Below are 43,522 nucleotides of genomic sequence, written 5' to 3'. Positions count from 1 at the left end.
TATTTCCTTGGGGCAAATGCTCAATTGCAAACGGTTCAGTTTGATTTAATACGGATAGTTAACCATGTGCGTATTACTGGCCTATTAGCATAAATACGCTTGTGTACTCGTTAATGGTTTCAATCCGATGGAGAGTTTAACATTATGAAATTGATGGTTGTTGGAGCGGGTAGGGGTCTTGGCCGCGCTTTTATTGAGGGATTATGTACTGCGGGTGACACTGTTATTGGCGTTTCACGCAGCCAACCCAGCGATCTCAATTTACCCGCCTGCGTTGAGGTCGAATGGATTAATGTAGACATGAGTTCGCCATTAGAAGCCGTTCGATTGATTGAGCAGCAAACTCCGGCGCAACTGGATGTACTCATTTATAATTTTGGAGTATGGGAACCTTCAGCCTTCACCGACGAGTACAGCTTCCTTGACGATGAGGATCAAAGTATTGTCGATATGGTCAATATTAATATCACGGGCACAATTATTCTGCTTAAGCGCTTGATCCCTAAATTACTCAACTCTGCTAAACCTCAGTTAATCCTTACGGGTTCAACATCTGGACTACGCCAAAGCGGGCGTCCTGAAGTGACGTTTAGTGCGTCTAAATTTGCTCTTACCGGTATAAGTGATGCATTGCGAGAGGGTTTCAGAGAAGAGGGTCTGGCTGTAACTTGCTTGCAGCTGGGTTATCTCAATACGGAGGATACGCTTGCAACATCCATTGACGAAGCTGCTCAGCGAGGCGATGGCACCCTTGTGCCAGTGCACGATGTTGTCAACCTTGTTCGAACTCTCCTGAGCTTGTCAGATGCATCTTATGTACGTGAACTGGTACTTCCGGCGATTCGTGATGAAAGATTTTAAGTCTTGATAAACAGTATTGAGCCAGCTGCGTTACATGCGCTGGCTCATGCTTTATGTCCGCTTTACCAAGTAACCATACCTTAGTTTAAGTACAGCCTCTTCCTTTCTGCAAATCCAACAAATCTCCCGTTTCAAACTTGACAATAAGTCAATTGTAAACAATTTTTTAACTTAGCATGTTTTCAGAAGGTAACTCTTCTTCTACCAGAATAGAATTAGTTTCACTGCAATAATGCAGGAATATCTTATCCTTCACGGAGCTAACCGGATTTCAATTAAGCATCTGGTGTTAATTGAATTATCTAGGCTCAAGGTATCGTGATAAAACGCTGTCATGAAAAGGATTTTCAATGAAAGACGTTCATCATTATCCATATCAGTCGCTTCAGATCTGTTCTTTAGATCAGCAGGGGCGCTCAAAAATAAACTTCAATCGCATTTTTATACCCATTTATCTGGACTTGGCAGAGGTTAAGTCCTGCACGCGATTTGTACTTTGAGATCTGCACTAGGTAGCAGAGATGCTGCAGAGTACTCATATTTTTCGTTATCAAAGTAAGGTTAAAGCAAGCTAAACCGCGATTTTTTTGTATCGAACGTGTTTTATGCATCGAACGAGTCCGAGATGAAGTCATAGCAATTTAATTATGCAAATAGCAGAGTTCGGCTGGCTTATGCACCTTAGGCAAACAACAGAGGATTAATCGTTTTTATAGCAGTAGTGATGGTGAGTGATAAGTTCCAACAACAAGGAGAGTTAATTTCATGTATATCAAATACTTTTGTTATAGTGCGTTGTTCTTGTGTATGAGTGCGACCGTGCAAGCGGAATCGCCAGCCGTTACCAAAGCCGCCGCAAGTTTACCAACCTTAAGCCCGGTTATACCATTGGAAATCGCTGCAAAACCGCCTTTCTCTCTTGAGAGTTTGCAACATGATTTTGATGATTTTTCTTGGCAATCCTTTATCGCACTGAATTGGCCTGCCAATGCCGATGGCACACCCAATACCATGTCCACCATTGGGCAAAAAACTAACCAGCCTGTAGTGTGGCTTCATTGGAAGGAAAGCCGGGAGATTTTTTTACCCGATGGCGTAAAACCACCTGGGTGGGATCAGTCCAATAATGTGCCGGATGTTTGCAAAAGTATTGATCCCAAGTCCATTCCTCAAGGGACTATTTATTTAACGCAAGTAGGGAAGACCCCGAATGTGTTGGATGAAAGTGGTGAGCCTTTTACAACGGGTCCATTGATTGATCAAAACGGGCTTTATACCCGTTATGAAATATTAACCAATGAAACCATGTTCAATTTTATTTTGAACAATAACCTCTACAGTAAAAAAGGCCAGAAACAGTTTAATGCCGATGTTGATTTTACCGCGAGCGACAGTAAAACCGGGCAGGTAGGTTCTATCATGCTTAAGGCCTCATGGATAGAAATGGGCGGCAAGTTTGATGCGACGAATTACTATACGACTTATGCGCTAGTTTATAACAATCCAGAAGAGCAACACGGGGTCAAGCCCGCGTGTACGCTTGAACAAGTCGGTTTAGTCGGGTTTCACATTGCCCACAAAACCACAGGCGAACCACAATGGATTTGGTCTACCTTTGAGCACGTCGCTAACGCGCCAACCCAAGGAGAGTCAGCATCATTGTCGGCATATAATTTTTACGATGCTAAATGTACTGACTGCAAAGTCAATGAACCACCAGCACGCCCGTGGGATCCGGCAAATCCGCACACTAAACCAACTCAAGTGGAACGCGTCATTCCTATTACTGCCGACGCTAAAGCCTTAAATGCCAGTTATCACGCTGCACTCGACGCTGTGGTGCCGGGATCGGTATGGATGAATTACGAATTGGTCAGTACGCAATGGCCTACCGATGCTAAAAATCCCACCGATCCAACGGGCGTGCCTGCTCCCTCATTTTTAGCGAACACCACGCTCGAAACTTATATACAGGGTTCGGTAAAGCAAACATCAAGCAGCTGTATGGCTTGTCACAATAATGCGGCAACCACTAACGGTAATTTTGCTGATTTCACTTACTTGCTGCAACGCGCGCAATAATTTATGAAAGGAACTCATCATGACTGATATTACAGGCGCGACTGCCGACACTATGAATAATTTTATTGGTTTGAGCGCGGTATTAACCGGCTTTGCAACCAGTATTATTGCCCCGACGTTGGATCCCGTGGATATTAAATCCGAATACTTACCTGTGTTTACGCAAAAAATAACCGAAGAGTCGAAGGACCCAACCTTAGTGACTACTATTCTGCAAAAATATGCGGCGTTAAAAGCGCAGCAATTATCAGATCAACAAATTGGAACGCAAATGCTGGCACCAGACAACGGGACGAATTTTGTGTTGGCCTGTCGTAAATTGATTTTTATGTGGTACTCAGGTGCATGGCCAACCATTATTCCCGCGACGGATAAAGATCCGGAGACCACAGTTAGCGATATGATTTCGGCAAAAAGTTATACCACGGGCCTAGTCTGGCAAGTTATGCAGGCGCATCCGATGGGTGATTCAAATTATCGTTATGGCTATTGGGCAAAACCACCCGCAGCACTGTCGGCATATACGGGTCATCAAGGAGGTGCAGTATGAGCGCTCAAACCAATTACGATGTTATTATTGTGGGCTCTGGTATTGCGGGCTCTATCATGGCTTATCAACTGGGGATGGCGGGGAAAAAAGTATTAATCCTCGAAGCAGGGCAGGAAGTGCCTGTTGACCGCAGTGGTTACATGGAAACCTTTTTTAAAGCCAATGCCAAAACACCTGAGTCACCTTATCCTCCTACTACGCAAAATCCAGCGGCATCGACGGCGGATAATCCACTCGGGCTGCCTGATCCTGCGAAGGAAAATGTGCCGCGTTATACCGTGTTGCAAATTGGCGCATGGCGCAATCCAAAGCAATGTTATTTCGACTACACACCGCAGCCTGAGCATTTGAAACCAGACAGTCCTGAAGCAAAGTTTGCTTTTGCCAGTTCTTATGAGCGCATTGGCGGCGGCACAACTTGGCATTGGCTAGGAACCAGTTTACATCTATTGCCCAATGATTTTGAATTGCAAACCCAGTATAAGCAGGGCGTGGATTGGCCCGGTGGAAAACAATTTTATCAGGCGCTGGTTCCTTACTATGAACAGGCGACCAATGAGATTGGCGTGGCGGGTGACAAAGAGGCGATGGATCAGCTTTATCGAGGATTTAATGTTTCACCGGATGGCGTTTATGGCGCGAATTACGATTATCCCATGCCTGGTATTGTTTCATCTTTAGTCGATCAACAATACGAACAAGCGGTGAGCGATATGGTGTACGACAAGATTAAATTGTCAGTTACGCCAACCCCTCAAGGGCGTAATTCATTACCGGGTGAACGCCGTCAATGTGCGGGTAATACGAATTGTATTCCTATTTGCCCAATCCAAGCCAAATACGATGCCACTGTGACGCTCGGACGAGCATTGCAAACCGGCAATGTTGATGTGTTTTATCGTCACGTTGCGACAAATGTTCAAGTGGATGAAAACACAAAGGATGTTGTTGGTATTGATTATGTGACCTATCAAACTCACGGAGGGGTAGCAACGGGCGGCGGTACTGTTACGGCTAAAAAATATGTGATTGCCGCTCACGCGATTGAGACGCCTAAGTTATTGCTCATGTCTAAGCGTAATAAAGCCTGTCCAAACGGTGTCGCCAACCATAGCGATCAAGTTGGGCGTAATTTGATGGACCACATCATGTATTTGGCCTGGGGTTTGGCGAAAGATCCTGTCTATGGTTTTCGAGGACCTCTATCTACTGCGGGCATAGAAAGTTTACGCGATGGCGCCTTTCGTAAAGACCGTGCCGCCTATCGTATTGAAATCGGCAATGAGGGTTGGCAGTGGGCTGCGAACGATCCATTCACTACCTTAGCTGACTTTATATTTGGTCAAAATAATTCGCAATTAAATGGGGATTCTGTCAATCAACAGGGTATTCCATTGCGGTTTGACTCGGCAATGCCCGCAAATAGCAGCTTATTTGGCGCCTCCTTGGTGAATACCTTAAATGGTATTTACACTCGGCAAATTCGTATGGGCTATCTAATTGAGCAATTGCCGGATCCGGAAAACCGTGTAGAACTGTCTGAGACCTTGACTGATAATTTAGGTTTGCCGCGCCCCAAATTAACCTATCGAGTACGCGAAGATTATGTGCGCAACGCATTTGTCTCGGCTAAAGATATTTCGACCAAACTTTTTGATGCCCTTGGTGCGCGCGAATATACCAAGGCTCCGCCTGCGCCGGTTTTCTATGGTGATAAGCGTGAGTTAACCTCGAATAATTTTGAATATCAGGGCAATAATTTTACGTTTTACGGTGCCGGACATATTGTGGGGACGTATCGAATGGGGGACTGTAGAGATACATCTGTGGTGAATCCTCGTCAGCAATCTTGGGATCATAGCAATCTGTTTTTAGTCGGTAGCGGCGTGTTTCCAACAGTTGCGACGGGTAATCCCACCCTCACTTTGGCAGCGTTGGCATTTCAGGCAGCAGATCATGTGTTAGCAGATCTCAAAGCAAGTTAATGCCATTTCGTTTATTGAGTCGTTAACCTGCTTTTAATTGCCAGTAAAGAACCGCGTGCTCAATCGGCGCGGTTTTTCACTATCACTCTGTTATCGGAGTATCACGATGAAAAATATTATTTTATTACTGCTGATATCCAGTTTTCTCAGTGGGTGTAGTGCTCATTCAACAACACCAGACCCGCTCAGTTTGTACCGCGAGTTGACCCGCGATAAATCGCAACTAGATGTGCGTATTGGGGCGGCGAATCAATACAGCGGTTCCGAGAAAATCTGTTTAGATGCGAAGTGCGATGCTGATGGCAATAACTGCAAGCCCATCACTGTCCCCGCACCCAGCCCATTGATGACCAATAGTGATGACCAAAACTACTATCAACTCACGCAGGATAGTACAGGTTTTTCTCAGTATGGTGCCCAATCTCAGTATGCCACTGATATTGATACCTTGCGCAAACGGTTAGATGATCTGATGTGGTCTTTTAAAAAAAGCGGCTTAATCGATGCACTCAAACAGCAGAAAAAAACGCCAGCATTGATGTTTGATATCGATAATACACTGGAATTTAGCGCTGCAATTGATTCCGACCCAACGGGCAAGGGGCCAGCAATTCAGGGCATGGTTGATTTTGCTAAACAATGGTGTTTTAAAGACGGTGTTGATTGTTATTTTGTCACGGCCCGTAATTGTGAAAACCAAAGTGCTAAACCCACTCAGTATTGGCTTGAAAAGAACATGGGTCTTGATGCCAAGGTCGTAGATAGGTTCACCTATTTTTCACGCAACACCAAACAGCTGGTTTGCAGTAATTTACCCACACCAACACCCAATGTTGCATATAAAGATATTGTGCGCGAGGCGCTGGAAGCTGAACGGAAGGTATTTTGGCTAATGAGTATCGGCGACCAACTAACCGACTCTTTGGGTGAACACAGTGGTTTGAAGGTGCGGGTTCCGAATCAGTTCTTCCATGCGGACATTAACCCCAACCAGTTTGCGACTTACGGTGTGGGACGTTGCGGCCCCCTAGAGACGATTGCGCCACCATCGGAATGCAGTATTGGATTAAAACCACAGGCACTCGCTGTAACCAACATCAACTACTGCCGCTCACAATAAGATAACTGACGTTGTCCCTGTGAACTCACTTGGATGGATTCAAGAAGATAATTAACTCAGCTATGCTGATGCAATAACTTGCAAGCTCGCCGTCGCGAGTGTTGCAAGTTAACCATTTGAATTATAAATCTTAAGCTGGGTAATCTTGATTCGCTAGCGCTTAAGAGTTAGCGCTTAAAAATTAGCTCTCAAAAGTAGTGTTTAAGCGTTAGCACGCTTTAATGCCATAGCAAATCACCAAAGGCAGAATCTGTGTTGAGTGTATCGCGCTTGTTTCTGCGCCTCGTCGAGTCAGTTTACTCGAGAAGAATTTAGCCGAGATTTCAATTGACCTTGTTGTTTTACTCAGTTCATGCCGCATTAGGTATGTTATTCGTCGTGGTTCTTTTACGCGTTTGGACTAAGGTATAGCCGCCACTTAATACTATGAGTAAGCTCCCTAGAAGTGTCAGTAAGTCTGGGGATTCTCCAAATATCAATATGCCTAACGCTAAGGCAAACAGTAAACGTGTATACCGAAAGGGGCTGACTACTGAGACATCTCCAGCGCGCATAGCGATTGTCAGCGCATTGTAGGCCATGACACCAAAGACGATGGCTCCGAGAATTTGTGTTGCCGCAGTGGTACTAAACTGTAAGGGCTCATTTTGGTACATCATTATGGCTAAGCCTGTCGGAATTAACACAAAAAAGCCATACACCCCGAGTTGCATGTTAGATAACACGGGTGATGCGGCACGGGTTGCTAAATCGCGTCCAGCAAAACCTAAGGTAGCGATAACGGCAAATAAAGAGGTGGCTTCAAAGCCATCAAGCCCTGGGCGAATGATCATCAGCACGCCCACAAAACCAACCAATACCGCAAGCCATCTTTTATGACCGACTTGTTCACCGAACAACAAGGCTGCGCCAATCATGGCTATTAGAGGTGTGGCTTGCAAAATAGCGGATGCACTTGATAGTGGTGTTAAGGTGATAGCTAAAGCAAAACAGAAGCGGCCGATCACTTCACACAATGCGCGTAACAGTATGGGGGCCGACAATGCCGCAGGGTGAAGCACTGTTTCGCCCTTGCGCCAGGTTAACAGTATAAAAATCAACATCCCACCGAGGCCAAATAACGCTAAAATGAGGCCGATAGAGGTGGTTTCTGCTGCAGACTTGATGAGCATGTCTTCAATAGAAAATGCTGCCATCGCAGCCACCATAAACAGACTACCTTTTGTATTATTCAAAATCTCTTCCCAACATGTGTAGACTGCGTCTGTGAAAAAGTATCGACTTGAGAGTGTTGGCTCGAAAGTATCGACTTGAGAGTGTTGGCTCGATGGAGCAGGCCGCTGAAGTCATGGTATAGCTTATTGTGACCCAAGTTAAACATCATGTGACTCGAGTTAAACATCCTGCGCTCAAAGTTAAACAGCATTTTATGCGCACCACAGCAGGTTTCTTTGCTCATCCTAATCGGATTCGCGGTCCAAGTTCGCAGTGATCTTGGGCTTGAAAGGAAAGGGGATAATAAGAGTTAGCAAGACACTATAATAGATACAGAAATGGCTTTTTCATCTATATCAGATGGTTAATTTAGCCTAACGCCGTTACGCGTATCTTGTATGCCCAATATCTTCAAAGAGGATAGAGAACAAGCTGTTTGGCTGTGGCGTTAATCTGCCGAATATAAAATACTTTTCTTAAATAGGGCAATAAGATGCCCAGTTTTTATGGGATAGTTTGGCTAAAGCGCGGTAACTGTAATGGTGCAGTTCGGGTCTCGATGGCGTAACGTTGCGCGTTTTAAAATGTCAGTCAATCAGCGAGGAGTAGAGTGCGCATTACCAATGCAAACTGCTTTCACCTTGAGAAAATGTGCTTGATGCTCTCTGTTTGCGGGTAATCTTCTTGCATTGCACACAGTTTATGAGTGTGGTGCACGCGCGCCGCGTGCGCCATTATTGAGTTACTGCGATTCAAATGTTCCCCATTTCAGTGCGTTACCTTCATCAACGAGTAGTTGCCCTTTGCTCCATACTTTATCGATATTAAAGTTATCCGTTAATAACACAAAGTCGGCATCGTGTGTTTCGCTTATCCCGCCCTTACTTTTTAGCTTGAGCACACGAGCGGCATTTGAGGTCACTAAAGGAAGCACTTGTTCTAGGGTTAAACCACTGTTAATTAAAGCCACTAGCGCTTCAAATAGGCTGCTGACTTTACCCATTTCTATTCCAATACATTCACCGTCAGAACTAAATATGGGCAGACTAGCATTTCCGTCGGAACTTAAGCTGATTTGACTCAAGTTAACACCTTGCGAAATTGCAAAATGGACCGCATTAACGACCGCGACTTCACCCTCGTTTAAATACTGAGTATTGGTCGACGTCGTGAAATCAATAACCCCACCTTGTCGTGCAAATTCAAGCCCTTGCTCTAATAGCTGCTGGGAGCGATTCATGTGAGTGGGATAGAACTGCGTTAAAGGGATATCTGATTGCTGCGCGATGAGATGCAATATTTGAATACCACTCGCACCATCGCCCACATGCACAAATACTATGCCGCCTTTACCGCTGAGCATGCCGCCGACGCGGCTTTGTGCTGCGACTCTGGCGAGTTCTGGCACAGTGAGTTGTGAGCCTCGATGATCTGCAATTGCAATTTCACCCACACCAATAACATTGTCGATTAACACCAGATCTTGGGTGATATCGCCAGTAAGGGTCTTTACGGGGTACTCATAGGAGCCAGTGTAGCAAAAGACAGACAAGCCTTCGTATGTGAGCGCTTTCGCTTTGACGACAAGTTCGTTCAAGCTGCGACTAATGGCGTCGGTTCCCAATGCTGCGACGAGCGTAGTGACCCCAGCAAGGCTGGCATCTGTTAGTTGCATCTCTGGAGTACGGGTGTGGTAACCGCCTTCACCGCCACCGCCTGTGATATGCACTAAGGGGTCCACTAAACCTGGGATTAAAGGGCGGCCATTGGCTTCGATGATTGTGACTAAGTCTGCATGCTTAAGATCAATGACGGGGGCGATTTTAAGGACTTTCGCCTCGCAAAATAACACGTCGCGTAGCCCTAAAAACTGCGGCGCATAAACGGCGGCGTTACGGATTAAAGTTAACATCAGCTATATCCTGTAATAACGGCAAATAAAATGACGGCACTGGCCATCAAGGTCAGCAATAATTGAAAGCGCCAAATAAGCGCAAGCCATTGAGCGTATGAAATTTTAGCCACACCTAAACAACCCATTAATGAGGCTGAAGTAGGGATCACTAAATTTGTCAGTCCATCACCAAACTGAAAACAAAGCACTGATACTTGACGGGTGACGCCTGCAATATCGGAAAGCGGCGCCATGATAGGCATGGTCAGGGCGGCTTGACCGGAACCCGATGCGACAAAGAAATTCATAATAGATTGAAATATATACATAACAATGGCAGAGGTGACATCAGGTAACGTTGCCAAGGACTCGCCGGCATAATGTAAGGCAGTGTTAAGAATAGAGGGCTGTTGTGGGTCATCGCCGCCAAGCAATAACACCACACCTTTGGCGAATCCCACAATCATAGCGGCGGGTAACAATTCACTGGCGCCTTTTTGAAAGGCACTTGAGATTTGGTTTAAGCTACGTTTCCGCCAAAGAACGGCAATCAGCCCAACAACCAATGCCAGTGCAAAAAACTGACTGGCGATTTGCGGAATATAATAGCCTTGGCTTACCACTCCCCAAATCACCCACATAATTACGCCGAGTAAACAAAGCAACACGAGAATGTCAAAGGAGGAACATTTTTTATTCAATGATTTATCGTTAGCTTGCACGAGTGTGGCATCCACTGCCGAGCGATGTTTTTTAGCGTAGCGCAGGGTAAAAATTAAGCCGACAACAGTGAACACAAACCAGGCCGCAATCCGTAAACCAGCGCCAGACATTAAAGGTACACCGGCTATCCCTTGCGCAATGGCCACGCTAAATGGATTCATCCATGAGGTAGCAAATCCAATTTGGGTGGATAAGTAGGTGACCATGACTACAGTTGCCGCTGAATAACCTAAAGCCTGAAAAAGCGGCAACAGAACAATGCAAAATGCAATGGCCTCTTCGCTCATGCCGTATATCGCGCCGCTTAATGAAAATATTATAAACAGTAATGGGATCAGTAATACTTGGCTGCGCTGCAGTTTGGCGATCATCGCCATAATGCAATGAGTAATGGCGCCAGTGTCCATGACGACACCAAAGGCACCACCCACGATAAGGATAAATGCCATGACGCCAACGGCCGAGCCCATGCGATCGCCTGATGTCATGCCGTCGAAAGCAAAATTGGTCAGTCCTGTTTTGTCGTTGGCTGAAAATAGACTGACATGATGCGCGTTATCGTATGTCATGAAAAACTGTTGTGGATCGATTCTTTGAGTGATGTTGCCAGCGCTATCAACGATATCGACCATAGCAAACCAACCCGCAGGAAACAGATAACTGCTTATTGCGGCGGCTAAAACGATAAAAAATAAAATAACAAAAGCGTCGGGCATTGCCCTTGCAGTAGGTAATTTCATCCTATGTGCCTTTATAAAGGGTCAGAACAAGGCATTGGCCACAATTAAACGCTGCGGCCAATGCCTCAAGTCAGTACATTAAAACTTGAAGGTATAACGTACGTTCCAGCGACGGCCTAACCAATCATGGACTGAGCTTGCATAGCCATTGGTTGGAGAGGAGGCGTAGGGTGGTTCTTCATCTGTTAGGTTACGCACTGACACCAAAAAGCTATGGTGCTCATTTAACTCATAACCAAGGCTCGCACTGAAGGTGAGCCAACTGTCGACGGTTTCGTTATCAAATTTAAAGTCACCATCACCCAATGAACTGATGTAGTGACCCGATAAACTGGCACTCCAATCGTTGAGCTGCCAGTCGGTTCCTAGATCAAGCACGCTTTCAGGGCGAGCAATTTCTGAGGCGCCACTTAACCGCCCTAATAAATCTTCCACTGGGGTTGAAGGTGTCACTTGTCTTTCAAACGACAGGGTTTCAGTGCCCGCAAGATAAAACTTAAATTCACCTGCTGTTTCAGTGTCTAAGCGATAATCTAGCTTGTAGTCGATGCCATCAGTATTTTGATTGCCGACGTTAAAATAGCCAGTGCGTAAGAAGTTGATATCCCCTTGGCCATCAACAACACAGCCGAATTCATCCCCCAGTTCTGCAACGCTAGTCACGATTTTTGTACTGTCTTTAATACAGGCGTCTAAGGTGGTGTTGGCATCAATATCAACAATATCATCGTGCTCATAGCGCCAGTAATCGACAGTCAATTGTAGTGCTTCGGTGAGGTTCCAAGAGACGCCAACGTTAATGGCGGCAGACTTTTCTGCGGATAAATCCTTATTGCCTATGGTTTCTTGGTCAAACTCGAGTTCGCCAAACTCGGCGCCAGCAGTACCGCATAAGGCATTGTAAGGTTCAGCTGAACCGCAATTGATATACTGGCTGCTGAGCGACGTCCCTGCGCCTAATTGGGATAAGGAAGGGGCTCTAAAACCTGTACTCCATGATGCCCTTAATACTAAATCCTCAAGAGGGCGATAACGCATTGATATTTTAGGGTTAACATCGCCACCAAAGTCACTATAGTGGTCGTAACGTAAAGCTGCGATCACATCTAAGGTGTCGGTAATGGGGAAATTAAACTCGCCATACACAGCATATTGCGTCCGGTCTGCTTCGGCATCGCTTGCGCCTAAGCCGATAATTTCGTTATTAACGGCGTTGATGGATGGCCTATCAAATATTTGCTCTTTTCGTAGCTCTCCACCAAAAACCGAGCTTACTGTACCTGCGGGCAATGCAAACAAATCGCCACTGATATTAAAATCCAGCGACAACACCTCTGATTCACCTTTACGAATGCCGGGATCGCGCAGGGCAGCAATTTGTGCAGCGCTACTATCACGGCCTAAATTGAACGGATTAAATTCATCCGCCGCCACGGCGGCATCCAGTTTAGTGGCATTCATATAGCCAGCAACATTATTGATTTCGTTTGTAGATTTGCCATAACTCGCCGCGGTTTCCCAGCTCCAGTCGGCAAGTTCACCGCGCAGTCCAGCGAGGACTCGATAGCTCTGAGTGTCATATTCCTGTACTCGACGCTCAGGGAAACGAGTTCGAACAGTGATAACGTCGCTGACACTGCCATCTAGCATGTCAATGTCGTGAACATACTGGGGAATGTTGGCAGAATCACCAGCAACATCCACTGTATATCCCGCAGGTGCCTCATAGGCTGAACCGGTATTCTTTTGATACATGCCTTCAGCAAAAAACTCCAATCCATTATCTAGACGATAAATATGATTAAAGGTCGTGCCTATGTTCTCAAAGTCAGGTTGGATAGCGCGTTGAATAACATAGTCATAATTGCAACGTGTACCACTTTTTTGGGTATCATCGCCACACCAAGACTCAGCGTATTCTTCACCATCTATGGTCATACGAGTGCTGGATTCAAAGGTGACATTGACGGGTCTATCGCTATTAAATATGGCGTTTCGCGTTGCATAATCGACTACAACCGTAGTATTGCTGTTTTCTGTGGCAAAGCCGCCAGCGTAGGTCAGATTCTTACGGCTGGCATCATGATCAGAAGTATCATCCCCATATTGGGCACTGAGCTCATGCCCTACAAAATCCTTACGGAGGATAAAGTTAATCACACCGGCAATGGCATCCGAACCATAGATGGACGATGCGCCATCGGTTAACACATCGATGCGTTCAATGGCAGATAAAGGGATTGAATTGACGTTCACAAACGAGTCAGAACCATTAGAGAATGAATCAACGGCGACTCTTCGGCCATTGACTAGCACTAAAGTTGAGCTTGAACCCAATCCGCGCAAACTGACGCCGGATGCGCCAGCTGGTGCTCCATCGGCTCCACCGACACCCCCAGTTTCCGAGAAAGTCCCCGCACTTGATGCTTGGGGGAGATCGCGTAGAAACTCACTCACACTCTCGTAACCGCGTTTAGTAATGTCATCTTGGGTGAAACTTTGCAGTGGATTGGCGCCTTCCATATCCACCCCTTTTAGGCGTGAACCTGTGACTGCGACTCGCTCGACCGGTGCATCTGCGGCAGATTGCTCAGTTGTTTTTTCTAGTTCATTGGCTACAGCTAAAGCAACGGGCGACAAGGCCAACCCAAAAACAGCGCACAAAAATACAGAACTTCTCATGATAAGCTCCCGATAAATCTCTTATTAGAATTTTTAGACGTGGCTAAGCTGCGCGTGAGTCAATACGCATGGCATTAGTTAATGTTTTGCAGAAAGCGCAACGTCAATCAAATGATTGAGAGGGGAGTAAGACGGCTAGACTAGACTCCACCAAACACAAGGTGTTTAGCGGTTATTCGTCCCACCATTCGGACAGATACCAGGTGCGGTAGTGGTATCTTTGGAAAAGAGTTGTTGCTGTTTTCATGTAATAAACGGAAGTCTTTTGTTATTGACCTGTTAAAAGACTATCCGTAACATGAGCCTTGAGTCAATACATGGCGCACACTTTTTATTGAGTGCCACTATGAAAAATCGTTGCTTAAAAAACTTATCTTTTTTGCTCAATAGCTTAAGTATTTCTTACTTTACTCTTTTGCTATTTATCGCCCCAAGCGTGCAGTCAGCGCCAGCGAAAACCCTGAGTTTATCGATACCCACTCATCAACAATTTGATCTTATGCTGGTGGGCGGAGGGATGAAAATCTGCAGCTCTCAAGCTCCCGCAAATTGCCAATCGGAAGTCAAATTCTCAGCCGATGCCAAACGCGAAACACGTTATGTATTCAACGTTTCGTGGCTTGAACGTGCACTTAAACACCCAAGATTGCAGTCGTTAAATGAGCAACAAAAAGTGATATTACGACAAGCGGCCAAAGCACTTTCTCCTGTCAGTAATAGTCTTGAAAATAGCGATGTTGAAATTGGCCGTTCACTTGGCCGTTTACATAGTGACAGCTTAACCTTGGCAAAGCTTGAACAAGCCATTGCAAAGATAGATAAGCAATTTCTGACGCATTTGAGCGACCAACAATATTACGCACTGCTAGATTTATTAGAAGAAAAGCAGATGCTTGCTGACGGCACGCTGTTACAAGAACAAGTGTTACTTGATTCCACAATCAATCCCCATGCCGCGACGCTTTACCAATTATTTACGCAGCAAGCGTTAACAAAGCGCCAGCAAAGCAACCCCAATGCCAAACGTCCACTGATCGCCGTTGTGACCGCATCTGCGCGCGATCCCTTTGAAGCGGCCCATTACTATGTCAGCGTATTTGAGCAAATGGGGGCCGAGGTTATTTGGCTGCCTTTAGATGCTGCAGTGCAAGCGGGTATCGCAACCCGTCAGTGTGACCAACTCGAAATGTTTAGACAGCAAATACAAGGAAATACGGATAGGGCGAGGCTTTATCCAAAGCAAGTTGAGCTACAAAAGGATTTTTGTGCCAGCCCCATTAAACTCTATCAATTGCTTAATCAAATCGACGGACTCTTTTTAAATGGCGGCGATCAGAGTTTGACTTTAAAGGCTTGGACGACGCCGGATGAATCACCCAGTGAAGCATTAAGCATCATCAAGAAACGTCTTTCCAAACAAGAAATTGTTATCGGTGGCACCAGCGCTGGCACTGCTGTGATGGCTGATAAAAATATGATCACCGGCGGCACGAGTGAGGGGGCGCTGAGTTTTGGCGTTTTCGCGATCGAAGCGCCAAGTGAGCGTTGTGAAGTCGCTAATTGTGATACCTCAGTTCCTGCAACGGCGGTCACTTATCGCGAGCAAGGTGGGCTTGGATTTTTCCCCTTTGGTATACCCGACACACACTTTTCACAACGAGACCGTTATTTAAGACTCTTGCTCCTTAGCGCCAATGCCGATAGCAAAATGGCATTTGGGGTCGATGAAAATACAGCATTATTGGTCGATTTATCACATCGTTCGCTCTCAGTGGTCGGTGAGCATGGAGTATGGGCATTAGCGCATGTTGAGCGATTGAAACAAAGCCAAGCTAACCCTGAAATAAATGCGGTTTCGCACTATTTAACTCCGGGTTCCTATGCTGAAATTGACGCCACTGGTGAGTATTTGACTCATATCCGCCTAGCTCAGACTGCCAAATTAACGCCAATAATGAGTAAGCAGAGTGACTTTTTTACTTGGGTCAGCAATGCGTGTCGGCAAGGTATATATTCAACATCATTGAGTGATAAGTACGAATTAACCATTACTCCAATGGCGGCATTAAGTTGCCAAGGCATTTTAAATCAAGAACGCGGATATCAGTCGATGGGTTTAACACTAAAAGCGTTAGAACAATGACAGTAAGTTGAATTAATTGTAGTGGTATGGCTATGATATCAATAGGATAGGCTAAATTGATTAAGGTTGAGTGTATATTAGGTAGATTTTAAAAAGTTGAGAGGATAATTAATCTACTGATTTTAAGTTAAGAAGCTATAATTTAAGATTTTTTACTTTAAGTAAGTTTTAAGTTAAATGATTGAGTTTAAATTAGGTAAAGTAAATTTATATTAAGCAGTGTTTATTAAGTATGATTTTTTGCGAACTAATTAATTTAAAAACCGCTACAGAAAAGAATGTATCGCTCAGCAAAACTGAGCGATACATTATATCAAAAGAAATTTTTATCGTTTTAACGATCAGCTTTGGATATTAATCGTCACTTTCTCGATAACGATGGGTTCGCGGGGCACGTCTTCGTGGCCGGCAACTGTGGTGGTTTTGACTTTCTCAATCTGTTGGATAATGTCCATTCCTGCTGTGACCTTACCAAATACCGCGTAACCCCAACCGTTATTAGTGGTGGCAGTGTGGTCTAAAAAGTCATTATTGGCGGTGTTAATGAAGAACTGCGCCGTGGCCGAATGAGGCGCATCGGTGCGAGCCATAGCGATAGTGCCTATGGTGTTACTTAGGCCTTTGTTGGCTTCGTTCACGATAGGCTCGTGGGTCGGCTTTTCTTTCATTTTTGCGGTAAATCCGCCGCCCTGAATCATAAAACCTTTGATAACACGGTGAAAAATCGTATGTTCAAAGAAGCCTTCTTCACAATAGCGGACAAAGTTTTTTGAACTGACAGGCGCATGTTCAAAGTCGAGTGCTATGGTGATGTCGCCTAAATTGGTGCTGAATGTAATCATGCTAATATCTTCTATCTTAATGAGTTTCTACTTCTAATAAGTCACGACTGGTACTAGATCATAACTTTATACGGGATCGCGACTTTGTACGGGATCATGATTTTGTATTAGGCCATCAGTTCGTTTTAGAACCGCTGTTCCACGGATTAAAGGGCGCACTGCGACCCGTAGTCTCGCTACTGTTATCAGTCTGCGCGGATTGTGGACGCGCTACAGTGGCTTTTGCCTCCGGCTTAGATTTAGCACTGCGATGCTTTTTCGCATGGGCGGTTTCAAAGGAGCCTTCTTTCGCGGGGCGTGAGGTTCTGGCCTCAGGTGCGCGGGCTTTAAAGGTTTTTGGCGTGGTATTTTTCGGCACAAAGTCGAGGATAGAAACTGGCACTTCTTTGTTCGGCACAAAGCCTTCAATTTCTTTACGCACTATGATGTGGCCTAAACGGCGCTCGATAGCACATAGGTTTCTAAAATCATCTTTGGAAACAAAGGAGATGGCTTCGCCGCAGGCGCCAGCACGGCCGGTTCGGCCAATACGGTGAATATAATCATCGGCTTCATCGGGCAGATCATAGTTGACCACGCGGGTAAGGGCGTCGATATCGATACCGCGAGAAGCCACGCCGGTCGCAACTAAAAAGCGCAGTCTTCCGGACTTGAAATCGACTAATAATTGCTCGCGTACCGCTTGGCTGCGACCACTGTGAATGGCTTCGGCGGCAATACCGCGTTTTTCGAGTTGGCTGACCAGTTTGGCGGCACCTTGTTTAGTCTGGATAAAGATCAGTGCCTGTTCCCAAGCTTGCTCAGTGATGAGTTTGCTTAACAGGGCAGACTTTTTATCTTTATCGACAGTGATCAACCATTGGTCGATTTGCGGTGCGTTCGCACTGTCGCGGGCAATTTCAATCTCAACAGGGTTTTCAACCGCTGTTTTCGCTAAAAAGCGCACTTGCTTAGATAAGGTTGCCGAAAACAACAGATTTTGGCGTTCTGTTGGCAGACGTTCGATGATTTTATTGATGTCTTCGATAAATCCCATATCGAGCATTCTATCGGCTTCGTCTAGGACTAATACCGAGATTTCATCGAAATGAATCGCTCTTTGGGTGTACATATCGAGCAATCTACCGGGGGTCGCTACCAGAATATCGACGCCTTCGATAAGGCGTTGTTTCTGTGGTGCGGCATCGACGCCACCATACATGGCCATAGATGTCAGCGGCAGGTATTTTGCGTATTTGGCAATATTGTCTTCTACCTGAACGGCCAATTCGCGGGTTGGCGTTAAGATCAAGGCGCGAACGCGTTTAGCCCGAATTTTCGGCATATCGGCAAACATTTGCAGTATTGGCAACACAAAACTGGCGGTTTTACCTGTACCCGTTTGCGCGCCAGCCAGCAGGTTTTTACCTTTCAAGATCACCGGAATGGCTTTTTCTTGGATTGGAGTAGGTTGTGAATAGCCGAGCTCAGTGATGGCTCTTAAAATCGGATCGCTTAATCCAAGTTTGGAAAATGGCATTGAATGTCTCAGGTAAAGGGTCAGGTCAATAATGTATAAGCAAACTGTTACGCCAACGCGTTAACAGCGGAGCAGGGCGATATTATATACCCAAACAACCTGAAGATGCAGGATTCAGCGGTAATTTAACGCACTTTGGGCAAGGCCATTTATTGCTCCTGCATAAATTGCATTCACGCCGTCCATGGCGATTGCGGTTATTTGCAGACCTAGTGGGCTAAGTTAAAAATAACCAACACGGCATAAAGTGCGTTACCCCGTGGTTAACATCAGCCGCCGGAACGGAGCGCCTAGGGCACTCCACTTCTATGTTGCATCAATTCAAAAGGTAGCCGACATTCTGTCATTGATGTGCCTTGAATTGGAGCCCCCTAGGCGCTCTGAAACTCGTATATTCAGGTAGCTTGGGTATATCAGGAGGTGAAACAGAATTGGCGATTATCATTATCTGATTTCGTTTGGCAAAGTGGGCATTTTACCTCGAATCTGTGAATGATAAGCGGCATAAATATCGATAACTCACAATTTTGTAACCGTAGATGTATTCACGGCTAACACTGCTGCAATTATTGGGACAATATGATTAACTTAGGTAATTTTTGCATGCCTGTTAAATATCAACAAAGGATCCATAATAATGAAAAAATCCGCTATTTCCCTTGCGATAGTGTTATCGCTGGCCGGCCTTGCTGGTTGTCAATCCCATACGAGTCAAACCAAGCCTGTGGTTGCGGCTGAAGTTAAAGCCCAGTCATTTGAGCAATTTTCAGCCTCCTTTATTGATTCACTGTGGGAGTTATCACCGACGTGGGCCTTATACAGTGGCAAGCATGTTAATGATGGCTACCTTGAAATCCCCGATGCGGCAGGTCGTGCGAAAACACTAGCGTTTGTGAAAGCACAACAAGCCCAATTGACCCAGTTCGAGCAAAAGTCGCTGACGCCAAATGAACTGATTGATTATCATCTGATTGACAATTTACTCGGCAGCATGGCATGGGAAATTGACAGTTTTAAATCTTGGCAGTGGGATCCTTCAAGCTACAACGTATCGGGTGGTTTTGCCCAAATCATCAATGAAAACTTTGCCCCATTAGATGACAGATTACGTTCTGTATTAGCGCGTTTAGAAAATGTACCAGCTTATTATGCAGCCGCGCAGGCAAACATTAGCAAGCCGACATTGGAACATACCGAATTAGCTGTGATGCAAAACCAAGGTGCATTTTCGGTGTTTTCCGATGACTTATTAAAACAGGTCGCCGATTCTGGTCTGACGGCTACAGAAAAAGCGTTATTTAACACACGGTTTGATGCTGCCACTGCCGCAATTAATGGCCATATCGCTTGGTTAGACAAATTAGTGGTTCAACTTAAAAAAGACGGTGCCCGTAGTTTTAGAATTGGCGAGGAGCTATATGAGCAAAAATTTGCCTTTGATATCCAAGCGGGAATGACAGCAAAACAGCTGTATCAAAAAGCCGTGGCCGATAAAGACCGTGTTCAAGGGGAAATGGCAAAAATTACCGATAAGTTATGGCCTAAATATTTTACTACGCCAAAACCTGCTGACAGTAAGCTCGCCATTCGCCAGTTAATCGATAAATTATCGACTCAGCATGTTCAGCGCGATGAATTCGTGAATGAAGTGCGTAAGCAAATTCCAGAGTTAATTGAATTTGTAAATAAGAAAAACTTAGTCACATTAGATCCTAAAAAGCCACTTGTCGTCCGTGAAACGCCGGAATATATGCGTGGTTATGCCGGTGCTTCAATTAGTGCACCAGGACCTTACGATAAATCTGGTAATACTTATTACAACGTGACGCCGCTCGATGGTATGAGTGATGCGTCTGCCGAGAGTTATTTACGTGAATATAATCACTGGATCCTGCAAATCCTCAATATTCATGAAGCTATCCCTGGGCACTACACTCAATTAGTTTACTCGAACCAATCACCGAGTTTAGTGAAAAGTTTATTCGGTAATGGCGCTATGGTCGAAGGCTGGGCGGTATATACCGAACGCATGATGCTCGAAGAAGGTTATGGTAATTTTGAGCCTGAAATGTGGCTGATGTACTACAAGTGGAATTTACGTGTTATCTGTAACACTATTTTGGATTACAGCATCCATGTGAAAGGCATGACCGAAGAGCAAGCCATCGCCCTGATGATGAACGAAGCCTTCCAACAACAGGCAGAAGCCGAAGGCAAGTGGCGCCGCGCCACGCTTAGCCAAGTTCAGCTGACGAGCTACTATTCTGGTTATCGTGAAATCTATGATTTCCGTGACGAATACAAGAAAGCGCAAGGCAAAGATTTTGATCTTAAAACCTTCCACGAACAATTCTTGAGTTACGGCAGCGCGCCAGTGAAATATATTCGTCAATTAATGCAAAACAAATAAGTCTGCCTATTGGTATAAATAAGCAGAGCTCAGGCTCTGCTTTTTTATGCCGAATCGTTGCACACATTACAGTGAGGAAGTGAAACCAACACAGTTACTGATGAAATGAAATCGTTAACACTCAGCAAATAATAGCAAACAGATCCTATTGCCATATAACTGAAAATTTATATATTTTCGTTATATGGCATATGCAGGTGTTAGCCGAATAATTTGATGACTTAATGATAGAGCAGAATAGCGTTATGTTTAATTTTTAGATTTAGATGATGTCATCAGCGCTAAGACTTCATCGTAAGAAATGTTAAATTCTCTCGACAAGTTAATGATTTTTGTTTTGTAGGTTTGAATGTTTTCTTGCTGAGCTAATTGATGTTTCTTTTCTTCAACTAACTCGTTAACTGTTTCTTGTAATATCAATAATCGACGTAAACTATAGTCGAGGGATTTAATATATTTACCCATTTGTTGCTTGTTACGTGCTTGCTCAAGATCCGTTGAGACTTTTTTATCATATCCATATTCATCAAGAGCCGCGATTGCGCTCTGTAAATCAATATCAGTAGTCATTTGGTTTTCGCTTTATAACAAAGAGGTGTGAGAACAGATTGATGAAACATTCTTATGAAACATTAACAGGTGTCATAGGACGTTAACTATCGCAGATTATAGTGCCTATGCCAATATACACCAAGCGTTTGCTGGTTAAAATTAAATAAAAAATGCTGATTTTGGCTTTGCCCTTGTCGGGGTCTACAATTATGGTTAGTCTAAAGTGATAGGCTATTATGGAGATTCAAATGCTTGATCTACTACCAGATTTATTTGACCACTATCCGTCTAAATTACAGTTACTTCCCCTCGCATTTAAACCCTATGGCGCTAAGCGGCTGTTTTGGGGCGAGATAGTCACAGTCAAGTGTTTTGAAGATAATTCTAAGGTAAAAGAAATACTTGCACAGGATGGGCATGGTAAAGTTTTGGTTGTCGATGGGGGCGGTTCTCTGCGCCGCGCCTTGTTAGGCGATCTTATCGCGCAAAGCGCACTAGATAATGGCTGGCAAGGGATAGTGATCAATGGATGTGTTCGTGATGTGGCCCGATTAAATACTTTTAGTTTAGGTGTTTATGCCTTAGGTGCCATGCCGATAAAAACCGAGAAGTTAGATCAAGGCCAAATTAACGTTGCTGTCGATATGGGCGGCGTAATGGTTAAGCCCGGTATGATGCTGTATGCCGATGAAAATGGTATTGCAGTAAGTGATGAGATGTTGAACTTTGCATTTTTAAATTAACATTTTTAAATGAATTAGTTGCTTTAAATTCAAGTTGTTTTTGATAAGGATATTTATATGAAATTCATTAAGTGGCTCCTGGCCTTAGTGGTGACGCTCATTCTTTTAGTCACAGTGTATCTCACCGTATTTTTCGACCCTAATGATTTTAAACCTGAAATAGTTGATGCAGTCAAAAAACAAACGGGTCGTGAATTAGTCATCGCTGACGATTTATCCTGGACCTTTTTCCCTGTTATCGGCATTAATTTAGGGGGCGTGTCTTTATCTAATCCTGAAGGCTTTACCCCTAAGGCTATGTTAGAAGTCAACAAAGCCGTTGCCGAAGTGGCATTGATGCCATTGTTTAGTCAGCAAATTGAAATTGCGGAACTGAGTCTTGATGGCGCAACCATTAATTTAGTGACTCGTAAGAATGGCACCAGCAGTTTTGATGGATTAAGTGGTGATAATAGTAAGAAAGCTGCAACGCCAGCGGCCGAAACTTCCTCAAATGCCAAACTGAACGATATTAATATTGGCGGTATTTCAATCACCAATACCCAAATTAATATGATTGACGAAGCGAAAAAGCAAACTCAAGTCTTTACCTTAAAAAGCTTCACCTTAGGTGAATTCGCTTTAGAACAATTTGCGCCCATCGCCTTTGAATTCAGTGCAACTATGCCGGACATGACGGTAAGCAGCGAAGGCAAAGGTGAGCTCAAACTAAGCCGAGACTTTACGCAACTCGTCGTCAATGAACTCAAAATTGACACTGTGGTGGAAGGTGAAAGTATTCCCAATAAGAAACTCGAAACATCGATTAGCGTAGCGACGCAAATCGCGTTAGATAAACAGCAATTGTCCGTCGATATTGCGCAGCTTACCGCGGCGAGCATTACCGCTGCGGGTAAAGTTGGCGTGAATTACGCCACGAAAATTCCGCAAATCAATGCTGATTTTCAAGTCGGCGATATCGATTTAGATACGCTGTTACCTAAAACGGATACCGCTGCCGCAACAGAACAAGCACCCGCTGCCAGCACTCCGGCAGTTGAGCCTGATCTCTCTGCCCTTAAGCAGCTTGATGTAAAACTCAAGTTGACCGTTAAGTCTATTAAGGTCGCTAATCTGTCGACTCAAAATTGGTTGATGGATGTGGGAATTAAAAATGGCGTGTTAGATCTAACGAAACTGAATGCGGATTTATACCAAGGTAAGTTGCTGGTGAGCGCTCAGGTCGATGCACGTCAAGCGGTGGCAAGTTATCAATTCGATAAAAAAGTGACGGGTGTACAAATTCGTCCTTTGTTGAAAGATGCGGCGGATGTGGATTTACTGGCGGGTACGGCCAACTTTGATGTGAAAGGTAAAGGTAAGAGTTTGATCCCTGAGCAGTTAAAGAAAAATCTATTAGCCAATGGCCATTTTGATATTAATGACGGGGCTTTGTACGGGGTTAACATACCGCAGATGATCCGTAGCGCCCAAGCTAAGTTAAAGGGTAACTTATCGCCAGAAACCAAGGAAGAGCGCAAAACCGACTTCTCGAGTCTGACCGGTAGTTTCTCGCTGGATAATGGCGTTGCCACTAACCCAGATCTTGCTATGTCTTCACCTTTATTGCGTTTGGCGGGCAAAGGTACGGCGAATTTATTGACTGAAGCCTTAGACTACAGATTGACGACTAGCCTAGTGAATTCATTAAAAGGTCAGGGCGGTAGCGACAAAGATGCGCTGGCTGGAATTGACATTCCGTTGGCTATTACCGGGACTTTCCAAAAACCTGAATATGCCTTGGATACTAAAGCGTTACTGAATAATCAGTTAAAAGAAGAAACCGACAAAGCTAAGGAAAAATTAAAAGACTCCTTACTGAAAAAACTAGGAGGTTTCTAATGGTTGCTCCAATGCGCTACGCATTGCTTGTTTGCGCGAGTGCTTTTGTCGGCGGGCAACTTGTTGGGTGCTCGGCGCCAGAAGCCGCTGATACGAGTCAGTCTACCAAGGGCGAGACGACAACAGCCGCGGCGGTTCAGCCTGAGATTGTTCGCGCTGCCGATCTGGCGCTCGATGTTTCAGGCCTTAAAAGTACACCGACATTAAAGGTTGAACCTATGATGACTGATGCTTCGCCAGGACTGCTTCGCGGCGAGTTAGCCTTAGAGCCATTTGTGGATTTCAAGCAGCCAGTTAAGGCGACGTTGACTGTGACCAATCCACAAACCTATGCCGTTGGCCTGCGTTACAACTCAGGAATGACGGCAGATTTATGGCTGGTAACGCAGGAGGGCAAACGTCTGTGGGCATGGTCCGATGATATGATGTTTACCCAAGCGTTACGCGATAGCCAATTGGCAGCGGGGAAAGTGATCACCACTTCCTTTAGCATTCCGCCCAAAGCGTTTGCTGGAATACCCGCAGATGGCGCTCGTTTAGAAGCGCATTTTGCCGCTAAAGCATTAGAGTCTGATGCCGTCGTTTTGGCGCCTGTTGTCTTATTACTGACGATGGAATAACGCCGCATCTTATAATAGAGCAGGCTCATAATAGAAAAAGGCAGCAATCCGATAGGGTTGCTGCCTTTTTGTTATCTGTGGATCAATCTTGCTAAGGGTTTATATTGCACTAATCAGTTCGAACTATGAACCTGTCTAGCCTTATGCGTTTAACTTACTTTCATCGACCACTAATTTAATCACTTGGCCTGGTTGCAAATATTGTGATTGCGCTAGGCTATTCCATTCTAATAGCTCGGCCACAGTCACGTTAAATTTGCTGGCGATACGGGCAAGTGAATCACCGGATTTGACCTTATAACTCACAGTGCGAATTTGCGAAGTTTGCTCAAGATTTTTCGGCGCTAAGATCACCAGTTTTTGACCATTTTGTAGCTTGTCACTCTTACCTAATTTGTTCCAAACGCTAAGTTGTTTCACTGTCACTTTATGGGCTTGGGCGATTTCAGAAAGTGTGTCACCAGACTTAACCTGATAGGCAATTTTTGTCGATTCAGCCGCAGCGTGCGATTTCTTTGGCAATTGTTGCTGAGTCGACAGGGCATAGAGCTGTTTGTCTTGTGCATCGACAGGGATAATTAAATGCTTACCAGCAACTATGGTATTGTTTTTCATACCGTTAGCGGCGCGAATTGCATTAATTGTCGTGTGGTGCTGCTTCGCAATCTTGCCAATACTGTCACCGGATTTGATCGTGTAACGTAGCCAACTGATCCTATCCTCGGTTTCTGTTTCGGCGAGCGCTTTCTTAAATTCTTCCGATTTATCAATCGGTAATACTAAAGTGTGCGGCCCCAGTGGCGAAGTGGCCCAACGGTTATAACCTGGATTGAGTTTTTGTAGCTCAAGCGTAGTCATATTGGCCAAACCTGCCGCCATGGCTAAATCAATTTGGCTATCAATATCAACCACTTCAATTGTAGGGTTGTTATCGATTGGCGCTAAAGTGATGCCATATTCATCGGCGTGTTTAATGACTTCAGCCAGCGCCAGTAATTGTGGCACGTAGCGTTCGGTTTCACTGGGTAAATCCAATGACCAAAAGTCGGTTTTTAAGCCTTTTTTCTCATTTCGTTTAATCGCATTGAGCACCCGAGATTCACCCGAGTTATAGGCTGCAATGGCATAAAGCCAATTGTTATTGGTTTTATCGTAGAGATATTCCAACATGTCGAGCGCCGCTGTTGTTGAAGCGGGCACATCACGGCGACCGTCGTACCACCAGTTCATTTCTAAACCGAAATGGCTGGCCATTGGCGTGGTGAATTGCCACAAACCCGATGCCGCACTGGCCGAAGACGCCGATGGATCAAAGGCGCTTTCAATAATAGGTAATAAAGCTATCTCAATAGGAAGATGACGCTTTTCAAGCTCTTCAACGATCAGGTACATATAAGGTGCAGCTCGCTCTGAGATGATCTCTAGATGCTGCGGATTTTTGATGTACCAATCGCGATATTGATTCACCAATTTTTGATCGGGAACCGGTAACTGCATACCTTGACGAATTCGCTCCCACACATCGGTAATTTGCGCCGACGGAGCCTCGGTTGCGAGGTAATATTCTGGGACTGTATTTTCGGTTGTGACGGCTTCAACTTCTGTCTGATTAACGCCATGGTTGTCTAATGTTTGACATCCTGTGAGTAGGGCAAATCCCCCTACAAAAACATAAAGTGATACTCTCATTGAAAACGGTAGTCCTCTGTTAGTGCATAGCTTTTCTTTATAGTAACAGTATGTTTTATATGAAGATAAAGACGACGCAGCGCGCAAAGTTTTCACGCAAAACGAGCCATTCTATGGGATCTTTTCGATCTTGTCCCTTAATTATCGTACATAATGTAAGGCCATTTTTGATTTACATCATCAAAAATGAGAAAAACTGTTTAAATTTCAATCTACAATATTGCTTTTGTGATCAAAAATTATCTTTCCACTGTCTGAGCAGGGTAAAACTGCTAAGTTCGTCTAAATTGGCATGATTTAGATCGCTAAAATGCTGTTTTATGCTGTCGATAATCTCAATATCGTTGGCGCGTAGAAACGGATTAATGGCGCGCTCTAAAGCGATGGTGGAGGGGATAGTCGCTTTCTCTTGGCGCCGCAACTGTATGGCGCGTTCGTTATAGTCTTGCAGCGCGCGATTGTTGGGATTGACCGCGAGGGCAAATTTGAGGTTTGAAAGTGTGTACTCATGGGCACAATACACCCGAGTGTCGGCGGGAAGCTGGGCAAGTTGCTGCAATGAGTCGAGCATTTGCGCTGGCGTCCCTTCAAATAAGCGTCCGCAGCCGCCGCTAAAGAGGGTGTCACCACAAAATAAGGCATCTTCAATAACGTAGGCAATATGTCCTGCTGTGTGCCCTGGAACAGCTAAAACTTGCAGCTCGCTACTCATATAGTCGAGTGTTAATCTGGGCTGCGCTGCTGCGTGCAGTGGATGGGTGATGCCTTTAATCTTCTCATTGTCTGGGCCAAAGACCGTGAGCCTGTCTTGACTGTAGGCTTGAAGTTCAGCGACGCCACCCGTATGGTCATTGTGGTGGTGGGTCAGTAAAATGCCCGCTAGCGTGAGTTGATTCGCCACTAGATAGTCAATAACTACATTCGCATCACCGGGATCGACAACATAAACCTGTGTTTGCGGCTGTTGTTGTAACACCCAGATATAATTGTCATTAAAGGCTTTAATCGCTGTTATAGTGAGCATAGAACTGCCTATGTCTGTATTTCAATTTGAAGATAAAGGTATTATCCATAAGTGAACAGCCTTTAGCGACCTTTGCCGCTTTTGCCCTGTGGCAAAATGGCAGTAATTTTTGACCCAATTGGATACTTGTCTACCAAGCTAACGGAGGAACTCTGTGTCGCATTTTAGTACTGAGCTCAAACCCGAACAATGGAGCGACTTGCCCAATGGTGAAGCGCTGCAACAAGCCGTTGCTAAGCAGCTTGAAGATTGGTGGCCAAGAGTCTTTGGTTATCATTTGTTAAAGTTAGGGCCTTTGAGTGCCGAATTATCGAGTATGGCATCGCCAGTGGCCCATCATTTTTCACTCTCGTCATCTCAAGGCGCCTCAATTGAAGGTGATTTTTGCCATTTACCCCTGCAAAATGCGGCGATAGATGCTGTGGTCATGAGTCTATTACTCGAATTTGAATCCGATCCTTACCGTATTCTTCGTGAAACCGATCGGGTACTCATCGCCGGAGGCTATCTTTTTATCGTCGGTTTTAATCCCTTGAGTCCGGTATTTTTGGGTAAGTTATGGCCTAAGTATCAGGATTGCCTCCCATGGAATGGCCGCTTCTTTATGCCATCAAGGGTGCGAGATTGGTTAGGTTTATTGGGTTATCAAGTGGTGGGCGATGAACGTTTGGTCTATCACCCTTTAATGGGCGATTTCACCCAAGGCAAATTTTTTCAACAGAGTTTAGCGTCATGGCTGCCTAGCGCGGGCAGTTTGTATTTGATTGTGGCACGCAAACTTGAGTCGCCACTCACGCCTATCCGCGATAAACGTAAGGTGCGGCAGACAAATTGGACCACGGCACCGACCGCGGGACGTTCAGGGCATTTATCAGAGCATTCGAAAAACGGATAAGCCTTTTCTATTTTAAGTACAGGTTTTTATATGCGTATCACCCTAAGACAATTGGCGGTATTTGAGGCTGTGGCGCGTAGCGGCCAAGTCGCAAAGGCGGCGGAGCAAGTTAATTTATCACCACCTGCCACTTCTATGGCCTTGGCAGAGTTAGAAAAACAGCTCAATGCCCGCCTATTCGAGCGCATTGGTAATCGATTACAGCTGAACTCGCAGGGTAATTTATTGTTGCCACTGGCGACGGATTTATTGCACCGTGTCGAGCAAATTGAGCAGGCATTTACCTACCATGGTGGCGATTTGGTTGGGCGGTTAAGTATTAGTGCCAGTTCAACCATAGGTAACTATCTGATGGCGAAAGCCGCAGTGGCATTTTGTCAGCAACATACTCAAACCCATGTGGATGTGGCGATTACTAATACTCAAGATGTGATCCAAGCGGTTGCGCAGTTCCGCTCAGAAATGGGTTTTATTGAAGGCCATTGCACTGACAATCGTTTGAGTGTCGAGGCATGGCATAAGGACAGATTACTGGTGTTTTGCCATCCGGCGCATCCTCTAGCTGGGAAAGTCGTTAAACCGGCGAAAGTGAGAGGTCAGTCTTGGGTGCTACGTGAAGAAGGTTCGGGCACTCGTGAGTATTTTGTCAATGCTGCCAATGAGTTGGATATGCAGCCAGAAGCTAAGTTCTGCTTTACTACGCCGGATGCAATTAAACTGGCGGTGAAACAAGGTGCTGGGCTTGGGGTGTTATCTGAGCTGGCGCTGGAGAAAGAAATCAGCCGCAAAGAGTTAGCATTAGTCACGATTGAGGGATTAGTGCTGGAGCGGCAGTTTTATCGTATTACCCATAAGAGTCGTCAGGCGACATCCTTAGGTCAAGCTTTTGTGCAGTTTTGTGAGAATTTTTTCAATATCGCAGGTGTAGAAGTTAAATAAACTTTTTATAGCAATGGCCCTTGTGAACAGTAAGCCTAAGTGATTTGTTTAAAAGGTTAATGTTGACGGTGGGCTTAAACGGTGAGATTAATCGCAAAATAAATCGTCATGCCTAAGTGTTTAGCTTAGGCGTGATGGCATCGAACTCACTTTTCTAATTCAGTTTTCTAACTTACTTTCGAATTTAGCTCGTATGAACTGGGGTTGTTCAAACTTAGCTCATTTAAGTAAGGGTCACAGAGTTAAGGCTGGTAGCCTAAGTCGGGTTGGGTTGGTTTAGATTCCGCCGCAGTGCGAGCTAACACGTCGCAACGTTCGTTTTCGGCGTGTCCTGCGTGGCCTTTAACCCATTGCCAGTCGATAGTGTGCATCTGTGAGGCTTTATCTAATCGTTTCCATAGATCAACGTTTTTCACTGGGGTACGGTTTGATGTCATCCAGCCTTTTTTCTTCCAGCCATGGATCCACGTCATTATGCCTTGGCGCATATACTGACTGTCGCTGGTGAGCACGACTTGGCAAGGCTCTTTCAAGCTTTCTAACGCTATGATGGGAGCTAATAACTCCATGCGATTATTGGTCGTGAGCGCAAAACCGTCGGACATCTCCTTTGTATGGCCTTTATAATTCATTACAATGCCATAGCCGCCAGGACCGGGATTGCCTAAGCAAGAACCGTCGGTGAAGATGTGGATCAGTTTTAGTTCAGTCATCAAATTGTTACCATAGCCGGGAATTTCGGCCGAGTATAACCAAAAATTGTCATAAGAAGCGCATAAAAACATGAATATTATCTCTAATGCTAGCCGTCAGGTTATTTTGGATACCGAAACCACAGGTATGAACCAGGGCAGCGGCGCCATTTATTTAGGCCATAGGATCATCGAGATAGGTTGCGTGGAAGTGGTGAACCGTCGTTTGACGGGGCGTTATTACCACCAATATATCAATCCTGGGCAAGCAATCGATCCTGAAGCCATCGCCGTTCACGGTATTACTGATGAGCGTGTTTCTAAAGAGCCGCGTTTTCATCAAGTTGCCCAAGAATTTATTAACTTTATCGACGGTGCAGAAATCGTCGCCCATAACGCGAACTTCGACGTGAGCTTTATGGATCATGAGTTTTCACTGTTGCAGCCGCGTGGACCGAAAACCGCTGATATTTGTCAGATCCTCGATACCTTAGAAATTGCTAAGTTCCTGCATCCCGGCCAGAAAAACAATCTCGACGCTCTCTGTAAGCGTTACGGTGTGGATACGTCTCGCCGCGAGTACCACGGCGCTTTACTCGATGCCGAGATCCTCGCCGATGTTTATTTGATCATGACAGGCGGCCAGACAAAGTTTAATTTGTCTAACGAAGAAGCGGGGCAGGAAGCGGGGGGGATCCAACGTTTTGATCCGCAATCACTTAATCTTAAAGTGATCGGCGCATCGGCCGATGAATTGACTATGCATGAACAACGCCTTGATTTAGTCGCAAAATCAGGTAAATGCCTCTGGAGAGGATAGAAAAATCATTATGCCGATGTCGTGCCATAAACTTATTTTAGCGCTTTGCCTTGCTGTCACTACACCGCTTGTGAGTGTGACGTCTGTATTGGCCGCCGACCAAGAGCCTGCCCAAAAAGTTGTTAAGTCGCCTAAGGCTGCCCCGATTGTAGGATTGGAGACGGCCTCAGAGCTTAAAAACCGTTTTCGTATCGACCATATGGTCGATAACATGACGCTGTTAGTTGAGCGTGAATACGGCTCTGCGCCAGTAGTGATAGTATTGCCCGATGGCAGTAAATGGTATGCCAATCGCCATCCCGAATCCGTTAAATGGGTCGATGGTATTACTGGCGATATTATTTACATTGAGTCGCCTATGCCTGGACCTTGGCAGTTGGTGGGTAAAGTCGTCCCAGGTTCGACCCTCAAAAAACTCTCTAAACTCGAAATCGAAGTGCAGCCTTTGCCGCAGCCGATATTCCAAGGTGAGCAAGTTAAAATTGTTGCCCAGTTGATGGGGGATGCCCAGCGTGTGCGCATGCCGGGACTCGACTTTCTGGTGGAGTGGACGGCTCATTTTGTGAGTAAGCACAGGGCCGGCGATGAGAATTTTGCCGCGGGTGACATTATTGTCGGCTCCTATAAAGACAATGGTGAAGATTATGATGAAAAACCTGATGATGGCGTATTTACCAGTAATATCAATGTAAAGCAGCCTTGGGGTGACTATGAGTTTGTGGTGCAGGCACGCAACAACGTGTTTGAGCGGCAGATTTCATTTCCGTTTAGATTATCACCGCGGCCAATTAATTTAGAAGTCATTACCCCAGACGATCCGTTAACAGGGCAATGGAAGATCATGTTGCACGTCGATAGTGCTGTGCTGCAACTGGCTGAAACGCATTTTTCCTTTGAGTTGGTGGGCCCTGCTGGCTTACAACTGCCTTTAACGGTGAATGGCCTTACTGAGCCGGACTCTGAACTAGATTTACCGATTGTGACTGAGTTTGGTAGTTATCGTATTAAAGGTTTTGTAGCAACGACAACGATTACTGGTCGAGAGATTGTGCTGGATTTACCTGAGCTATTTTTCAACTTAATTCAGCCACCAGAGCCACCGCCGAGCGCCGAAGAGTTAGCTGCTGTTGCTGCACAAAAAGCGGCAGAGGAAGAAGAACTTGCAAAGAAAGATGCGATGTTTTGGATCATCACAATCAACACTATCTTATTAGTCTTGGGCGTGGTGGGATTAATTGTGTGGCGTAAACGCCAAAGTCTAGCACAGGCCTTAGCTGCCGCTGAGTCACGTTTATTGGAAGAAGCATCGGCGAATTCAGCTGCAGCGCCTTCGTTAGATGAAATCGATCTCACTATGCCAGATGAAGCGGATAAAGACCGATAGTTCGCAGTCACTTAATGTGTTTGATTAATCACTTTGAACTGCGGCGTTTCAGCGATATTTGGTACATAAATCAAGCTCAACTATTGATTTGGTTTTTTTTTAATCAAATGAAAAATATAAGTAAAAAAACGGTTGACGCCTGCAGGGCTCGACCGTATTATTCTTCGCATCTTAAGCAGAAGCCTTAATAAGTCAGTTTGATTATAGTATTTCTGTATTAGCTTCAGCGGCCTGTCACGCTGAGGTTAGCGGGTTTAAAACTCGTCAGATATTAGATATGGAAGAATTTGGAGCGGTAGTTCAGTTGGTTAGGCTATCGTTTTAACATCAGCGGCCTGTCACGCTTGTGTTAGCGGGTTTAAAACTCGTCAGATGTTTGATATGGAAAAATTTGGAGCGGTAGTTCAGTTGGTTAGAATACCGGCCTGTCACGCCGGGGGTCGCGGGTTCGAGTCCCGTCCGCTCCGCCAAATTAATAAAAAGGCCTTACAGCAATGTAAGGCCTTTTTATTTCTATCTTTTTCATCAAATAATTGCAGCATAAAATCGCTGCAGCTTGCAGTCCATCGCTGTTGCGCCTTGGTTTCACTTAGGTCATGCAGTCTTCGATAAACTTTATAGCGTTTATGCATTTGCTGCTATTGTTAAGCGAAATAGATAATTCCCGAGCCATTATCATGCTCATGTCATCTATTTCATTAAAGATAATGCGAGCTCATTGTTTTCCTCACCTAAAGGATTTTTTATGGTTGAACAAATCACGGGTATGTTAGCGCTGATTGGAGTGTTATCGCTTTTTTGTCAATGGCTTGGTTGGAAACTACGCTTACCGGCAATTTTGCCCTTACTGCTCTGTGGACTCACCCTCGGCCCCGGACTTGGTTTCCTCAATCCCGATGTGATTTTTGGCAATTTACTCTTTCCGATCATTTCTCTCGGGGTTGCCGTGATCTTGTTTGAGGGCGCTTTGACCCTCAACTTTAAAGAAATCAAAGATCATGGTCGTATGGTGACGCATCTTGTGACTATAGGGACAGTGATAACTTGGGCTTGTATCAGCACGGCCACCTTTTATTTACTCGATTTTAGTTGGGAAATAGCACTCCTCTTTGGCGCATTAGTGGTGGTGACGGGACCGACGGTTATCGTGCCTATGCTTAGAAGTGTGCGCCCTAAATCCCAACTTGCCAGTATTTTGCGCTGGGAAGGCATAGTTATCGACCCCATAGGCGCATTGCTGGCGGTATTAGTTTTTGAATACATAACTGTTTCAGGCGATCCCACGACACATGTGCTCTATGCATTAGGCTCTATGCTTTCGCTAGGATTAGGGCTCGGCGCTGCGGCAGGTTACCTCACAGGGCAAATATTAAGACGCAACCTGTTACCACATTATTTGCGCAATACCGCAGTCTTGACCTTAATGCTGGGTATCTTTGTCGGCTCTAACCTATTACAGGAAGAGTCGGGTTTACTGACTGTGACCGTTATGGGCATTTGGCTTGCCAATATGCGCGGTGTGGATATTGCTGAAATCCTCGAATTTAAAGAAACCTTAACCGTACTGTTGATTTCGGCACTGTTTATTTTATTGGCGGCGCGATTAGATTCTAATGCCATGCTCGACTTAGGTTGGGGTGGACTGGGCGTTTTAGCGGTCACTATGTTGCTAGCACGGCCACTGAGTATTTGGGTTTCTGGTATAGGCACCTCTTTATCGAGGGCTGATAAGTGGTTTTTATGCTGGATTGCACCGCGAGGCATTGTCGCTGCGGCGGTATCGTCATTGTTTGCGATTAAGTTAGAAGCCAACAATGTGCAGGGCGCTGATGCGATTGTGCCCTTAGTGTTTTTAATTATTATCGGCACGGTTGTTATCCAAAGTTTAACCGCGGGACGTTGGGCGCGATTCCTAGGTGTCAAAGCCGATTCTGCCCAAGGTCTATTGATTTTCGGTGCTTCTAAATTTTCCCGTGAGTTAGCTAAAATCTTAAAAGCCAAGGATATCAAAGTGCTATTGGCTGATAATAACTGGGATAACATACGCCTCGCACGTATGGATAATATCCCAGTGTATTTTGGTAATCCCGCATCGGAACATGCTGAAACCTATATGGATTTAACGGGGATTGGCCGCGTGTTGATCATTTCGCCTTATCGACAATTGAACCCTTTAGTGAGTTTCCATTTTCAAGATTTCTTTGGCACTAAGAAGGTCTTTGGCTTAAATAATACCGAGGTCGGCAGTGCGCGCCACCAGCTCTCAGAAAGTTATAAGCAGCGTTTATGTTTGTTTGGTGATGCCGTGTCCTATGCCAAGATAGCAAGCCTAATGGCGAGAGGCGCTCAGCTTAAAGTGACCAATTTAACTGAAAACTTCAGCTTTGAGCATTTCCGTAAGCGTTACGGTGAAACGGCTATGCCACTGGTTTATTTAACCAAGGAAGGTAAGGTCGTTGTAGTGTCTGGCAACGATACTGTGTTCCCGAATGGTATTGAGCTCATTAGCCTGCTACCGATTGAAGCCTTAGAAGAAGCCAAAGTACAGCAAGCGATTGCAGAGCGAGAAGCACAGGAAGCCCAAGAGAAAGCCGCAGCAGAAGCCGCTTTAGCGAAGATAAAAGCGGATGAAGAGGCTGAACAATTAAGGCTTGTACAGGCTGAAGCTAAAGTGGCTATTGAGGATAATACCGCTGATCCACTTCAAGCTGAAGATGAGACTTTAGTGAAGAGTTAACCTAGGCTGTGATTGGTATTAGACTCCACTCAGTGATGGAGTAGTTTGAATTGTCATTGGGTCAAGGCATTAAAAAAGGAGGCTAATTAGCCTCCTTTTTGTTGGTTTAAATCTTACGGAGTGGATTACGCTGCGCGTTCCTGTGAAGTGGTTGAAACCACTTCTGGACGCAGTTCAGCTGGGTCAAAGTCATCAACGTTGATTGACTTCATACGACCGATTTCCGCTCTTTCTAGCAAGTTAACTTCATCGTCGCTTAGCACGCCCAGTGCTTTACCTTCAGCGGCTACTTTATCTAACCACATGAAGGGTAGACGTTTACCGCTCGCCTTACAGACTTTGTCATGTAGCGGCTCAGACGCGATGATGTCCAGTAGCGTTTGTTCTTGGATCCCCACAGCATTGTGCTCAGAGTTAGTCCAGAACTGGCCTTTACCTAGACGGTCACGGCTTTCACACGGTGTTTGCATGATCTTAGCAACTTTATGATCTAACACATCGCTTGGGCGTTTCAGTGGACGACCGAATGGGAACATCACCACGCGTAATGCGCCGCCAAGACCCATAGGGAAGTTATCCAGCAAATCGTCTAACGAGGCTTGTAACTTGTACAGCGCATCTTCAACCGCCCATTGCACTAATGGTAAGTCGTCGGTTTGGCGGCCTTCATCTTCATAGCGTTTCAGCGTGGCTGATGCCAGATACAGTTGGCTCAGTAAGTCACCTAAACGGGCAGAGATACGCTCTTTACGTTTAAGGTTGCCGCCCAAGGTTGCCATGGCTAAGTCAGAAAGCAGGGCAAGGTTGGCACTGAAACGGTTCATCTGTTGATAGTAACGTTTGGTTTTATCTGAATAAGGCGCGTTAGAGAAACGGCTTGATGTCAGACCTAACCAGAAGCTACGGATGAAGTTACTGGTCGCAAAACCAATGTGACCAAAGATGGCTGCATCGAAGTTAGCTAAACCTTGACCCGATTCGGTATCAAATGCTGACTCCATTTCTGCCAGTACGTAAGGATGGCAACGAATTGCGCCTTGGCCGTAGATGATCATAGAACGGGTCAGGATGTTTGCGCCTTCAACGGTAATCGCGATAGGCGCAGCTTGGTAGCCGCGACCTAAATAGTTGTTGGGGCCAAGACACACGCCTTTACCACCATGAATATCCATGGCATCGATAACGCATTTCTGCATACGATCCGTCAGGTGATATTTCACAATTGCAGAGATAACCGACGGTTTTTCACCTAAGTCGATACCTGTGGTGGTCAACGTTGTCACTGCATCCATCAGATAGGCGTTACCGCCGATGCGTGCCATTGGCTCTTCGATACCTTCAAGCTTACCGATAGGCAATTTGAACTGACGACGAATACGAGCATAAGCCCCTGTTGCCAGCGCTGCAGTTTTCACACCACCTGCTGAGTTTGATGGCAGCGTGATACCACGACCCACTGATAAACATTCCACCAGCATGCGCCAGCCTTGACCTGCCATTTTCGGGCCGCCAATGATGAAGCTTAATGGCACGAATACTTCGTTGCCGCGAGTCGGACCGTTTTGGAACATGCAGTTGAGCGGGAAGTGACGACGACCCGTTTCTACTCCTTCCACATCGGTAGGGATCAAAGCACAAGTAATGCCGAGTTCTTCTTTATCGCCAAGTAGATGCTCTGGATCGCGCAGTTTAAAGGCGAGGCCTAATACTGTCGCGACAGGCGCTAAGGTTATGTAACGTTTGTTCCAGGTCAGTTTCATACCCAGAACTTCTTCACCTTCCCATTGGCCTTTACACACGATACCAAAGTCAGGAATCGAGCCTGCATCGCTACCAGCTTCTGGGCTGGTCAGTGCGAAACAAGGCACTTCTAACCCTTTAGCTAAACGCGGTAAATAATGGTTTTGTTGCTCTGGTGTGCCGTAATGTTGCAGCAGCTCTCCAGGGCCTAAAGAGTTAGGCACACCAACAGTTGATGCCAACTCGCTGCTTAATCCCGCCAGTTTTTGTAACACACGAGATTGGGCATAAGCCGAATATTCTAAACCGCCGTATTTTTTCTTAATGATCATGGCGAAGAAGCCGTGATCTTTCAGATATTGCCATACTTCAGCGGGTAAATCAGCCAGTTGGTGTGATACTTGGTGTTGATTCACCATGCGGCACACTTCTTCAACAGGGCCATCGAGGAAGGCCTGTTCGTCAGCACTTAAACGCGCAGCTGGGTAGTTATGCAGTTTTTTCCAGTTCGGGTTACCCGCAAACAGATCGGCTTCCCACCAAGTGGTGCCGGCTTCAATCGCTTCTTTCTCAGTTGAAGACATTTCCGGCATGATGCCGCGATAAACCTTCATCAGTGGGCGACTGATCACATTTTGTCTAAATGCACTGATATTTAACGGCAAGGCTACCACAAGGAAAACGATCCAAGAGATAGGGCCGACAACATCGAGTGTCCATCCAGCTGTCATCACAACAGCGGCTGCAATAGTGGCAGTGAGCAAAGATACCCGAAGGTAAGCTAGGGCTCCTAGCACTAAGATCATGGCGATGATCCAAAGTAGGGTAGTCACTGTAATTCTCCTTAAATATGACCGAGTGCCAACCACAGGTCATAGAGTGTTTTGTTGATTGCGATCACAATTATAGTTTGTGGTCAGACCTGTGTCGCATAAAAGTTAAACCTAAGACAATTTTAATACAAGTATTTTTCAAACAATTGTTTAAATTATTTGTCGACTTTGATCATTCCACAAATGTCATCAACTAGTTACAATGCCAACAAGTGGATTTTTGATTGATGATAGGCGAGAAATATGTGCGAGTTACTGGCAATGAGCGCCAATGTGCCAACCGATATTGTGTTTAGTTTTACGGGATTAGCACAACGAGGAGGCGTAACAGGTCCCCACGTGGACGGCTGGGGTATTACGTTTTACGAGGGGAAAGGTAGCCGTACTTTTAAAGATGCTTGCCCGAGTAGCGAATCGCATATTGCAAAATTGATCAAATCCTACCCGATTAAAAGTGAAGTCGTAATAAGCCATATTCGCCAAGCGAATCGCGGCTGCGTGTCTTTAGAGAATACTCATCCTTTTACCCGCGAATTATGGGGACGTTATTGGACCTATGCTCATAATGGCCAATTGACGGACTATCTGCCTAAGTTTAACGTCTCGCGCTATCAGAGCGTTGGTGATACTGACAGCGAACTCGCTTTCTGCTGGATTTTGGAACAAGTTGCCCAGAAGTTTGGCGATGCTAAACCTGAAGATATGTTGGCTGTGTTTCATTATGTCGCGACGTTGGCCGAACAAATCCGTGCCTTAGGTGTGTTCAACATGATATTGAGCGATGGTGAGCACCTGATGAGCTATTGCAGCAATAATTTATGTTACATCACTCGCCGCGCACCGTTTGGCAAAGCGAAACTTATTGATACCGATGTGGTGATTGATTTTGATAAGGAAACTACCGCCCATGATGTGGTGACTGTGATTGCGACGCGTCCATTGACCGAGAATGAACAGTGGCATGTTATGCAGCCGGGTAACTGGAAGCTATTTAGATTAGGCGAGCTGTTAATCGATCTTTGATGTTATCCAACGCATCTTTTAGCAAACAAGGATTAGTGATAGGCCATTAGTAACGAACTTGTTGCAATGAACTGTCAGCTATGAACCATTAGCTATGAGCATTAACCGAACTTAGAGGCTGGCCCTAGGTTCGGTTAAATATTAGCTCGGTTAGATATTGGCTTGGTTAGATATTCATTCGGTTTGGTTTTATCGGTGTGAGTTCAGCTTAGGCTTTGTATCATTGAGCTAAGTTGATTTCCTTAACTTAACTCAATGCTTTGCCAGTTAACCTTCTGTCGTACCGAGCAGTTTTGGTACTTGCGGTTGCTCAGCAATATCTGCAGGCGCGCTTTCTTGGCTCACAACTTCATCGAAGTGATATTTAAGTAACTTAATATCCAGCTGCTTACTGCCTTTTTCAAAATGTGTTAACCGCACGGGCAGGTAGGCTAAGTCTGGCGCCATCCAGAAGAAGGTTTGGCGTTTTTTATTGTCACGCACCACTTCAATTTTGACTGTGTCGTAACTGCCACTGTCGATGTTCATCCGTTCTCTGCCAATCACATGGAACTTGTATTCATCCAGTTCGTTATCTTTGACCATCTTGTAGTCAAGTGCTTCTTTGCCCGCGGCCATATCGAGCCTGAATTGCAATTGCACCATTAATGGATCGAAAATCTCGCCTTCATAGGGGAATTTACCTTTCTCGTCTTTATAACGGGTATGAATAAAGCCCTGCGCTTTGGCGAACGCGGTTTGCTCTGTGTAATTCGGGCCGACACCTTGGCGCTGCTGTAAGTAACGCAAAGGGCTGAGTTGACTATTTTCTTGAGTAAATTCACTCAAGATGTGGCGCACATCGGTTAGCAATAACAGGCTAAGATCGCTGTCAAAACGATACTTATACACCCCATCTTCTGGATTGGGCAGCGTGTATTTGGCTTTACCGAGTTCGATATCCCCATAGTTGACTTGGTATTCGGCTGTCTGCGGCGTGAGCGGCGTCGGCGCGGCTATGGCAAACATACTTTGGGTGAGGGCAGTTAAGCTCACTAATAATGTGGGAATGGTACGCAAAGAATGCTCCTTGGGTCGCAGGTTTTCACCTTGTATCACTACAAAACGCTCAGTAGTGGTTGATAAAAAAGTGTCGAGTAGCATGCTTACTTACACAGTTCAGGTTAAATCAGTTCAGCGTAAATCAAAAATCGGAATCGACTGTTAGCAGGTTATAGCCGAGGCCGACACTTCTGTAAATAGCGATGTAAACAGTTTATGGATCAGTATATTAAACTAAAATGGCATTGCCATGACTAAAGTGACCAGATCGGGACGCCACTGGTACTCAGACAAACTAACTTTGCCGCAGTTCACTGTTATCCCTTCGATTCTTAATAATTCCATCTGTTCCTGAAAGGAGACTGAATTTTTCTCGAAGGAGATTTTACCCTGACTATTGAGTACTCTGTGCCAAGGCAGAGACAAATGCTCGGGTGCCGATTTGAGTGCCTTGGACACATAACGTGCTCGCCCCGGTAATCCCGCATAATCGGCAATTTTGCCATAACTGCTGATTTTCCCCTGCGGGATCATAGCGACGATATGCCAGATTTTTGCCATGGGAGACAAGTCCACCGCTTGGGGCTGGTGACTCGCTAAATCCTGTTCATCTTGGCTATCTTTTTCAAGATAGCGATACAGCGGCGATTTGTCTTTCGGAAACGATGCCATCGAATAGTTGGCCCTCAGCTAAATGCGTGTTCATGCTCAGAGAATCAGTCTTAAAAGGTCACACAGTAAAAGTCGCCCGCGACGAGGTTGGGTTAGTGTAACGGCAAAGTCTGGTTTAGCGGAAGAAGTGAGGGCATTAAGCACTCAATGGATGATGCATTACTCGGTATTTTTTATCGACTATCTCGATTGCTAACAAAATATTTAAACTGTTTTTAGCTTTAATATTGTGTAAATGGTCAAATAGTCCATAATAGCGCCAATTTTTTTGACTCGATGAGAGAAGATAACTGGCATGGCTGTACTCGATATTTTAACCATTCCCGACGAGCGCCTTAAACGTAAAGCGCAACCTGTAAAAGATATTGAAGCTGTTCAGGGATTTATCGATGATTTAATCGAAACCATGTATCACACGGACGATGGTATCGGTTTAGCGGCAACGCAAGTCGGCAGTACGGATGCGATTATCGTGATCGATTTATCTGACGGTCGCGACCAACCTCAAGTGCTGATCAACCCTGAAATCGTCGAAAAGTCTGGCGAGTTTGTGGGTGAAGAAGGCTGTCTGTCGATCCCAGGTTATCGCGCTAAAGTGTCACGTTTTGAAAAAGTTAAAGTGACCGCCTTAGACAGAACTGGCAAAGCTATCGAAATCGAAACCGATGAGTTTTTAGCCATAGTGTTGCAGCACGAAATCGACCATTTGCATGGCAAAGTATTTATCGAACATTTATCCATGTTAAAACAACAGATTGCGCTTAAAAAAGTGCGTAAATACGCTTAAGCCTATTGCATGAAAGCGTGCAAAAAAGTGTATGAGCGCTTTTGAGCGCGTGTTGCACCTCATGACTAGCCGCATTTTATGATGCGGCTTTTTTGTATCTAAAATTGGTATGTAAAACCTGAGTTTGAATGTCTTTGACTTGATATGTGAACATAGCGACTTGTTTTAACAGTAATGAGTGGATAAGGTAGCCAGCAACATCCGCTAGCAATAAATTCAGTAGCATCATTAGCGGCAGTGTATGGATACGGTAGGGAAACAGATGAAACTTAAGATCATAACCAGCGGCATAATCTCACTCGCAATGCTTTCACTGAGTGGTTGTAGTGCCTTTTTTAACGGTAATACCACGGAGAAAAATGCGGTATCGAGTAGCTTAGTCGAATACTTATATCCAGATGAGAAGAGCCGCCAAGCCCAGCAGCCATCCTTACCTGTACTGCGTTTGCCTATTACCGTCGGCATTGCTTTTTTACCTTCATCCCATTGGCAAGCCGATGCCATAGACAGTCGCGCCCAAGTCGCTTTGCTCAACAAGGTGAAACAATCCTTTATTAAATACGATTATATCGATCGTATTGAAATCATTCCGAGCACCTACCTTAAGAATGGCAAAGGCTTTAATACCTTACAGCAAGTTGCCCGCCTGCATGATGTCGATGTGATGGCGCTGGTATCTTATGATCAAATGATGCAAAGCCACGAGAACAAATCGGCCATTCTTTATTGGACTATCGTGGGCATGTATTTAATCCCCGGCAATGAGAATGCAATCCAAACCTTTGTCGATACTGCGGTGTTCGATATGCGCAGCCAAAAGATGTTATTTAGGGCGCCGGGCATAAATCAGTTAACTGAAAGTTCAACCGCTGTTGGCGTGACAACAACTTTAAGGGAGAAATCCTATGAGGGTTTTGAGCTGGCGGTGAACGATATGATAGTCAATTTAGATGATGAACTCGCCCGCTTTAAAACACGGGTTAAAGAAGAGCAGGTTGCCACCATAGAACATAAACAAGGTTACAGCGGCGGTGGCAGCTTATCGCTATTGATACTTTCACTACTGGGGATTTTTGCGTTGCGCCGTTTAACGATTTGCCGTGAATAAAAAAATTAAGTGCCAATTAAGATCGTTAAGAATGAGCAAATTGAAGTTTGCATTGAATCATGACGTGAGCAAAAAGTCTATAAAGTTGAGCACAGGTTTTGGTTACTAACTTAATTGTAGTTAACGTTTTGATTTTATTTTTATTTTTAAAGTGGTTTGCAGAGGCTGCAGTATTGCGTCGGACACCACTTAAACGGGCGCGATACATTAGCCGTTTAACAAGGAGAAAAATTAAATGGATTTAAATTCACTATTACTGTTTGCAGTTGCTTGCCTTGCTATCAATCTTATCCCTGGACCCGATGTTATCTACATTGTATCTAACACAATGAAAGGGAAAATGATCAGTGGGCTTAAAGCTGCGATGGGTTTAGGTGTGGGTTATTTTGTTCACACGCTTGCTGCTAGCTTGGGATTATTTGCCATCATTCTCAGCTCAGCGTTGGCTTTTAGTATTGTGAAGTGGTTGGGCGCCGCGTATCTAGTGTATTTAGGCATTCAAGCGTTAATATCAATGTGGCGTGGCAACAATAAAATTGTGGTCGATGACAATAGCAAACCAAACGGCAACGTATTTTTCCAAGGCATTGTCGTTAGTGTACTTAACCCTAAAGTCGCTTTATTTTTCCTCTCTTTTTTGCCACAGTTTATTGACCCGTTAGCAGGTTCAACGTCAATTCAGCTGTTAACCCTTGGTCTTATTTTCAGTTTGTTAGCGACCCTGTGTAACGTCCTTTATGCGTCGGCAGGAAGTTGGGTATTTAGTCGGCCCAATTCCCAGCGTTATTCCAGAGCCTTAGAGGGGATATCAGGGGTGTTGCTTATTGGCTTGGCCAGTAAAGTCATGACCAGTGATAGATAGTTTTTTCATAAGTTTTCATAAGCCACCCATAGTTTTTCATAAGCAATTTTCGTAAGCCACTCATTCTAATTTAGCGATGACTCCTTTGTGAGTCACCAATTTCGCAACTAGGCTTAGTATCTTTAATCCAGCACAAGGAGTGTGATGATGCCACAGCCAAGGAGAACTCAAATCAGTTTGGAAGATACGCCTTTTTATCACTGTTGTAGTCGAGTCGTTAGGCGTGCCTATTTGTGTGGTGAAGACCATTTCTCTGGTAAAAACTACGACCATAGACGCGAGTGGGTAGAGCAACAACTGCTTAAACTGGCTCAGGTTTTTGCTATTGATGTCGCTGCTTATGCGGTGATGAGCAATCATCTGCACTTGGTACTTTGTGTGGATATTTTCCAAGCCAATCAATGGAGTGATAGAGAAGTGCTTGAGCATTGGCATCAAGTATTTAAAGGCACTGAATTAACACAACAATTTGTCAAAGGGCAAGTTGTTGAAGCCCATGACGTGGTTAACCTTAAACACCATATCGCTCTATACCGCAGTCGCTTAAGTGATATTTCTTGGTTTATGCGCGCCTTAAATGAACCTATCGCCCGTAAAGCAAATCAAGAGGATAACTGCACTGGACGCTTCTGGGAGGGCCGTTTTAAATCCCAAGCCCTACTCGATGAGGCGGCAGTACTCGCATGTATGACTTATGTTGACCTCAACCCTATC

At 45.1% G+C, this 43,522-nt stretch carries 32 protein-coding genes, 1 tRNA gene and 1 pseudogene; 21 read left to right on the top strand and 13 right to left on the bottom strand.

The window, feature by feature from the left end; all coding sequences use genetic code 11:
* The first annotated feature begins 144 nt into the window (after positions 1–144).
* The 5 genes from Q4Q52_RS20300 (at position 145) to Q4Q52_RS20280 (ending at position 6,598) form a co-directional block, all read left to right on the top strand.
* Positions 145–861: an SDR family oxidoreductase gene (locus tag Q4Q52_RS20300; protein WP_311991490.1), complete on the top strand. Its 717-nt coding sequence runs from the start codon at positions 145–147 to the stop codon at positions 859–861.
* Positions 862–1,626: 765 nt separating this feature from the next.
* Positions 1,627–2,943 carry a hypothetical protein gene (locus Q4Q52_RS20295; RefSeq protein WP_311991489.1) on the top strand — a complete coding sequence of 439 codons (1,317 nt, stop codon included), beginning with the start codon at positions 1,627–1,629 and terminating at the stop codon, positions 2,941–2,943.
* 19 nt (positions 2,944–2,962) lie between these two features.
* Positions 2,963–3,493: a hypothetical protein gene (locus tag Q4Q52_RS20290; protein WP_006087243.1), complete on the top strand. Its 531-nt coding sequence runs from the start codon at positions 2,963–2,965 to the stop codon at positions 3,491–3,493.
* Positions 3,490–5,478 carry a GMC family oxidoreductase gene (locus Q4Q52_RS20285; RefSeq protein ID WP_311991488.1) on the top strand — a complete coding sequence of 663 codons (1,989 nt, stop codon included), beginning with the start codon at positions 3,490–3,492 and terminating at the stop codon, positions 5,476–5,478. Before Q4Q52_RS20290 ends, Q4Q52_RS20285 begins: the two co-directional genes overlap by 4 nt.
* A 106-nt stretch (positions 5,479–5,584) precedes the next feature.
* The gene (locus tag Q4Q52_RS20280) at positions 5,585–6,598 is read left to right on the top strand and encodes a hypothetical protein (RefSeq protein WP_259559596.1); all 1,014 of its coding nucleotides are present in this window, start codon (positions 5,585–5,587) and stop codon (positions 6,596–6,598) included.
* A gap of 350 nt (positions 6,599–6,948) precedes the next feature.
* Here the strand turns inward: Q4Q52_RS20280 and Q4Q52_RS20275 are convergent, their stop codons facing one another.
* From Q4Q52_RS20275 to Q4Q52_RS20260, 4 genes are all read right to left on the bottom strand, one after another.
* Positions 6,949–7,806 carry a DMT family transporter gene (locus tag Q4Q52_RS20275; RefSeq protein ID WP_311991492.1) on the bottom strand — a complete coding sequence of 286 codons (858 nt, stop codon included), beginning with the start codon at positions 7,804–7,806 and terminating at the stop codon, positions 6,949–6,951.
* Between the two features lie 749 nt (positions 7,807–8,555).
* Positions 8,556–9,725 carry a beta-aspartyl-peptidase gene (gene iadA, locus Q4Q52_RS20270; RefSeq protein ID WP_311991487.1) on the bottom strand — a complete coding sequence of 390 codons (1,170 nt, stop codon included), beginning with the start codon at positions 9,723–9,725 and terminating at the stop codon, positions 8,556–8,558.
* Positions 9,725–11,170 carry a putative basic amino acid antiporter YfcC gene (gene yfcC / locus Q4Q52_RS20265; RefSeq protein ID WP_311991486.1) on the bottom strand — a complete coding sequence of 482 codons (1,446 nt, stop codon included), beginning with the start codon at positions 11,168–11,170 and terminating at the stop codon, positions 9,725–9,727. The genes iadA and yfcC overlap by 1 nt, the downstream gene beginning before the upstream one ends.
* Positions 11,171–11,248: 78 nt before the next feature.
* Positions 11,249–13,852: a TonB-dependent receptor gene (locus tag Q4Q52_RS20260; RefSeq protein WP_311991485.1), complete on the bottom strand. Its 2,604-nt coding sequence runs from the start codon at positions 13,850–13,852 to the stop codon at positions 11,249–11,251.
* Positions 13,853–14,198: 346 nt separating this feature from the next.
* Here Q4Q52_RS20260 and Q4Q52_RS20255 point away from each other — a divergent pair, with 346 nt between their 5' ends.
* A complete protein-coding gene (locus Q4Q52_RS20255; RefSeq protein ID WP_226060496.1) occupies positions 14,199–15,995 on the top strand; it encodes a cyanophycinase in 1,797 nt (598 codons plus the stop codon).
* A 341-nt stretch (positions 15,996–16,336) separates the two neighbouring features.
* Here the strand turns inward: Q4Q52_RS20255 and Q4Q52_RS20250 are convergent, their stop codons facing one another.
* Together Q4Q52_RS20250 and Q4Q52_RS20245 are read right to left on the bottom strand one after the other, a co-directional pair.
* Complete coding sequence (locus Q4Q52_RS20250) at positions 16,337–16,837, bottom strand: peptidylprolyl isomerase (RefSeq protein ID WP_006081478.1); 501 nt, start codon at positions 16,835–16,837, stop codon at positions 16,337–16,339.
* A gap of 115 nt (positions 16,838–16,952) precedes the next feature.
* A complete protein-coding gene (locus Q4Q52_RS20245) occupies positions 16,953–18,356 on the bottom strand; it encodes a DEAD/DEAH box helicase (protein WP_107404653.1) in 1,404 nt (467 codons plus the stop codon).
* A gap of 637 nt (positions 18,357–18,993) precedes the next feature.
* Between Q4Q52_RS20245 and Q4Q52_RS20240 the strand changes: the two genes are divergently transcribed.
* Positions 18,994–20,766, top strand: a complete 1,773-nt coding sequence (locus Q4Q52_RS20240) for a DUF885 domain-containing protein (RefSeq protein ID WP_311991484.1) — start codon at positions 18,994–18,996, stop codon at positions 20,764–20,766.
* 249 nt (positions 20,767–21,015) lie between these two features.
* On the opposite strand, the gene Q4Q52_RS20235 is transcribed toward Q4Q52_RS20240, so the two are convergent.
* Complete coding sequence (locus tag Q4Q52_RS20235; protein WP_311891780.1) at positions 21,016–21,336, bottom strand: hypothetical protein; 321 nt, start codon at positions 21,334–21,336, stop codon at positions 21,016–21,018.
* Between the two features lie 230 nt (positions 21,337–21,566).
* On the opposite strand from Q4Q52_RS20235, the gene Q4Q52_RS20230 reads away from it, so the two are divergent.
* Genes Q4Q52_RS20230 through Q4Q52_RS20220 form a run of 3 tightly spaced genes read left to right on the top strand, consistent with a single transcriptional unit; the run spans position 21,567 to position 24,562 of the window.
* Positions 21,567–22,061, top strand: a complete 495-nt coding sequence (locus tag Q4Q52_RS20230) for a putative 4-hydroxy-4-methyl-2-oxoglutarate aldolase (protein WP_106650374.1) — start codon at positions 21,567–21,569, stop codon at positions 22,059–22,061.
* A gap of 57 nt (positions 22,062–22,118) precedes the next feature.
* The gene (locus tag Q4Q52_RS20225; RefSeq protein WP_311991483.1) at positions 22,119–23,942 is read left to right on the top strand and encodes an AsmA family protein; all 1,824 of its coding nucleotides are present in this window, start codon (positions 22,119–22,121) and stop codon (positions 23,940–23,942) included.
* Entirely contained in the window at positions 23,942–24,562 is a 621-nt protein-coding gene (locus tag Q4Q52_RS20220) for a BsuPI-related putative proteinase inhibitor (protein WP_311991482.1), read from the top strand. The genes Q4Q52_RS20225 and Q4Q52_RS20220 overlap by 1 nt, the downstream gene beginning before the upstream one ends.
* Before the next feature lie 141 nt (positions 24,563–24,703).
* On the opposite strand, the gene Q4Q52_RS20215 is transcribed toward Q4Q52_RS20220, so the two are convergent.
* Positions 24,704–26,251: a LysM peptidoglycan-binding domain-containing protein gene (locus Q4Q52_RS20215; protein ID WP_311991481.1), complete on the bottom strand. Its 1,548-nt coding sequence runs from the start codon at positions 26,249–26,251 to the stop codon at positions 24,704–24,706.
* Positions 26,252–26,483: 232 nt separating this feature from the next.
* Complete coding sequence (gene gloB, locus Q4Q52_RS20210) at positions 26,484–27,275, bottom strand: hydroxyacylglutathione hydrolase (protein WP_311991480.1); 792 nt, start codon at positions 27,273–27,275, stop codon at positions 26,484–26,486.
* A gap of 154 nt (positions 27,276–27,429) precedes the next feature.
* Here gloB and Q4Q52_RS20205 point away from each other — a divergent pair, with 154 nt between their 5' ends.
* Together Q4Q52_RS20205 and Q4Q52_RS20200 are read left to right on the top strand one after the other, a co-directional pair.
* Positions 27,430–28,170, top strand: a complete 741-nt coding sequence (locus Q4Q52_RS20205; RefSeq protein ID WP_311991479.1) for a class I SAM-dependent methyltransferase — start codon at positions 27,430–27,432, stop codon at positions 28,168–28,170.
* 30 nt (positions 28,171–28,200) lie between these two features.
* Positions 28,201–29,109 carry a LysR substrate-binding domain-containing protein gene (locus Q4Q52_RS20200; protein WP_220592872.1) on the top strand — a complete coding sequence of 303 codons (909 nt, stop codon included), beginning with the start codon at positions 28,201–28,203 and terminating at the stop codon, positions 29,107–29,109.
* A 242-nt stretch (positions 29,110–29,351) separates the two neighbouring features.
* Here the strand turns inward: Q4Q52_RS20200 and rnhA are convergent, their stop codons facing one another.
* Positions 29,352–29,822 (bottom strand): ribonuclease HI, encoded by a 471-nt coding sequence (gene rnhA / locus Q4Q52_RS20195; RefSeq protein ID WP_006081489.1) that lies wholly within the window; start codon positions 29,820–29,822, stop codon positions 29,352–29,354.
* Positions 29,823–29,892: 70 nt separating this feature from the next.
* On the opposite strand from rnhA, the gene dnaQ reads away from it, so the two are divergent.
* From dnaQ to Q4Q52_RS20175, 4 genes are all read left to right on the top strand, one after another.
* Positions 29,893–30,621: a DNA polymerase III subunit epsilon gene (gene dnaQ, locus Q4Q52_RS20190; protein WP_106650381.1), complete on the top strand. Its 729-nt coding sequence runs from the start codon at positions 29,893–29,895 to the stop codon at positions 30,619–30,621.
* 10 nt (positions 30,622–30,631) lie between these two features.
* Positions 30,632–32,005 carry a TIGR03503 family protein gene (locus Q4Q52_RS20185; protein ID WP_311991478.1) on the top strand — a complete coding sequence of 458 codons (1,374 nt, stop codon included), beginning with the start codon at positions 30,632–30,634 and terminating at the stop codon, positions 32,003–32,005.
* Between the two features lie 393 nt (positions 32,006–32,398).
* Positions 32,399–32,475: transfer RNA gene (locus Q4Q52_RS20180), tRNA-Asp, on the top strand.
* 275 nt (positions 32,476–32,750) lie between these two features.
* Positions 32,751–34,742, top strand: a complete 1,992-nt coding sequence (locus tag Q4Q52_RS20175; RefSeq protein ID WP_311891772.1) for a sodium:proton antiporter — start codon at positions 32,751–32,753, stop codon at positions 34,740–34,742.
* 125 nt (positions 34,743–34,867) lie between these two features.
* Here the strand turns inward: Q4Q52_RS20175 and fadE are convergent, their stop codons facing one another.
* Positions 34,868–37,315, bottom strand: a complete 2,448-nt coding sequence (gene fadE, locus Q4Q52_RS20170) for an acyl-CoA dehydrogenase FadE (RefSeq protein WP_311991477.1) — start codon at positions 37,313–37,315, stop codon at positions 34,868–34,870.
* A 243-nt stretch (positions 37,316–37,558) separates the two neighbouring features.
* Between fadE and Q4Q52_RS20165 the strand changes: the two genes are divergently transcribed.
* Entirely contained in the window at positions 37,559–38,338 is a 780-nt protein-coding gene (locus Q4Q52_RS20165; RefSeq protein ID WP_106650384.1) for a class II glutamine amidotransferase, read from the top strand.
* A gap of 267 nt (positions 38,339–38,605) precedes the next feature.
* Here the strand turns inward: Q4Q52_RS20165 and Q4Q52_RS20160 are convergent, their stop codons facing one another.
* Together Q4Q52_RS20160 and Q4Q52_RS20155 are read right to left on the bottom strand one after the other, a co-directional pair.
* Complete coding sequence (locus Q4Q52_RS20160; RefSeq protein ID WP_259522742.1) at positions 38,606–39,397, bottom strand: DUF3108 domain-containing protein; 792 nt, start codon at positions 39,395–39,397, stop codon at positions 38,606–38,608.
* A gap of 216 nt (positions 39,398–39,613) precedes the next feature.
* The gene (locus tag Q4Q52_RS20155; protein WP_311987871.1) at positions 39,614–40,051 is read right to left on the bottom strand and encodes an MGMT family protein; all 438 of its coding nucleotides are present in this window, start codon (positions 40,049–40,051) and stop codon (positions 39,614–39,616) included.
* Between the two features lie 295 nt (positions 40,052–40,346).
* On the opposite strand from Q4Q52_RS20155, the gene def reads away from it, so the two are divergent.
* The 4 genes and pseudogenes from def to Q4Q52_RS20135 form a co-directional block, all read left to right on the top strand.
* On the top strand, positions 40,347–40,838 hold the full coding sequence (gene def, locus Q4Q52_RS20150) for a peptide deformylase (RefSeq protein WP_006081499.1): 492 nt from the start codon (positions 40,347–40,349) through the stop codon (positions 40,836–40,838).
* Positions 40,839–41,100: 262 nt separating this feature from the next.
* Positions 41,101–41,946 (top strand): rhombotarget lipoprotein, encoded by an 846-nt coding sequence (gene rhlP / locus Q4Q52_RS20145; RefSeq protein ID WP_311991476.1) that lies wholly within the window; start codon positions 41,101–41,103, stop codon positions 41,944–41,946.
* Between the two features lie 235 nt (positions 41,947–42,181).
* Positions 42,182–42,808, top strand: coding sequence for a LysE family translocator (locus Q4Q52_RS20140; protein WP_311991475.1), 627 nt, complete (start codon positions 42,182–42,184; stop codon positions 42,806–42,808).
* A 147-nt stretch (positions 42,809–42,955) separates the two neighbouring features.
* A pseudogene (locus Q4Q52_RS20135) lies at positions 42,956–43,522 on the top strand (transposase); the annotation flags it as partial.

Origin of the sequence: Shewanella sp. SP1S2-4 (assembly GCF_031932075.1) — a bacterium.
GTDB lineage: Bacteria > Pseudomonadota > Gammaproteobacteria > Enterobacterales > Shewanellaceae > Shewanella > Shewanella baltica.
Note: the sequence above shows the minus strand (reverse complement) of the source record. Positions and strands in the feature narration are given on the sequence as shown.

What these genes read in the sequence shown, in the direction of transcription:
- Q4Q52_RS20300 (WP_311991490.1), top strand. Translation starts at nt 145, where the DNA reads ATGAAATTGATGGTTGTTGGAGCGGGTAGGGGTCTTGGCCGCGCTTTT.
- Q4Q52_RS20295 (WP_311991489.1), top strand. Translation starts at nt 1,627, where the DNA reads ATGTATATCAAATACTTTTGTTATAGTGCGTTGTTCTTGTGTATGAGT.
- Q4Q52_RS20290 (WP_006087243.1), top strand. Translation starts at nt 2,963, where the DNA reads ATGACTGATATTACAGGCGCGACTGCCGACACTATGAATAATTTTATT.
- Q4Q52_RS20285 (WP_311991488.1), top strand. Translation starts at nt 3,490, where the DNA reads ATGAGCGCTCAAACCAATTACGATGTTATTATTGTGGGCTCTGGTATT.
- Q4Q52_RS20280 (WP_259559596.1), top strand. Translation starts at nt 5,585, where the DNA reads ATGAAAAATATTATTTTATTACTGCTGATATCCAGTTTTCTCAGTGGG.
- Q4Q52_RS20275 (WP_311991492.1), bottom strand. Translation starts at nt 7,806, where the DNA reads ATGGTGGCTGCGATGGCAGCATTTTCTATTGAAGACATGCTCATCAAG.
- iadA (WP_311991487.1), bottom strand. Translation starts at nt 9,725, where the DNA reads ATGTTAACTTTAATCCGTAACGCCGCCGTTTATGCGCCGCAGTTTTTA.
- yfcC (WP_311991486.1), bottom strand. Translation starts at nt 11,170, where the DNA reads ATGAAATTACCTACTGCAAGGGCAATGCCCGACGCTTTTGTTATTTTA.
- Q4Q52_RS20260 (WP_311991485.1), bottom strand. Translation starts at nt 13,852, where the DNA reads ATGAGAAGTTCTGTATTTTTGTGCGCTGTTTTTGGGTTGGCCTTGTCG.
- Q4Q52_RS20255 (WP_226060496.1), top strand. Translation starts at nt 14,199, where the DNA reads ATGAAAAATCGTTGCTTAAAAAACTTATCTTTTTTGCTCAATAGCTTA.
- Q4Q52_RS20250 (WP_006081478.1), bottom strand. Translation starts at nt 16,837, where the DNA reads ATGATTACATTCAGCACCAATTTAGGCGACATCACCATAGCACTCGAC.
- Q4Q52_RS20245 (WP_107404653.1), bottom strand. Translation starts at nt 18,356, where the DNA reads ATGCCATTTTCCAAACTTGGATTAAGCGATCCGATTTTAAGAGCCATC.
- Q4Q52_RS20240 (WP_311991484.1), top strand. Translation starts at nt 18,994, where the DNA reads ATGAAAAAATCCGCTATTTCCCTTGCGATAGTGTTATCGCTGGCCGGC.
- Q4Q52_RS20235 (WP_311891780.1), bottom strand. Translation starts at nt 21,336, where the DNA reads ATGACTACTGATATTGATTTACAGAGCGCAATCGCGGCTCTTGATGAA.
- Q4Q52_RS20230 (WP_106650374.1), top strand. Translation starts at nt 21,567, where the DNA reads ATGCTTGATCTACTACCAGATTTATTTGACCACTATCCGTCTAAATTA.
- Q4Q52_RS20225 (WP_311991483.1), top strand. Translation starts at nt 22,119, where the DNA reads ATGAAATTCATTAAGTGGCTCCTGGCCTTAGTGGTGACGCTCATTCTT.
- Q4Q52_RS20220 (WP_311991482.1), top strand. Translation starts at nt 23,942, where the DNA reads ATGGTTGCTCCAATGCGCTACGCATTGCTTGTTTGCGCGAGTGCTTTT.
- Q4Q52_RS20215 (WP_311991481.1), bottom strand. Translation starts at nt 26,251, where the DNA reads ATGAGAGTATCACTTTATGTTTTTGTAGGGGGATTTGCCCTACTCACA.
- gloB (WP_311991480.1), bottom strand. Translation starts at nt 27,275, where the DNA reads ATGCTCACTATAACAGCGATTAAAGCCTTTAATGACAATTATATCTGG.
- Q4Q52_RS20200 (WP_220592872.1), top strand. Translation starts at nt 28,201, where the DNA reads ATGCGTATCACCCTAAGACAATTGGCGGTATTTGAGGCTGTGGCGCGT.
- rnhA (WP_006081489.1), bottom strand. Translation starts at nt 29,822, where the DNA reads ATGACTGAACTAAAACTGATCCACATCTTCACCGACGGTTCTTGCTTA.
- dnaQ (WP_106650381.1), top strand. Translation starts at nt 29,893, where the DNA reads ATGAATATTATCTCTAATGCTAGCCGTCAGGTTATTTTGGATACCGAA.
- Q4Q52_RS20185 (WP_311991478.1), top strand. Translation starts at nt 30,632, where the DNA reads ATGCCGATGTCGTGCCATAAACTTATTTTAGCGCTTTGCCTTGCTGTC.
- Q4Q52_RS20175 (WP_311891772.1), top strand. Translation starts at nt 32,751, where the DNA reads ATGGTTGAACAAATCACGGGTATGTTAGCGCTGATTGGAGTGTTATCG.
- Q4Q52_RS20165 (WP_106650384.1), top strand. Translation starts at nt 37,559, where the DNA reads ATGTGCGAGTTACTGGCAATGAGCGCCAATGTGCCAACCGATATTGTG.
- Q4Q52_RS20155 (WP_311987871.1), bottom strand. Translation starts at nt 40,051, where the DNA reads ATGGCATCGTTTCCGAAAGACAAATCGCCGCTGTATCGCTATCTTGAA.
- def (WP_006081499.1), top strand. Translation starts at nt 40,347, where the DNA reads ATGGCTGTACTCGATATTTTAACCATTCCCGACGAGCGCCTTAAACGT.
- rhlP (WP_311991476.1), top strand. Translation starts at nt 41,101, where the DNA reads ATGAAACTTAAGATCATAACCAGCGGCATAATCTCACTCGCAATGCTT.
- Q4Q52_RS20140 (WP_311991475.1), top strand. Translation starts at nt 42,182, where the DNA reads ATGGATTTAAATTCACTATTACTGTTTGCAGTTGCTTGCCTTGCTATC.